Here is a 56,929-nt window from a genome sequence, read left to right as displayed (position 1 = left end):
CCTCACTGCCACCCACGTGGCCCAGGTCCAGAAGCTGATCGCGGATGCGGCGAAGGTCGCGGCCACCGCGCAGCAGAACGCCGCGACCGCCCAGAAGGTTGCCGCTGTCGCCCGCAAGGCGGCCGCCGAGGCCGACAAGTGGGCCCAGAAGGCCAACGACTCCGCGAAGGAGGCCCAGGGATACGCCGACGAGGCCGCCCAGCACGCCGAGGACGCCGAGGCATCCGCGGCGAGCGCCGCCGCGTCCGCCAAGACGGCTCGCGACGCGGCGAACAGTGCTGATGTCGCCGCGTCCGACGCCGCCAGGTCGGCAGCCGACGCCACGCTCTCCTCGGAATCGGCCCAGGCCTCCGCGTCCAGCGCGTCGTACTACGCCGACCAGGCCCGGCAGTCGGCGGTCGAGGCGGGCAAGGACTCGGAGGCCGCCCTCAAGGCGGCCACCGAGGCGTTCACCATCGCGGTCACGAAGTATCGGGAGGAGGAAGAGGCGCGGCGCAAGGCCGCCGTCGCGGCCAAGGAGAAGGCGAAGAACGACGAAGGTGCGCGCGCCCGCGCGATGTACCGGTGCGGGCAGGAGTACATCCCTTGCGACCCGGAGGGCTTCGCCCGCTGGTGCCAGCAGAGTGAGATCTCCTGCGAGATCGTCGCTGAAGGTCCAGCGTTCGGCGACGCCATGGAGGACCTGTGGGGCATTACCAAGGAGCTCACGGGCCTCGGCGAGCTCGAAGCCTGCCTGGAGAAGAAGGACTTCGACCACTGCAGCAGCCTCGCGGTGGACGCCCTCATAGGCGCCAAGCTGAAGAGTCTGGACAGGATCTACGACGAACTCAAGCTGCTCAAGCGCGGCTGCAAGGTTGTCAGCAGGATCGCCGGTTCGGCCGTGTCGCCCGCGTCGCTTACTTTGTCGGTGCAGGCGAGCGATGCCTCCGGCTGTCTCGAGGGTGTGCGGGACCACAAGGTCTACGACCCTGACACCGGGGACATCATCACCGACATCGACCTTTTCGAGGGCGGGGTGATGTGGGAGCTGAAGTCGGCCACCTATGCTGAGGCCGTATGGCTGGAAAAGCACGTCAACGTCAAGCTCGCTAATTACCTGAAGTGTCGGCAGTTGCTTCCCGGCTATGAGGGCGCGCCGATCGGCTTCCGGTTCACAACATCCGGGATGGATCAGCGTTTCCGAGCGGCGCTGGAAGCGCGGTTCGAGCAGCTCCGTCGAGACAACCCCGGGCTCGACCTCAGACTGGAGATCGCAGATTGAGTTACCCCTTCGAACTGGGCGGCGAGACGCTCTGGGATGCGGGTTACCACAGCGGACAGTTGTACGCCTCCCTGGCCCGTGGCGCGGCTGAGTTCCTGGAGCTGCCGCCCGGGCTGACGCCCAACCGGCAGGGCGGCTGTGACGTGGAGCCGGTGGCGCTCCAGAGCTTCGTCGAGGGCCTGTACGGCCTCTACTCGTCGACCAGGAATGAACTGCTACATGGGTTGGCACACGGCCTGCTCGTCACTTCGCTCGTCTTGCTGGAACGCGCGGGGGGTGCGATCACCCTGAAGACCGAGCACGAGGAGGTTTTCCGGGAGGAGAAAGCAGCCCTCGCGCGCTCCATGGGATAGGGGCCCGCTCCGACAGAGAACGGCCCCGCCGGAGTCGGCGAATTCTAGGATCGTCGCAACGCGTGATCACTGACGTGTGATGGCGAGCAGTTTAGAGAGACGCTCGGCTGGGGTTTCCCAGCCGAGCGTCTGGCGTGGGCGACTGTTGAGTTCAACTGCGACCGCCGCCAGGCGCTTCGCGTTGGTGCTGTGTCAGATCGGTTCCCTCCGGGTGCCGCTTGCGCAAGGTTGCTGCGCCGCTCGTCCAGCAGCTGGCTCGACGCACTCGCAGAAGGCTCAGGACGCCATCACCTCTCTGCAGAATTGGCTGACGAAGAATCCGACGGCGGCAGCGGGCGACCGGGCCGCAGCGGAGAACCTCATTCGCGACATGCTCAACGCTCTGAACGGACTGTGATGACGACCCCAGCGTGGTTTGTGGAACTGCTCGCCGTCAGCGAAGCGCTGGCCGCGGTGGACCGGGCGGACATCGCCGCCTGGCGTGGCCCCGGTGCCGACGACGCGGATCCGGACCCTGCCGGGGACGACGTGCCGCCGCTGAGCGTCCGACTGGGCAGTCTCGGAAGGGAGTTCGCCGAGCACTCGGCCGAGTTGAGTCCGGCGCAGCGCCGCGAGGTGCTGCGCATCCTGGAGGAGGTTCAGGTCTCGGGCGGGGAAGCCGACGGTACGGCCGTGACCACCGGTTTCTTCGAGGCACTCCTGTCCGCCTGGGACCGAGGCTTCGACCTCCGAACGATCTGGCCGGACATCGGACCCGACTCCCGGGCCTACTGCCTGGCCTGGAACAGGTTCATCGGCGTCGAGTCACCGGACTGGATGAGCTGACGAAGAACAGACCGGCTCGGCCCGCACTCCGTGCCCGGGCCGAGCCGGGTGGTACAGCTTCGATCCTGGGGGAATCGGGCGGGCGTGGAGCGCGATCTGCGAGCACGTCGGGCACCCGGGGCGGGGCCGGGGCCAGTGGTTTCTGAGACGTCCCCCGACGCGACGAAAGACGCGGCCACCGCGAAGCAGAACGCCGCGACCGCCCAGAAGGTCGTCGCCCTCCCGGAGGTTGAAGGCGCGTCTCCCGGCTGCGGGTAGAGGGGGATACACCGGACGGGTGGCCTGGTTCGAGGAGTATTTCGGCTCACCGATAGCCTGCGTCATCATGATGCGCGCTTGGTTCTTGCCGATGCTGCTTGTGGTCTGCGGTTCAGCCGTTGCGACTGGGCAAGTCCTCAACGGGAACCCCGTTGCGGCCGCAGCCCTCCTGCTGATGTTCGTGCTGCTCGCAGGCGTGGCCTCGCCCCTGATCTTCCCGAGGTCGATCGGTGCGCTGGAGGCACAACGCCGTAGCGCGGTCGATGGCCGGCCGGTCGTTTTCTGGCGGCCGGGCTGCACGTACTGTCTGCGGCTGCGCATCCGGTTGGGCCGTAACGCACGCCAGTTGCACTGGGTCGACATCTGGCGTGACCCGGCTGGAGCGGCAGCGGTGCGGGCGGTCAACGACGGCAATGAGACCGTGCCGACTGTCGTCGTGGCGGGCCGGCCGCACACCAACCCTGATCCCGCTTGGGTGCGCGAACAGTTCCTCCCTCCCGCTGAGTGATCGCGAGGGAGTGGTGTCGTATCGCGGAAAGGCGTCCGCAGGCCCCGGAGAGCTCGTCGGCCGAACTGACGCCGTCTGCCGGTCGGCCTCCCGTTATCGCGGTGCGATGGCCTTGAGCCAGTCCTCGACCGTGACGACGTCCGCCCACTGCGGGAACAGCTTTTCGATGAGCATCGTGTGCACCTCGGGGTCGGTGTCGAGGCAGCCATCCGCCAGGACGGTGAGGCCGAAGTCCAGGTCGATGGCGCGCCACAGAGTGGACAGCACCACAGCGCTGGTGGCGATGCCGGTGAGAACCAGGCTGTCGATATCGCGAGCCCTGAGTACCAGGTCGAGGTCGCTGCCCGAGAACGCGCTTCCCCGCCTTTTGGTGACCACGACGTCGCCCTGCTGGGGCCCGATGTCGGGGTGGATCTCGGTGCCGGGGTCGCCCTCGGTGAAGAGGCCGGCCCGCACGGCGTTGGTCAGCACCCTGTTGCGGGGGCTGACTTCTGGATTGCCTGGCCGCAACCCGATGACCACGTAGATCACGGGTATGCCCGCCGCGCGGGCACCGTCGATCGCCCTGCGCAGGCGCGGCAGGTATCCGGAGCCGTCGTCGGCGATGCGCACGATGTCCCGTTGGACGTCCATCACGAGGAGTGCGGTGTTCGCCATGCTTGCCGTCCCTTCGTCGCCGGGAATCAGAGCGAGGCCGATTTCACGTCGTGGGCGTGGCGAGGGTGCCGGACTTTATGCCGTGGAGGAGGTGGGCCAGGGGGGCGGGGGTGGTGGTGAGGCGGGTGGCGGGGGTGTCGCTTTCGCGGAAGTGGATGGTGCGGGGCGTGGTGGCGGCCAGTTCCACGCAGTCGTTGCCTTCACCGCCGCCGGAGAAGGACGACTTCTGCCAGCCGAGTTCCACGCAGTTGTCGCCGTCGCCGCTTCCTGAGAAGGACGACTTCTGCCAGTAGTCGGGGGTGGTCACGGAGGGCCTCACAGTTCCTTCGTCAGCTGGTGGATGAAGTCACGCGACCGTGCGGGTTCGAGTGACACGGCCTCCACCATACGGAAGAGCGTTCGGAAGGCTCCGAGTTGGGGCTCGGAGTCGATGAAACCCGCGCCGTGGGGTGCATCACGTACTGCTGTGTCCAGCTTGGGCACAGAACCGCCCGCATACATCATCGCGTTCGAGGCTCCGGCGAAGCCGTCCAGGTCGAAGGGGATGACTCGCACGGTGATGTGGTCCGCTTCGGAGAGTTCCAGGATGCGGTCGAGTTGGGTGCGCGTCGCCGCGCGGTCGCCGACCCGGATGCGAAGCGCCGCTTCGTGGATCACCGCCTCGTACGGCGTGGGGGCCGGGTCTTCGATGACCACCTTGCGCTCCATTCGATGGCGGACGCGCAACTCAAGCTCATTGGTCGGCAGTGCTGGGAATCGGTAAGAGGACACAGCGCGGGCATAGTCCTCCGTTTGGAAGAGGCCTGGGACGTGCAGGAACTCCACATCGAGCCGGTATGCGCAGTGGTGCTCCAGCTCGGCGAGGTCCAGGAATCGCGTGGGTAGCAGGCCCCGGTACTTTTCCCACCAGCCGTGTGTCCGGTCGGTGGCCATCGCCACCAGCGCCTCGACCAACTTATCGTCCGCACAGGAGTAATGAGCGGCAAGGCTGCGCACGCGCTCTTCGCTCACACCCGCGATCCCGGACTCTATCTGACTCATCTGGGCGGAGCTGGACCCGACCAGTGCGGCGGCTTCAAGTGCTTTGAATCCTGCGGCCTCCCGCAGTTTCCGCAGTTCAATGCCCAGACGCTCCTGGCGCGCGGTGGGTTGCCGTCTGCGCGGCATGGCTTCCTCCCTTGGCCTCAACTGCCGTGAGGCTGTGACTCGTTCGAGGGGCAGATTACGGCAGTCACTTGCCTTGGCCCAAATTTAACCCGTACTGTCAGTCACGCGACGCACACACTGCGGAACCCCGGGACCCCGGAAGCGCACCACCCCGTCATGCCGTGACGGCGGTGAAACTGCCACCGCCCGCTGCCCGCAGCGCTCCCTCAACCTCCCTCACCCCAACCGGAGTTCACGCATGCCAAAAACAGAGAACGAACCCTGGGAGTACGTACTCCACATCCCCCACGACCCCCGAGCGGTCACCGTCTGTCGCCGCACCGTCCGGCTGATCCTCACCCTCCACGGCCTGATCCGCCTGGTGGACGTCGCCGAGCTCCTGGCGGCGGAGCTGGTCTCCAACGCCGTACGCCATACCAAGGGGCCCGCGGCCCTGCGCCTGCACCACCGACACGGAGTGCTCCGCATCGGTGCGTGGGACGCGAGCCCCGAACCGCCGCCGTACGAGCTGGCGGTGGCCCCCGACGCGGAGGCGGGCCGCGGCCTCGCCCTCGTCCGGGCCTGCGCCTACAACTGGGGCTGGCATCCGCTACGGCAGGGCGGCGACACAGGCAAGTACGTGTGGTGTGACCTCGGTGCGGCGTAGTTCGCTGGACATAAAGGGTGAAAAACCGTACGAGGCCGGAGTCCCAGCGAACCCCGGCCCCGCGTACCGCTGTTACGCCGACGGATGTCCCTTGTCGGTGTCCGGCAGCAGCTGCTCCACGTCCACCGGCGGAGCGGCCGGTCGTAGCCACAGCCAGGCCAGGAAGAACAGGCCGAGGGCGAGCATGCCCAGGCCGGTCCACAGGTTGATGTTGATGCCCTCGGCCTTGTCGATGTCGGCGTCGGACGCGAAGATGCCCGCGATCGTGACGATGACGCCGTAGACGACGAAGAGGCCGCCGATGATGCGGCGGATGTCGAAGAGGCGGGCGGCGGTCTCGGACTTGTGCTCCAGCTCGGTGATCTGACGCTGAAGTGCCTCGCTGGAGTAGTCGGGGTGATGGGGGCGTTCGGGGTGTTCGGGGTGCTGCGGGTTCTCGGTCATGGTCTCTCAGCCTCCGGCGGTCAGCTCGGTCATGGTGGGTCAGCCTCCGGGGGTCAGAAGGAGAAGGGGATGTAGCAGAGCGCGGCGAGGATCACCGCACCCCAGCCCAGCAGGGCCGGCTTGCGGTACCAGGCGTCGTCGCCCTCGCCGGCAGGCTCGGTCATGCCGGGGGAGGTGGTGCCGTAGACCAGGCCCTGGAGCTCCGCCTTCGGCTTCGGGGCGGTGAAGAGGGTGACGGCGACCATGACCACCGCACCCGCCACGAAGCCCACGATCGCCGAGACGAAGTTCGCGCCCTGGTCGCTCGGGATGCTGATGACGCCTTCCTTGTAGATCCAGAAGTAGTTGACCATCGCGGCCGTCGTGCCCGCCAGCAGGCCCCAGAAGCCCGACTTCACGGACGCCCGCTTCCAGAACATGCCGATGATGAAGACCACGAACATCGGCACGTTGAAGAAGGAGAAGAGCGTCTGGAGGTAGCTCATGATGTTGGAGAAGGACGAGGCGATGAACGCCGTGCCGATGGAGGCCAACACGCCCACTGCCGTGATCAGGCGGCCGAACCGCACGTAGTAGCCGTCCTCGCGGTCCTTGACGACGTACCTCGCCCAGATGTCCGTCGTGAACACCGTGTTGAAGGACGAGATGTTCGCCGCCATACCCGCCATGAAGGCTGCGAGGAGGCCCGTCACCGCGATACCGAGGACGCCGTTGGGGAGCAGCGACTCCATCAGATAGGGGATCGCGTCGTTGTACTGCAGGTCTGAGCCGCTGGTGCCGATCTGTGGGACCAGGACGGCCGCGACGAGCCCCGGGATCATCACCAGGAAGACGATGAAGATCTTCGGGAACGCGGCGATGAGCGGGGTGCGCTGGGCCGCGCTCAGGTTCTTCGCGGACAGCGCGCGCTGCACCTCCGCGAAGTTCGTCGTCCAGTAGCCGAAGGACAGCACGAAGCCGAGGCCGAGGACGATGGTCAGCCAGTTGGCACCCAGCGGGTTGTCGCTGCCGATGCCCGTACCGCCCCAGGCGGTCGTGAAGTTGGTGCCGTGACTCGCGTCGAGCGAGTCCGTCAGACCGCTCCAGCCGCCGACCTTGTGCAGGCCGATGACGACGATCGGGATCAGCGCGGCGAGGATGACGAAGAACTGCAGCACCTCGTTGTAGATCGCGGACGACAGACCGCCGAGGGTGATGTACGCGAGGACGAAGAGGCCGGCGACGACGATCGCCACCCACTGCGGCCAGCCGAGCAGCGCCTCCACGACGATCGCGAGGGCGTAGAGGTTCACGCCCGCGATCAGGACCGCGGCGAAGGCGAACAGGATCGAACTGAGCAGGTGGGCCCACTTGTCGAAGCGCAGGAGCAGGAACTCCGGCACCGACCGGACCTTCGACCCGTAGTAGAAGGGCATCATCACGAGGCCGAGGAAGACCATCGCCGGGATGGCGCCGATCCAGTACCAGTGGACCGTGTAGACGCCGTACTGCGCGCTGTTGGCGGCCATGCCCAGGATCTCGGTGGCACCCAGGTTGGCCGAGATGAAGGCGAGGCCGGTGACCCAGGCGGGCAGCGAACGCCCGGAGAGGAAGAAGTCGAGACTCGTCTTCACCGAGCGCCGGGCTGCGAAGCCGATGCCCAGCACGACGACGAAGTAGATGCCGAGGATCGTGTAGTCGAGTGCGTTGGTGGGGAGCCGGAGCTCAGCGGCCAGGTTGATGCCCGGCGCAGCCAGGTCTGTGGGGGACTGCATAAGAACTCGCTTCGTTGCGTGAACTGATCCGGTGGTTACGTTTATTGGTCCGGTGGTTACGTTTGCTGATCTCGATCCCGTCGTGGTGTGTACGGGTTGAACTGATCCAAACGGAACTTACGCCTCCACCTACAGGAACTGAACACTCACCGTGGTGTCCTTTGTTTGATTGTGATGTTGACGTAGGTGGTGATTTATGGTTCATTGTGTTTAGTTCTGTTTGATGAGGGCGGATGGGGAGTTCCACGGTGAAGAAGACCTCGACCCGGCTGGCCGACGGTCGTGAGCTCATCTACTACGACTCGCGCGACGACACGGTGCGCGACGCGGTGGACAGGCGTCCGCTCGACCCGATCGTCACCACGTCGGAGGTACGCCGCGACCCGCTGCTCGGCGACTCGGTCGCGATCGCCTCGCAGCGTCAGGGCCGCACATACCACCCGCCGGCGAACGAGTGCCCGCTGTGCCCCTCCCAGGGCGACCGGCTGAGCGAGATCCCGGACTCCTCGTACGACGTCGCCGTCTTCGAGAACCGTTTCCCCTCTCTGGCCGGTGACTCCGGCCGCTGTGAGGTCGTCTGCTTCACCTCCGACCACGACTCCTCCTTCGCCGAACTGACGGAAGAACAGGCAGGTCTGGTGCTCGACGCCTGGACGGACCGGACGGCCGAGCTCTCCCACCTCCCCTCCGTCGAACAGGTCTTCTGCTTCGAGAACCGCGGTGCCGAGATCGGTGTGACGCTGGGGCACCCGCACGGGCAGATCTACGCCTACCCGTTCACCACGCCGCGCACCGCGCTGATGCTGCGTTCAGTGGCAACTCATAAGGAGGCGACGGGCGGTGAGAACCTCTTCGAGGCGGTCGTCGCCCGCGAGGTGGCGGACGGCTCGCGGATCGTCCTGTCGACCGACCACTGGGTCGCCTTCGTGCCGTACGCGGCTCACTGGCCGTACGAGGTCCACCTGTACCCGCGCCGTCGCGTGCCCGACCTGCTCGGCCTCGACGAGGGCGCGCGCACAGAGTTCCCCCAGGTCTATCTGGAACTCTTGAGGCGCTTCGACCGGATCTTCGGCGAGGGTGAGCCGGCGACTCCGTACATCGCCGGCTGGCACCAGGCACCCTTCGGCTCGCTGGAGGAGTTCGAAGGCGTCAACCGCGACGACTTCGCGCTGCACCTGGAGCTTTTCACCATTCGCCGTACGTCCGGCAAGCTGAAGTTTCTCGCGGGCTCCGAGTCGGGGATGAGCGTGTTCATCAACGACATCCAGCCGGAGTCCGCGGCTCAGCGACTGCGAGAGGTAGCGAGTTCATGAGTGGGAAGTACCTGGTCACGGGTGGCGCGGGCTATGTAGGCAGCGTGGTCGCGCAGCACCTGATCGAGGCCGGCCATGAGGTGACGGTCCTCGACAACCTCTCGACCGGCTTCCGCGAAGGCGTCCCCGCGGGGGCGGCCTTCATCGAGGGTGACATCCGCGACGCCGCCAAGTGGCTGGACCCGTCCTACGACGGCGTCCTCCACTTCGCCGCCTTCTCGCAGGTCGGCGAGTCCGTCGTGAAGCCCGAGAAGTACTGGGACAACAACGTCGGCGGCACCATGGCGCTGCTCGGCGCGATGCGCGAGGCGGGCGTCCGCAAGCTCGTCTTCTCCTCCACCGCGGCGACGTACGGCGAGCCGGAGGAGGTGCCGATCGTCGAGTCCGCGCCGACCAGGCCGACCAACCCCTACGGCGCCTCGAAGCTCGCCGTCGACCACATGATCAGCGGCGAGGCGGCGGCACACGGCCTGGGCGCGGTGTCCCTGCGGTACTTCAACGTGGCGGGCGCGTACGGCAGTCAGGGCGAGCGGCACGACCCCGAGACGCACCTCATCCCGCTGGTGTTCCAGGTCGCGCAGGGCCGCCGCGAGGCGATCTCCGTCTTCGGCGACGACTACCCGACGCCGGACGGCACCTGCGTCCGCGACTACATCCACGTCGCGGATCTGGCCGAGGCACACCTGCTTGCGGTCGGGTCGGCCACGCCCGGCGAACACCTGATCTGCAACCTCGGCAACGGCGAGGGCTTCTCCGTCCGCCAGGTCATCGAGACCGTCCGCCAGGTCACCGGGCACCCGATCCCCGAGGTCCTGGCCCCGCGCCGGGCCGGCGACCCGGCGGCGCTGGTCGCCTCGGCCGCGACCGCCCGCGAGCGGCTCGGCTGGAACCCGTCCCGCGCGGATCTCGCGGGGATCGTCGCGGACGCCTGGGCGTTCGCACAGCACGTCGCGAAGGAGCAGTAAGTGGGGGTTCGCGAGGTTCGCGAGGGTTTCGAGTCGCTGTACGGGGCTACCCCGGAGGGCGTCTGGGCGGCTCCCGGCCGGGTCAACCTGATCGGCGAGTACACCGACTTCAACGAGGGTTTCGTGATGCCCCTCGCGCTGCCGCACACAGCGGTGGCGGCGGTGTCGCGCCGCACCGACGGTGTACTGCGGCTCCACTCGGCGGACATCGAGGGTCCCGTCGTCGAGCTGCACCTGGACAGGCTCGCGCCGCTGACGAACACCAGCTGGGCCGCGTACCCCGCCGGTGTGGTGTGGGCGCTGCGCGAGGCGGGCCACACCTCGGTCACCGGCGCGGACGTGCACCTCGCCTCCACCGTTCCGACCGGCGCGGGCCTGTCCTCCTCGGCCGCGCTGGAGGTCGTGATCGCGCTCGCCCTCAACGACCTGTACGAACTGGGCCTCACCCGGCCCGAGCTGGCCAAGCTCTCCCAGCACGCCGAGAACGACTTCGTCGGCGTGCCCTGCGGAATCATGGACCAGACCGCGTCCGCGTGCTGCACGGACGGGCACGCCCTGCACCTCGACTGCCGGGACCTGTCCATCCGCCAGGTCCCCTTCGATCTCGCCTCCAAGGGGCTGTCCCTCCTGGTCGTCGACACACGCGTCAAGCACGCCCTCGGCGACGGGGAGTACGCCGAGCGGCGCGAAGGGTGCGAGGAGGGCGCGCGGACGCTCGGCGTCTCGCATCTGCGGGATGTCACGTACGAGGGGCTCGACTCGGCTCTCGCGCGCCTGTCCGACGAGCGCGTACGCCGGTACGTACGCCATGTCGTGTCCGACGACCACCGGGTCGAGCAGGTCATCGGCCTGCTGGACGCCGGTGACGTCCGGGCGATCGGGCCGGTCCTCACCGAGGGGCATGCCTCCCTGCGGGACGACCTCCGCATCTCCTGCCCCGAACTGGACCTCGTGGTCGCCACAGCCAACTCGGCGGGGGCGCTCGGCTCCCGTATGACGGGCGGTGGCTTCGGGGGCTCGGCGATCGTGCTTGTGGAGGTTGCCGACGCGGACACGGTCACCAAGGCCGTGGAGGAAGCGTTCGCCGCGGCGGGCTTCACGGCGCCGCGAGTGTTTCCGGCGGTGCCTTCGGCGGGGGCACGGCGGGTGAGCTGAGGTGGGGTTTGTTCGCCCCCTCCTCCCCTGCCCGTCCCTTGTTCCTGGGGGCTGCCGCCCCCAGACCCCCGCTTCGGCCTGAACGGCCTCGTCCTCAAACGCCGGACGGGCTAAAGATTTTTAGCCCGTCCGGCGTTTGAGGAGCGGGGTCTGGGGCGGAGGGGGCGAAAGACAGCCCTGCTCAGCCCAGTCGCTTCGTCAGCGTGTACTCCGTGACCCCCGGCGGATAGTCGGGGATCGCGCACACCACCTCGTAGCCCTGCTTCCTGTAGAAGCCGGGGGCCTGGAAGTCCCAGGTCTCCAGGCGGGCGCCCGCGCAGCCGCGGTCCTTGCGGGCGATGCGCTCGGCCTCGGCCAGCAGGCGCGAGCCGAGGCCCGCGCCGCGGTGAGGGTCGTCGACCCAGAGGTACGTCACATGGAGCCAGGCGGTCCAGGTGTGGCCGACGAGACCGCCAGCGAGGGCTCCCGCATCGTCCAACGCCCAGACGTGGAGCGGAACTTCACGTTCGGCCGGCGTTCCGCGGAGGGCACGCAGGACGGGAGACGCCGCCGTGTTCGCGTCCCGCAACCGCCTGCGGAGCAGATCGCGGCGTTCCTTGTCGTCTCCTGTCTCCATACGAAACATAAGGCTCACCATAAACGGGCCTGCCAATCAGTTCTGCGAATTGCCTTCCCCTCCAGGCCCCCGGCCTTAGTCTGTGAACAGCACCGGTGGGGGCCGGTGCTGATCAGGGGGCGAGACAGTCGGGTACGACGCCCGAAGTGGGGGTAGCAGTTACGCACGGCGGCGGCCGTGCGGCTGCGGCACCCCGCCTCCCGAGTCGCACATGCGGTCTCGGGATTATTTTGGGCGCCGTACCCGCACCGGTCGTCCCCCGACAGTGGGGGTTTCAGTGGTTCGCATCCGAGTACTGGTCGTCGACGACCACCGCATCTTCGCCGAGTCGCTCGCAGCCGCGCTCGCGGCCGAGCCCGACGTCGATGTGTCCGCCGCGGGCAGCGGTCCTGCCGCGCTGCGCTGCCTGGAGCGGGCTGCGGCGGAAGGCCGCAGATTCGACGTACTGCTCGTCGACGCGGACCTGGGCGGCAATCTGCCCGGTATGCGTCCGGCGGTGCCCGTCCAGGTGACCAACGAGGACGGGCTCGTGGACGGGATCTCTCTCGTCGCGGGCGTCCGGTCCGGGCAGCCGGCCGTACGGACCGTCGTGCTCGCCGAGAAGGACGATCCGCGCCGGGCCGCGCTCGCGCTCCAGGCCGGTGCCTCGGGGTGGGTCGCCAAGGACTGCTCGCTGTCGCGGCTGCTCACCGTCATACGAGGTGTGCTGCGCGACGAGACCCATCTGCCGCCCGCCCTACTCACCGGCGTGCTGCGCGAACTCACCGCCGCCCGAAAGCACCGCACCGAGAGCGAACGGCTCGTCGAGTCGCTCACGCCGAGGGAGCGGGAAGTGCTGCGGTGCATGGTCGCCGGGCTGGGGCGCAAGGCCGTGGCCGAGCGGCTCTTCCTCTCGCCGCACACCGTCCGTACCCATATGCAGAACGTGCTGGGGAAGCTGGGCGTGCACTCCACCCTCGCCGCGGTCGCGCTCGCCCGCCGTGCGGGGGTCGGGCCCGTCGACCTAACCGGGGATGTTGTCGAACGGGGCGGTCAACTGGCGTAGCAGGCCGGCGAGTTCGCCTCGCTGCGCCTTGCTCAGTTCCGCCAGGATCGCGCGCTCCTGCTCCAGCAGGCCGGCCAGTGCCTGGTCGGCGCGGTCGCGGCCCTCGTCCGTCAGGCGCACCAGCACGCCCCGGCGGTCGGTCGGGTCGGGAAGCCGCTCCACCAGGCCCTTCTTCGTCAGCCGGTCGATGCGGTTCGTCATCGTGCCGGAGGTGACGAGGGTCTGGGTCAGCAACTGGCCGGGGGAGAGTTGGTAGGGATTCCCGGCGCGCCTGAGCGCGGTCAGGACGTCGAACTCCCAGGGCTCCAGGCTGTGCTCGGAGAACGCCAGCCTGCGGGCCCGGTCCAGGTGCCTGGCCAGTCTGCTCACCCGGCTGAGCACCTCGAGCGGTTCCACGTCGAGGTCAGGGCGCTCCCGGCGCCATGCTCCGACCAGCCGATCGACCTCGTCCTCCATGACGATCAGTGTAGTGGTTGTGTCGACGTGAAGTCTCTTGACGTCAAGATACTTGGGGTGTGACGCTGGAGGCCTGCCCGAAGTGATCCGTTCACCGCGACTTCGAGGAGGCCCACCCATGCCCGCCGCCACCGCCCCCACCTGGGACCCGAGCCAGTACCTCCGGCACGCGGACCATCGCGCCCGCCCCTTCGCCGATCTCCTCGCCCGCGTCCCCGCGCTGCCCCGCACTCCCGCCCGCATCGCCGACCTCGGCTGTGGACCCGGAAATGTCACGGCCCTGCTCGCCGAGCGCTGGCCGGCCGCGCACATCACCGGCTACGACAACTCCCCGGAGATGCTGGCCGAGGCCGCAGCACTCGCCGGCCCCACCCCCGGCGGTGGGCGCCTCGACTTCGCCCCCGGTGACGCCCGGACCTGGACGCACTCAGCCCCGTACGACCTGATCATCAGCAACGCGACCCTGCAGTGGGTCCCCGGGCACACCGACTCCTTCCCCGGCTGGGTGACGGGCCTGGCGCCCGGCGGCACCTTCGCCTTCCAGGTGCCCGGCAACTTCGACGCCCCCAGCCACCGGCTGATGCGCGAACTCGCCCACTCCGCCCGCTGGAAGGACCGCCTGGCCGGCGCCCTGCGCCACGACGACGCCGTGCACACCCCGGCCGCCTACCTCGAACACCTCACCGCCCTCGGCTGCGCGGCCGACGTCTGGGAGACGACGTACCTCCATCTGCTGGAGGGCGAGGACCCGGTCCTGGACTGGGTGAAGGGGACAGGACTGCGGCCGGTCCTCACCGAGCTCGGGGCGGCGGACTCGGAAGCATTCGTCGCCGAATACCGAGCCGCCCTGCGCGAGGCCTACCCGGCCACGGTCCACGGCACGGTCTTCCCGTTCCGCCGCATCTTCGCCGTGGCCAGGAGGGCCCACTGATGCTCACCGCCGTCGACCACATCCAGCTCGCCGCGCCACCCGGCAGCGAGCCCCGCCTCCGTACGTACTACGTCGACGCCCTCGGCATGACCGAGATCCCCAGGCCGCCGGCGCTCGCGGCGCGCGGGGGCTGCTGGTTCCAGGCGGGGGCCGTACAACTGCACCTCGGGGTAGAGGTGGACTTCCGGCCCGCCCGGAAGGCGCACCCAGGGCTGCGGGTCCGCGGCATCACGGCGTACGCCGCCCGTCTCGAAGCCCATTACGCGCCCGTCACCTGGGACGACGAACTCCCGGGCCACCGCCGCTTCTTCTCAACGGACCCGGTGGGCAACCGGCTGGAGTTCCTGGAGCCAACGGACTGACGTACGTCGTCCACACCGCGTCGGCGGACGTTCACAGCTCCTTGAGCGCGTCCAGCGTGATGTCGATGTCGATGTCGTACGGCGCGCTGAGCTCAAGCTTCTCGTGGTGGATGCCGGTCAGCGCGTACTTCTTGTTCACCGGGTCGATCTCGTAGGTCCGGATCACCGGGTGCTTGTTCCCTTCGGACATCTCGACCAGCCAGAAGTGCGGGATGCCCGCGGCGGCGTACTTCCGCGGCTTGGCGTCGCGGTCGCGGGCCTCGGAGTCCGGGGAGACGACCTCGACGGCCAGCACTACGTCCTCGGCCTGGAACCGGGTCTGCTCCAAGCCGGTGACGGCATCGCTGCGGACGACCGACACATCCGGTTCGGGGCCGTTGCGCTGGTCCAGGATGACGGTCATTTCGCGGCGGACCTTCAGCGGGCGGCCGCGAATTGTGCGACGAAGGCCGGCCACCAAAAGATCGATCATGGTGCTGTGGAAATCCCGCTGCGGACTCACGAAAACAAGGCTCCCGTCGATCAGCTCGGTGTGCGGCGGGAGGTCGGGCAGGGTGAACAGGTCGTCCACGGTGTACCCGTCCTGCGGCGGCACCGGCCAGCGGGAGCCCTGTTCATGCTCGGGCTCGTGCTCGGCGATCGGCTCGGCGGTCATGGTTCCTCCCATGGACGGGATTCTCGGCCAGCTCTTTCACCGTAGCGGCCGTAGCCGACAAGCGTCATCACAAAGGGTGACGGGCCCTACTGTCGCGCCTCAGCTCTTGCGGTGGCCTATCAGTCGTGGCTTCGCCTCCAGGCCGTCCAGGCCGTGCCAGGCGAGGTTCACCAGGTGAGCCGCCACCTCCGCCTTCTTGGGGCGGCGGACGTCCAGCCACCACTGGCCGGTGAGGGCGACCATGCCGACGAGGGCCTGGGCGTACAGCGGCGCCAGCTTGGAATCGAAGCCGCGGCTCTTGAACTCGCGGCCCAGGATGTCCTCGACCTGGGTGGCGATGTCCGAGATCAGAGACGCGAAGGAGCCCGTGGACTGGGGGATCGGGGAGTCACGGACCAGGATGCGGAAGCCGTCCGTGTACTCCTCGATGTAGTCGAGGAGCGCGAAGGCGGCCTGTTCGCACAGTTCGCGGGGGTGGCCTGCCGTGAGAGAGCTCGTCACCATGTCGAGCAGGCGACGCATCTCGCGGTCGACCACCACCGCGTACAGGCCCTCCTTGCCGCCGAAGTGCTCGTAGACCACCGGTTTGGAGACGCCGGCCTTCGCCGCGATCTCCTCCACGGACGTGCCTTCGAAACCCTTGGCCGCGAAAAGGGTGCGACCGATCTCCAGCAGCTGCTGACGACGCTCGGCGCCGGTCATGCGGGTGCGGCGAGCGCGCCGCGGTTTTTCATTACTGCTCGGGGTGCTGCTGGAGTCGGTCGCCACGGCGTCAATCATGCCGCGTCAGCGGTTTCCACCTTGCGGCTGGAGTCCGACTCGTCCGTATTCCGGCGGGAATCGATGCGCGAGCGTGACGGCCACCGCACGTCGTACGCCCAGCCGAACTGCTCACACCAGCGGATGATGCGGGCCGAGGAGTCCAGCTGACCGCGCTCCACACCGTGCCGCGCCGAGGTCGGGTCGGCGTGGTGCAGGTTGTGCCAGGACTCGCCGCAGGACAGGACGGCGAGCCACCACACGTTGCCCGAACGGTCACGTGACTTGAAGGGGCGCTTGCCCACCGCGTGGCAGATCGAGTTGATCGACCAGGTGACGTGGTGCAACAACGCCACCCGGACGAGAGAGCCCCAGAAGAAGCCGGTGAACGCACCCCACCACGACATCGTCACCAGACCGCCGATCAGCGCCGGCAGGGCCAGGGAGAGCAACGTGTAGTAGATGAAGTGGCGCGAGATCGCACGGATCGCCGGGTCCTTGATCAGATCGGGTGCGTACTTGTCCTGCGGCGTCCGCTCCTCGTCGAACATCCAGGCGATGTGCGCCCACCACAGGCCCTTCATCAGCGCCGGAAGCGTCTCGCCGAAACGCCACGGCGAGTGCGGGTCGCCCTCGGCGTCGGAGAACTTGTGGTGCTTGCGGTGGTCGGCGACCCAGCGGACCACCGGTCCCTCGACGGCCATCGAACCGGCGACAGCCAACGCGATCCGCAGCGGGCGCTTCGCCTTGAAGGCGCCATGGGTGAAGTAGCGGTGATAGCCGATCGTGACGCCATGGCAACCCAGGTAGTAGAAGAAGACGAGCAGGCCCAGGTCGAGCCAGCTCACTCCTCCCCAGTTCCAGGCCAGCGGCACCGCGGCCACCAGCGCGAGGAACGGGACGACGATGAAGAGGAGCAGCGCGATCTGTTCGAGCGACCCCTTCTTCTCACCACCCAGCGTGGCGGGTGGAAGCGAGGAGTTGTTGTTCGCCTGCGGGGCGTCGTCGATCACATCGGAGCTCGTGGTCATGGGTGTCCCCTGTGGGGTTCGAGGGTGGAGACGGTTGTCCGGGTGAGAGCCGGATACCGGGGAGCGGTGAGCCGAACGCCCTGGGAACGGATCCCTCAAGCCTCCAGCCCTCCCGGTACCGCGGGATACGGGGCCCAGGGTCCTCCCTCTTTCTGACGGGATTCCCTACGCTTCCGTAACCTACGGCGTCGTAAGTATGGCAGCGCGTGGCCCGGCGGCAAGAGCCCGTGAGCCTGCGCGTCCGTGTGGACACCTATCCTTGGAGTCGGTCGGACAGCGCGGTCCGTTCTGATTAATTCCCGGATGCCACGTTCCTAAGCGGCACCCGCCGCGCGGTCGCCACCCGGGTTCCCTCCCAGACGAGCTTCAGACGAGCTTTCACTCTTCAGACGAGCTTCAACACTGCAAGGAGCCGCACCTGTGAGCAGTGCCGACGACCAGACCACGACGACCAGCAGCGCGCTGCGCGCCGATATCCGCCGGTTGGGCGACCTGCTGGGCGAGACCCTGGTCCGCCAGGAGGGACCCGAACTCCTCGAACTGGTCGAGAAGGTCCGCCGACTGACCCGCGAGGACGGCGAAGCCGCCGCCGAACTGCTGCGCGGCACCGAACTGGAAACCGCGGCCAAGCTGGTCCGCGCCTTCTCCACCTACTTCCACCTGGCCAACGTCACCGAACAGGTGCACCGCGGCCGCGAACTGCGCGCCAAGCGCGCCGCCGAGGGCGGCCTCCTCGCCCGCACCGCCGACCGCCTCAAGGACGCCGACCCCGACCACCTGCGCGAGACGGTCAAGAACCTGAACGTCCGCCCGGTGTTCACGGCCCACCCCACCGAGGCCGCACGCCGCTCCGTCCTCAACAAGCTGCGCCGCATCGCCGCCCTCCTGGAGACCCCGGTCATCGAGGCCGACCGCCGCCGCTACGACACCCGCCTCGCCGAGAACATCGACCTCGTGTGGCAGACCGACGAACTGCGCGTCGTACGCCCCGAGCCCGCCGACGAGGCCCGCAACGCCATCTACTACCTCGACGAACTGCACGCCGGCGCCGTCGGTGACGTACTCGAAGACCTCACGGCCGAACTGGAGCGGGTCGGCGTGACCCTTCCGGACGAGACCCGGCCGCTCACCTTCGGCACCTGGATCGGCGGCGACCGCGACGGCAACCCGAACGTCACCCCCGACGTCACCTGGGACGTCCTGATCCTCCAGCACGAGCACGGCATCAACGACGCCCTGGAGCTGATCGACGAACTCCGCGGCTTCCTCTCCAACTCGATCAGGTACACGGGCGCCACCGAAGAGCTGCTCGCCTCCCTCCAGACCGACCTGGAGCGCCTCCCCGAGATCAGCCCCCGCTACAAGCGGCTGAACTCCGAGGAGCCCTACCGGCTCAAGGCCACCTGCATCCGCCAGAAGCTGGAGAACACCAAGAAGCGGCTGGCCACCGGCACCCCCCATGTCGACGGACGCGACTACCTCGGCACCGCCGAGCTCCTCCACGACCTCGTCCAGATCCAGAGCTCACTGCGCGAGCACCGTGGCGCGCTGTTCGCCGACGGCCGCATGAACCGCACCATCCGCACCCTCGCCGCCTTCGGCCTCCAGCTCGCCACCATGGACGTACGCGAACACGCGGACGCCCACCACCACGCCCTCGGCCAGCTCTTCGACCGCCTCGGCGAGGAGTCCTGGCGCTACGCCGACATGCCCCGCGACTACCGCACCAAGCTCCTCGCCAAGGAGCTCAGGTCCCGGCGCCCGCTGGCCCCGACCCCCGCTCCGCTGGACGCCGCGGGCCAGAAGACCCTGGGCGTCTTCGAGACGGTCAAGCGGGCCCTGAAGGTCTTCGGACCCGAGGTCATCGAGTCGTACATCATCTCGATGTGCCAGGGCGCGGACGACGTGTTCGCGGCGGCCGTCCTCGCCCGCGAGGCCGGACTCCTCGACCTGCACGGCAACTGGGCGAAGATCGGCATCGTGCCCCTCCTGGAGACGACCGACGAGCTCAAGGCCGCCGACACCATCCTGGAGGACATGCTCTCCGACCCCTCCTACCGGCGCCTCGTCGCGCTGCGCGGAGACGTCCAGGAGGTCATGCTCGGCTACTCCGACTCCTCCAAGTTCGGCGGCATCACCACCAGCCAGTGGGAGATCCACCGGGCGCAGCGCCGCCTGCGCGACGTCGCCCACCGCTACGGCGTACGCCTGCGGCTCTTCCACGGCCGCGGCGGCACCGTCGGCCGCGGCGGCGGCCCCTCGCACGACGCGATCCTCGCGCAGCCCTGGGGCACGCTGGAGGGCGAGATCAAGGTGACCGAGCAGGGCGAGGTCATCTCCGACAAGTACCTGGTGCCCTCACTGGCCCGCGAGAACCTGGAACTGACCGTCGCGGCCACCCTCCAGGCATCCGCCCTGCACACCGCCCCCCGCCAGTCCGACGAGGCACTCGCCCGCTGGGACGCGGCGATGGACGTCGTCTCCGACGCGGCGCACACCGCGTACCGCAAGCTCGTCGAGGACCCCGACCTCCCGACCTACTTCCTCGCCTCCACGCCGGTCGACCAGCTCGCCGACCTGCACCTGGGCTCACGGCCCTCCCGCCGCCCAGGCTCGGGCGTCTCGCTCGACGGACTGCGCGCCATCCCGTGGGTGTTCGGCTGGACCCAGTCCCGGCAGATCGTCCCCGGCTGGTACGGCGTCGGATCCGGGCTGAAGGCCCTGCGCGAGGCCGGCCTCGACACCGTGCTCGACGAGATGCACGAGCAGTGGCACTTCTTCCGCAACTTCCTCTCCAACGTCGAGATGACGCTGGCCAAGACCGACCTGCGGATCGCCCAGCACTACGTCGACACGCTCGTACCGGACGAGCTCAAGCACGTCTTCGACGCCATCCGCGCCGAGCACGAGCTCACCGTCCGCGAGGTGCTGAAGGTCACGGGCGGCGAAAAGCTGCTGGACACCAACCCCGTCCTCCAGCAGACCTTCTCCATCCGCGACGCCTACCTGGACCCGATCTCCTACCTCCAGGTCGCCCTGCTCAAGCGCCAGCGCGACGAGGCTGCGGCCGGCTCCACAACGGACCCGCTGCTGTCACGAGCACTGCTGCTGACGGTCAACGGCGTGGCGGCCGGGCTGCGCAACACCGGCTGACCGCTGTTCACACGACGGTGCCCCCGTGTTCGTACGAACACGGGGGCACCGCTCTGAGTTCACAAGGCCAGGAACGTCACCGTCAGCTGCACGAACCCCACCGCCGCCAGCGCCCACGCCGACCGCGTCAGCCGCAGACCGCCCGCCACCACCACCGAAGCGAGCAGCAGCGCGCCGCCCAAGGGAACCCAGGAGTAGAGGAGTCCGGCGGGGCCGGAGCGAACCACGTCACCGCTGCTCGGCTTCACCGTGACCGCGTAGACCTCGCCCTTCTGCACCGCCACCGACTCCTCGATGGAGACGCGGGCCCGCGCCTGCGACCCGGTCGACGTGGGGGCGTACGGCCCCGTGCAGGTGTCGCCCGAACACGCCGTGACCGTCATCGTCCCCTGCTCCCGGCCCCGGCTCAGCATCACGTGCTGAGCCGTGCCCCAGGAACCCCAGACACCGGCGATCAGGATCAGCGCCGCGACCGTGCCCATCGTCGCGCGCTGCCCGAACCGCAGCGCCGCGTAAGCCTTCTGGCGGGAGCTCTGACCTGACATGGCGGCGGGCATGGCGGGGATCATTGGCCATGGTCCTGCGCTTGGTCAACTCAGGTAAGGGACAAGTCCTGAGTTGTACGCACCTTTCGAGGCCGGTCGGCAGCCGATGCTCAGGAGTTGTACGAGCTCTGCGCCCGCTCCAGCCCCTCGATGACCAGACACTCCACCGAATCCGCCGCACGGTCCACGAAGTAGTCGAGCTCCTTGCGCTCCGCCGACGCGAAATCCTTCAGAACGAAATCCGCGACCTGCATACGACCCGGAGGGCGCCCGATGCCGAACCGCACCCGGTGATAGTCCGGACCCATCACCTTCGTCATCGACTTCAGCCCGTTGTGGCCGTTGTCCCCTCCACCGAACTTGAGACGCAGCACGCCGTAGTCGATGTCCAGCTCGTCATGGATCGCGATGACATGCGCCGACGGCACCTTGTAGAAGTCGCGCAGCGCGTTCACCGGACCGCCCGACAGATTCATGTACGACATCGGCTTGGCCAGAATCACCCGGCGGTTGGCCGGCCCCGGCGGACCGATGCGCCCCTCGATCACCTGCGCCTGCGCCTTGCCGGCCCGCTTGAACTTGCCACCGATCCGATCCGCCAGCAGATCCGCCACCATGAAGCCCACGTTGTGCCGGTTCATGGCGTACTCGGGCCCGGGATTGCCGAGCCCCACGACCAGCCAGGGCGCGGCTGCGTCGTCGGTCGTCGTCGTCACGTCCGTGTCTCCCCTGTGTCCTTGCCAGGCGGCGCTGTGTCTTCGATACGCGTCAGCCGCCGCTCCCTGAGGAGCGGCGGCCGGCAGAAAACTGTGACCCGGTGAGGGATCAGGCCTCGGTGGTCTCGGCCTCGTCCGCGGAGGCCTCCTCCGCCTGGGCGGCCAGGACCTGGAGGACGACCGCGTCCTCGTCGGTCACCAGCGTGGTGCCCTCGGGAAGCGGGATGTCCTTGGCGAGGATGGCCGCGCCGGCCTCCAGGCCCGCGATGGAGACCGTGACCGACTCGGGGATGTGCGTGGCCTCGGCCTCGACGTTCAGCGTGCTCAGCACGTGCTCGAGGAGGTACGCACCCGGGGCCAGCTCGCCCTCGGTGTGGACGTAGACCTCGACGTTGACCTTCTCGCCCCTGGTCACGGTGAGCAGGTCGACGTGCACAAGGAAGCCCTTGATCGCGTCGCGCTGGACAGCCTTCGGGATCGCCAGCTCGGACTTGCCATCGATGTCCAGCGTGAGCAGGACGTTCGGGGTACGCAGCGCCAGCTGAAGCTCGTGGCCCGGCAGCGTGATGTGGACGGGGTCGGCGCCGTGACCGTAGACAACGGCGGGGACCTTGGCCTCGCGGCGGATGCGACGGGCGGCACCCTTGCCGAACTCGGTGCGGGTCTCGGCGGCGAGCTTGACGTCGGCCATGTTCACTCCTCGTAGATCAACTGGGGAAGGTGGTCACCCGGCCGAACATCGGCCTGCTACGAAGAGCGCGTCGATAACGGACCGCCGTACCCGCTTCGTAAAGCGGTACGGCCTCCCTCGCCGAGCAACTTTCGCAGCTTACCGGGCGGGGAGGCCGTATCAGAAATCGATCTACGACGGCAGCAGCAGGAGCCGCAGTCGGGGACCTGTGGCTCCTGGTGCTCCTACTCGCTCCTACTGCTCCTCGAAGAGGCTCGTCACCGAACCGTCCTCGAAGACCTCGCGGACCGCGTTCGCGATCGTCGGCGCGATCGACAGCACCGTGATCTTGTCCAGCTCCAGCTCACCCGGCGTCGGCAGAGTGTCCGTGAAGATGAACTCGCTGACCTTGGAGTTCTTCAGCCGGTCGGCCGCCGGCCCGGAGAGCACACCGTGCGTGGCCGTGACGATGACGTCCTCGGCGCCGTGCGCGAACAGGGCGTCGGCCGCGGCACAGATCGTGCCGCCGGTGTCGATCATGTCGTCGACCAGGACACAGACGCGGCCCTCCACATCACCGACGACCTCGTGGACGGTGACCTGGTTGGCGACGTCCTTGTCGCGGCGCTTGTGCACGATCGCGAGGGGGGCGTCGAGACGGTCGCACCAGCGGTCTGCGACCCGCACCCGGCCGGCGTCCGGGGAGACGACGGTCAGCTTGTCGCGGTCGACCTTCGCACCCACGTAGTCCGCGAGGATCGGCAGCGCGAAGAGATGATCGACCGGGCCGTCGAAGAAGCCCTGGATCTGGTCGGTGTGGAGATCGACCGTGAGGATGCGGTGGGCACCGGCCGTCTTCATCAGGTCGGCGATCAGACGCGCCGAGATGGGTTCACGCCCGCGGTGCTTCTTGTCCTGCCGCGCGTAACCGTAGAAGGGCACGATCACGGTGATGCTCCGCGCGGAGGCCCGCTTCAGAGCGTCGATCATGATCAACTGCTCCATGATCCATTTGTTGATGGGAGCCGTGTGGCTCTGCATCAGGAAGCAGTCGGCGCCGCGCGCGGACTCCTCGTAGCGAATGTAGATCTCGCCGTTGGCGAAGTCGAAGGCCTTCGTCGGGACTACCCCGACACCCAGCTTGTGGGCGACCTCCTCGGCAAGCTCGGGGTGGGCGCGGCCGGAGAAGAACATCATCTTCTTCTCGCCGGTCGTCTTGATCCCGGTCACAGCACTGTCTCCTCAGAGGTGTCTCAGCTGGGTGCGAGAGGACCTCTCGGCCGCATATGACCGACTCGCACGAGTCAGCCGCGTGCGAGCTTGCCGCGAGAGGTACTACGAGCAACTACTTGGTACTACGAGCAACTACTTGGTACTACGAGCAACTACGAGGTACTACAAGAGGTCTTCTCAGCTGGGGGTGTGCGGATGTGCGTTTATCACGTTACGCCGTGTCCGACGCATCGGTTTCCGGTCAGGCTTCGCCTTCAGGCTCCCGGGAGGCGGCCTCGGCGGCCTTAGCGGCGGCGCTTCCCGGACGCTTGCGCGCCACCCAACCCTCGATATTCCGTTGCTGGCCACGGGCCACGGCCAGCGAACCGGCCGGTACGTCCTTGGTGATGACCGACCCCGCCGCGGTGTAGGCGCCGTCCCCGATGGTGACAGGCGCCACAAACATGTTGTCCGAACCGGTACGGCAGTGAGAGCCGACGGTGGTGTGGTGCTTGTCCTGCCCGTCGTAGTTCACGAAGACGCTCGCTGCGCCGATGTTGGTGTACTCACCGATCGTCGCGTCACCCACGTACGACAGGTGCGGCACCTTCGTGCCCTCGCCGATCGTCGCGTTCTTCGTCTCGACGTACGTCCCGATCTTGGCCTTGAGACCGAGACGCGTGCCAGGGCGGAGATACGCGAACGGGCCGACGCTCGCCTGCGGGCCCACCTCGGCGTTGTCGGCGACGGTGTTGTCGACCCGCGCCCCCGCGCCCACCTTCGTGTCCTTCAGGCGGGAGTTGGGGCCGACCTCGGCGCCCTCCGCGAGATGCGTGGCGCCCTGGAGCTGCGTACCCGGGTGCACGATCGCGTCCCGCTCGAAGGTGACGGCGACGTCCACCCAGGTGGAGGCCGGGTCGATGATGCTCACCCCGGCGAGCATGGCCCGCGTGAGCAAGCGGTCGTTGAGGATGCGGCGGGCCTCGGCGAGCTGGACCCGGTTGTTGATTCCGGCGATCTCGCGGTGATCGCCCGCCACGGAGGCGCCGACGCGGTGCCCGGCCTCACGCAGGATGCCGAGGACGTCGGTCAGGTACTCCTCGCCCTGACTGTTGTCCGTACGCACCTTGCCGAGGGCGTCCGCGAGGAGCTGCCCGTCGAAGGCGAAGACACCCGAGTTGATCTCACGGACGGCGAGCTGGGACGCGTTGGCGTCCTTGTGCTCGACGATCGCGGTGACCGCGCCGCTGACACCGTCGCGGACGATACGTCCATAGCCGGTCGCGTCCGGGACCTCGGCGGTCAGCACGGTGACCGCGTTGCCGTCCGTGGTGTGGGTCGCCGCGAGGTTCCGCAGCGTCTCCCCGGTGAGCAGCGGAGTGTCGCCGCACACGACGACCACCGTGCCGTCGACGCCGCCGCCCAGCTCCTCCAGGCCCATCCGCACCGCGTGCCCGGTACCGTTCTGCTCCGCCTGCACGGCGGTGCGTACGCCGGGGTCGATCCCGCCCAGGTGCGCGATGACCTGCTCGCGGGCGTGACCCACCACGACGACCAGGTTCTCGGGCTCCAACTCGCCCGCTGCCGCGAGCACATGTCCCACCAGGGAACGGCCACACAGTTCGTGCAGAACCTTGGGTGTGGCCGACTTCATACGGGTGCCCTCACCCGCTGCGAGTACGACGACGGCGGCCGGGCGATTGGCGCTCACGGGTATGCCCTTCGGCTTCGGATGGCTGGGGTGTGGACATCCGCAGGATACCGGGGTGTTTCAGGGGGGACATGGGAGCGGGCCCTGACTGTGCGGTCAGGGCCCGAACCGAGCATTGCTCCCCCGCCAGGACTCGAACCCGGACAGATGGCACCAAAAGCCACAGTGCTGCCAATTACACCACGGGGGATGGAAATCCGACCGAAGCGGACATTAGGCCAGATTGTAGTCAGGCCTTGGTGAGGCAAAGGTCGGGTCGCCGAAGTGGCACCCAACACTATGCCGTAAGCAATGGCTTCTACGCGACGAGGTAGGGGGAGGTGGATCAGCCGCCCCCTTTCTGCCTCCGCTCTGCTTCCCGCTCTGCCTCCACTTCCGGGGGCGAACAGTGTGCGATCCGGTCGTTCGGGAGGTATGGGCGGGTTTCGCTTCTGTTCGGTGGAGGGGCGTGGTGTAGGCCAGTACGCGAAACTCACCGGAAAAGGGGCGGGGGGCGACCGTAGGCTGGAGGCATGACCACGACGGGGGAAGAGCACACCGCGGCCGGTACCGGGCCGTGGTGGTGGGTCAGGTGGCGCAGTGCGGTGCTCGACGCGGGTCTCGCGGGGGTTTCGGCGGCAGAGTGCGGCATGGAGGGGATCGCGTTCGCCCATGACGCGGGGCTGCCGGTTCCGGTCGGGGTGGGGTTCGGGCTGCTCGCCGGGCTGACGCTGTTGCTGCGGCGGAAGTGGCCCATCGCGGTCGTCCTGGTGTCGATCGCCATCACGCCCGCCCAGATGGGCTTCCTGATGGGGCTCGTCGGGCTGTACACGCTGGCCGCGTCCGAGCTGCCTCGGCGGATCATCGGGTCGCTGGCGTTGATGTCCTTCGCCGGGATGCTCATCGTGACGTACGTACGGGCGCACCAGGCTGTGGTGAGCGGTGACGTGCCCATGGGGAGCTGGTTCGTCCCCTTCATTTCCATCGCGACTGCTTTGGGGATGAACGCTCCGCCCGTGTTGCTCGGGCTGTACGTCGGGGCGCGGCGGCGGCTGATGGAGAGTCTGCGGGAGCGGGCGGACTCGTTGGAGCGGGAGTTGCAGTTGCTCGCGGAGCGGGCGGAGGAGCGGGCGCAGTGGGCGCGTAACGAGGAGCGGACGCGGATCGCTCGTGAGATGCACGATGTGGTCGCGCACCGGGTGAGTCTGATGGTCGTGCATGCTGCCGCCCTTCAGGCTGTTGCCCGGAAGGATCCGGAGAAGGCCGTCAGGAACGCGGCTCTCGTGGGGGACATGGGGCGTCAGGCGCTGACCGAGCTGCGGGAGATGCTGGGGGTGCTGCGTACGGGGGACGGGTCGGACTCGCGGGCCCATCCGGTGCCTCTTGCCGCCGTGGCCGCGGCGGCGGCTGCCGCGGCGTCGCGGGTTGTCGAGGAGGCGGTTGACGGGCCGTCGCTCGCCGAGCTCGATGAGCTGATCGGGCAGTCGGCGGCGGCCGGGATGGTGGTCGATCTGTCGGTCGAGGGGGATTCGCCCGGGTCGGGGTACGCCGGAGAGGTCGAGCAGACCGCGTACCGGGTTGTGCAGGAGGCCCTCACCAATGTGCACAAGCACGCGGCCGGTGCGAAGACGCATGTGCGGTTGGCGCATCGGGTGTCGGAGATCGCGATGCAGGTGGAGAACGAGTGCCCGCCGGAGCCGGGGGCGGCTTCGTCCGTGCATCTGCCCAGTGGGGGGAACGGGTTGCTGGGCATGAAAGAGCGGGTGAGTGCGCTCGGGGGAGTTTTCGTCTCCGGGCCTACGGATGCCGGGGGGTTTCGGGTGTCTGCGGTGATTCCGGCGGGGGGTGGCGGGTGAGCTGTGTGCCGTGCTGGCCGGTGCGTGTGCCTGCCGGCGCGGGGTGCCGGTGAGTGGGTGGGTCGGGGGCGTGCCGGTACGTCCCGCCCGTCGCCGCCCGGTCAGACGTCGGACAAAGGGGGGCGGGGTCCGGTGACGCGGGCGTACGCGACGGGCGTCTGGACGTACCGGCACGCCCCCTTCCGCCGTCATTCGGCTGCGGGGCGGTAGTAACACCTTCCAGGCCCGGCCCGGCGGGTTTCGGGGCTGCGGGCGTTCGAGGGCGGCGCTTCCCGATCCCCGCCCACCCAGGGGGCTCCCCGCTTCCGTGGCGGGTAGGCATTTCAGCCCGTCCGGCGTTTGAGGACGAGGCCGTTCAGGCCGATGGCGGGGGTCTGGGGGCGGCAGCCCCCAGGTACGGGACGGGCAGGGGCGGAGGGGGCGAGGAATGCCTCTGGCTCTGGCCCCGGTGCCGCTAGGTCGTGGTCAGGCGGACGGGGGCGGTGCCTGACACGAGGGTGTTGAGGGCGGTGTCGATGTCCGAGCCGAGGTACCAGTCTCCGGTGTGGTCGAGGGCGTAGACGCGGCCCTCCGTGTCGATGGCGAGGAGGGCGCGATTGTCGGACTCCTCGCCGAGGGGGCAGACCTCGGTGTCGAGGGCGCGGCCGAGGTCGCCGAGGGTGCGGGCCAGGTGGAGGCCGTGGAGCGGGTCGAAGTGGAGGGCGGCGGGGGCGTTCTGGCGGCCGGGCCCGGACGGGGTGACGTGGAGGCCGCCGAACTCCGCCCATGCCTCGACCGCCGCGGGGAACACCGCGTGCTGGTGCCCGGCCGGCGACTCGTGTCCGCGCAGGGAGTCGGCCCAGTACTCGGCCTGTTTGATGTCCCAGCGCCCGGGCTGCCATCCGGCGGAGCGCAGCGCGGCGTCCACGGGGACGGGGAAGCGTGTGGTGGAGGTGCGGTCGGCGTGCATCTGCCCTTCAGTTCGTCGAGGGACGGGGAGGCGGGGTCGTAGGACCCTCGTGGGTACGGGGATGGGCGTCATCACCGTTGGTACGTGCGCGGAGTGCGGGGAGTTCAGGCGTCGGGGGCCGTCGGGTCGACGATGAGGACGCCGAAGTGTTCGCTGAGGGCGGTGCAGGAGCGGCAGGGTGCGGCGAAGCTGCCGTGCAAGGGGTCGCCGTCCTCGCGGATGCGGCGGGCGGTGAGCTTGGCCTGCTTGAGGGCCTTGCGGGCCTCGCCGTTGGTCAGCGGCTTGCGTGCGGCGCGCTTGCTGCGGGCGGCGTCGACGGCCGCGATGTGACGGGAGATCAGGATCGCCTCGGCGCAACGGCCGGTGAAACGGTCGCGCTGCGCGTTGGTGAGGGTGTCGAGGAAGTCCTGGACCAGTGGGTGGAGGGCAGGTGGCTGGTCGCCGCGCGCGGCAGTGCCGGTGAGGGTCTCGCCGCGTACGGAGAGGGCGGCGGCGACTGTGGGGAGTATGCCGTCGCGGCGGTGCAGGAGGGTAGGGACGTGCGGTGTCTCGTCGCTGCTCCAGCCGACCCGCGGGTCTCCGGACGTGCCTGTATGAGTCGTGTTCATGATCGTGTTTCCCTCCCGTGCATCCCCCGGTGCGGAGACAGACTGCCAAATGGCGTGGCGGCTGGGGAAGCTGGGGCTCCGCGACACGCCCGGTCTTCGTCGCACTGTCACGGCGAGGTGACGGCAGGTCACGGAACCGGAGGCCCGGTGACCGGTGCCGTACGACCGCATAGGCTGTCGACATCCGCGATCCATACCGCTAGTGACGACGCCGCAGGGGGCAACCGCCATGACGACAGGTCGGCTCGGGCAGCAAGCCGCGCCGCCGAACGCGGCCTACGCCGGGCAGGTCGTACGTTTCCCGGATCCGGTCCGGGCTGCCCGCCACCCTGGGGGTGTGCGGGTCGACGAGTACGGCTATCCCGACTTCTCGGCGTATGCCCGTGCCGCCGCGGAGATCGCCGAGCCCCCTGAGGGGTTCGGCGTGGACGAGTTGAGGCTCACGGACTATGTCTCCGCGAACGCCGCGCTCGCCGCCTCCGGACATGACCTGTGGGACACGATTCCCGCGGTGGCGACTCCGCACGGCTGGACCTGGCATCACGTGCCGGGTACTCGGCGGCTCGAACTCGTGCCCGTTGACGTGAAGGCGTTGCTGCGGCACCACGGGGGGCTGTCGACCGCGCTCGTGGACCATGACAAGCGGGGTACGCGGCCGTTGCAGGAGACGTGGCCCGCGCACTTCGGGTTGCCGAAGTCGTCGGTCGCGGTGACCGAGCAGCAGGTGCAGGGGGTGGAGGAGGACCTCGGCTACCGGCTGCCGGGTGCGTATCGGTCGTTTCTGAAGGCGGCCGGGGGCTGTGCGCCGGTGGGCGCCGCGCTGGACGCCGAGTTGGGCCTCCTGGTGGACCAGCCGTTCTTCACGGTGCGCGACGAGGCCGCGCTCAACGACCTCGTCTACATCAACAAGTGCCTGCGCGACCATCTGACCAAGGACTACCTGTGCGTCGGATTCGTGCAGGGCGGTCTGCTCGCCGTGAAGGTGAAGGGCGACAGGACCGGGTCGGTCTGGTTCTGCGCGTACGACGACGTCCGCGACCAGGACGCCTGGCCGCCGGCGGAGCGGGTGCAGCGGCTGCTGCTGCCCTGTGGCGATGACTTCGACCAGTTCCTGTCCCGGCTCGCGGGTAATCCGCCGGAGCTGGAGACGGTGGCGAATCTGATGGTGGACGGCGGCTTCGCGCGTGCCGTTCCGGTCCACGCGGCGGCTTCGGCGGCTTCGGCGGCTTCGGTGGGGGAGTGAGCGTTCGATGGTGACCTTCGCGCAGGCGCAGGAGCGCGCGGAAGAGTGGATCAACGGGGATGTGGTCGCGTATCAGCACCGTGAGGTGCGGGTACGGGAGTTCGAACTCGGGTTCGTGGTGTGGGCCGAGGACCGTGTGGACGGTCCGCGTTCCGACGGGGGCGCGCAGCGGCTCGTCATCGCCCGAGACAGCGGTGAGGCCACGTTGTGGCCCTCGCTGCCGGTGGGTGAGGTGATCCGCCGGTACGAGGAGCAGTACGGCGCGCAGGACGCGGCTCCGGAGACGGCGCCGGCCCCTGCCGCTCGCGTCGATCTGAACCAGACGTCCTTCTTGCTGAGCCCTCCTGAGTGGCTGCAGGAGGCCGCGGACAAGCTGGGGATTCCGGATCGGCGGACCGGGGCGCCGGGCGCGCCTTCGGGCTCGCCCTCCGACGGGGCCGGGTCTCGTGCGGCTGCGGCGGCCTACGGTGCGGCTGCGGGAGCGCAGGGTGCGGCTGCCGGGGGCGGCGGGGTGCCGAACGGGTCCTCCGGCGTCGGGGCGCATTCGGCGCCGGCCCCCGTTGACGCACCGCCCGCCGATGCGCCTCCGGCGCACTTCGCGCCGGGCGCGCCCGCCTCGGCTCCCGGCGGGGGCCCGGCGTGGCCCGCGGCCGGTGGCCGTCAGGACGCGGGGGCACCCGGTGCGCCCGGTGTGCCCGTCGACGTGACTCCGTGGGCGGGGACCGACACCAACGCGGATGCGGGTGACGACCGTTCCGTACCGCTGCCGGCGACCGTGTTCGCGCCGCCGCTGACCGATGCCGACGACACCGACACCCCGCCGCCGAACGCCCAGACCGCCCTGATGTCCGGGGGCAGCCAACTTCCGCGTACGGCGACGGCTCCGGCGGTCGACGACCTCCACTCGCCGCAGGGTCCGGGCGCTCCCGGGGGCGCGACTCCGCCGGTCGCGCCCTCGTACGGCTATCCGCAGGGGCAGGGGGGAACTCCGGCCACGCCGCAGGGGACGCCTCCACCTACTGCGCCCGCGTACGGGTTCCCGCAAGGGCCGGGGGGAGTTCCGGGGACGCCGCCGCCCGGTCCGCCGCCGGTTCCGGGTGCACATGGTGCGCCGCCCGCCGCGCCCTCGCGGCCCGACGCCAGTGACATCGCCGACGCCGCCACCAGCAAGGCGCAGCCTCCGAAGGGCGCCCGGGGTGCGGCGGGCGCTCCGCCTCCGCCGAGTGCGCCGGGAGTGCCGGGCGCGCGTCCGGGGAGTGTGCCTCCGCCGTCCGCGCCCGGTACGCCCGGTCCGTCGGGCGCGCCGGCGGGCGGGTATGTGCCGACACAGTTTGTGTCGCAGCTCGATCCGAACGGGCCCGGGGGACCGGCGGGGACTGCAGGGACCGCGGGGCCCGCGGGGGCGGGTGCGCCCGGTGTGCCCGGTGTGCCCGCGGGACCGGATACTCCCGGTGGTGTTCATCACGCCGCGACGATGCTGTCGGGCCCGCCTGTCGGGGGACCCGGCGCGCCTCAACCGCCAGGTGCTCCCAAGCCGCCTGGTGCGCCCGGTGCGCCCGGTGCTCCGAACTCACCCGGTGCTCGGAACACACCCGGTGGTACGCCTCCCGGTGGCGTCCATCACGCCGCGACCATGCTTTCGGGTCCGCCGGTCGGGGGGCCTGGCGCCCCGCCGCCCCCGCCTGCCCCCGGCATGCCCCCGGGCGCGCCCCAGCCGCTGCCCGGCCAGCCGCTGCCCGGTCAGCCCCTGCCGGGTCGGCCGGGGAGCTCCGGTCAGCCGGGGAGCTTCGGTCAGCAGCGCCCGGCGTACGGCTATCCACAGGCGGGTCAGCCGACCGTCGGGCCGGGGTATCAGGCCGTACTGCGGTATCGCGCGCAGGACGGTTCCGAGCAGCAGCTGATCCGGCGTTCGGCGCCGGGTACGCCGCATCCGGAGTGGCAGATGCTGCATGAGCTGCGGGCGATGAACGTGCCGCCGCAGCAGGTGCTGGAGCTGCACACGGAGCTGGAGTCCTGTGAGCTGCCGGGCGCGTACTGCGCGCGGATGATCAGGGAGACCTGGCCGCAGGCGCGGATCACGAGCATCGCCCCGTACGGCACGGATCACCCGAGCCGCCAGCAGGGAATGGGGCAACTGCTCGCGCACCAGGGGGAGTTGCACCAGGTGGCGGACGGGCCGGCGCGGCCCGCGCCGGTGCGGGCGCCGATTCCGCCGGTGCAGCCGGCGCCGCCGATTCCGCCGGAGGCGATCGGGCAGGAGCTGGCCGCCGCTTTCGGGCCGGGGGTGTTCCGGTTCGACCAGGTGGCGGTGTCGCGCCAGGGCGTGCCGAACATCGTGGCGCACACGCTCGTGGTGGCCGGGCTTCCGGTCGACATGGGTCCGTTCTTCTGGGCGCAGGCCCAGCCGGGCCGGCCGGTGCCGACGCTGGCGGAGCTGGCGATGGAGCGCGGGGTGCAGCCGGCCTCGGACGCGGGCTCCTACCTCGTGATGGGCAGTGACTTCGGCAAGGCGATCTGTGTCCAGTACGGCACGGCGAACATCGTTGCCGTGCCGGTCGAGGCGGGTCCGGGCGGTGCTTCGGTGCCGCCGCAGTTCGTGAACACGGGGCTGCCTGAGTTCGCGCGCTGCCTGGCTCTGCTCGGCCGGATGTGGCGGCTGCGCTTCGGACTGAACCAGGAACAGGCGGGCCGCTGGACCGTCGACTTCCAGGCCCAGCTCGCCTCCCTCGACCCGGCGGCCCTCGGGTCACCGGAAAGCTGGTGGTCGGTGCTGCTGGAACAGATGTGGGACGGGCTGCTGTAGGCCCGCTGAGGTACGTACGAATGGGGCGCTCGACCTGCGCGACGGGTCGGGCGCCTCGATCATGCGGTCATGAGTACGCGGCCCGAAGAGCGAGTGCGCAGGCGGGGGAGCCATCGAAAGCGCCGGTGGCCCAAGCGGCTGGCGCTGACCCTGCTGACCCTTGTGCTGTGCGTCGTCGCGTACGGCATCGGCCTGTACTTCTGGGGGGATTCGAGGCTGCGGCACTCCGATGCCTTCGACGCGTACCCGGACCGGCCGACGGCGGACCCCGGTGCGGACTGGCTGCTGATCGGGTCCGACAGCCGTTCCGAGCTGACCCCCGAACAGCGCAAGGAACTGCACGTCGGCAATGACGACGTGCTCAACACCGACACGATCATGCTGCTGCACTACGGGAAGAGCGGACCGTATCTGGTGTCGATCCCCAGGGATTCGTACGTCGCCATCCCGGGGCACGGGAAGAACAAGATCAATGCGGCGTACGCGCTCGGCGGCCCCAAACTCCTCACCCGCACCGTCGAACAGGCCACCGGGCTGAACCTCGACCACTACGCCGAGGTGAACTTCCTCGGATTCGTCGACGTGGTCGACTCGCTCGACGGCGTCACGATCTGTGTGGCGAAGGGCGGGCTGCACGACACGAAGTCGGGGGCCGACTTCGATGCCGGGTGCCAGCGGATGAACGGGACGCAGGCACTGGCGTACGTCCGTGCGCGGTACTCCGATCCGCTGGGTGACCTGGGACGGGTCAAGCGGCAGCGGCAGTTGGTGAGCGCGGTGGCGGACAAGGCGCTGAGCCCGGCCGTGGTGGTGCCGCCGTGGCGGTTGATTCCCTGGCTGGGAGCTTCGTTCGACGCGCTCACGGTGGACGACGGGACCGGGGTGCGGGATCTGGCGCAGATGGGGCTGCGGATGAAGGACCTCGCGGACGGCCAGGGGGCCACGACGACCGTTCCGGTGGGCGAGGAGACCTCCGTCGACGGGGTCGGCGATGTCGTCGAATGGGACTCCGTGAAGGCCGAACAGCTCTTCTCCGCGCTCGGCGACGACACCCCGATTCCGGCTTCTGACCTCAAATGACGCATCTTTGCCCGGCTGGATGGGCGGAGTGTCGCGTTATGAACACTTCCGTGTGATCCATCAAGATGTGCGCGAAATCGTTCGTCATTTCGTGTGTGTCCGGCGGAGAGGGTTCAAGGATGAGCAGCGCATCGCAGTCGCCGCACGGCTTCATCGCCGTACGGGGGCGTGGTTACCGTCCCGAGCAGGTCGACGCGTACGCCGCCGGGCTCTCCCGGGACCGGGACGCCGCGTGGGAACGGGCGGCCCGGCTGACCGTGCTGGCCAAGGAGATGGACGCCGAGGCGGAGCGGCTGCGGGAGGTCGTGGCGCGGCTCGCCCCGCAGACGTACGAGACGCTCGGTGAGGGCGCCAGGCGGATCTTCGAGCTCGTCGAGGAGGAGGCCGCGGCTGTACGGGACACCGCGCGCCGGGACGCCCAGCGGACCGTCGACGAGGCCGAGGCGGCGGGGCGGCAGATGCGGGAGGCCGCGGCGGCATACGCCGACGAGGTGCGCGGCGAGGCCGAGGAACGCGTCCGGCAACGGCTCCTCGCCGCCCGTGCCGAGGCCGACGAGATGCGGATCTCCGCCCGGCGCGACATCAAGGAGAACCGCGGTGAGGCGCTGGCCGCGCTCCGGGAGGTGCGGCAGCGGACGGAGGCGCTGCTCGCCGAGCAGGAGAAGGAGCACGCCGAACGCTGGGAGGAGGCCGAGCGGGCCGCCGCCGACCGGGAGGCCGCGCTCGACGCGCACCACGTGGAACGGGTCGCGCGCGCCGAGGCCGCGTTGTCCGAGGCCCAGCGGGCCCTTGCCGAGGCCGAGGAGTCGGCCCGGCACGGGCAGGAGGACGCGGGGGCGAGGGCCGCCGAGGTGCTGGCGGAGGCCCGTGTGCGGGAGGACCGGATCGCTCGGGAGACCGAGCGGGTGCTGCGGGAGCACGGGGAGGAGTGGGATGACGTACGGGCCCACATGGACCACGTGCGGGCGAGCCTTACCGCCCTGACAGGGCGGGCCCCGGCGGAGTAGCTGCGCCTTGCTCCGGCGGGCGTTCTCCGCCGCTCCGCGGCGGGGTGGCTGCTCGGGTTCCGCCGGCCGGGCGTGCCCTGCTTCGCCGCTCCGCGGCGCGTTTACCGCCCCCCCCGCCCACCCACCTGCCCGACTCGGTCTGTTGGGAAGTTGACCTCTTACCTGCCCTCCCTCCGTACCGCCCCCGCCAGAATCCACCCCTCCACCGCGTCGTACTGCCCTCTCTGCTTCTTCGCCTGCCTCCTCCCGGAGACCGCCGTCCCCAGCCATCCGTAGGCGAACCCCAACGGGATCGACACGAGCCCGGTCGTGGTGAACGGGAACCAGTTGAAGTCGGCGTCGGGGAAGGCCGAGGTGGGAGTGCCGGAGACGAGGTTGGTGCCGGGGATGAGGAGGAGGACGGTGAGGGTGCCGCCGATGAGGGTGGCGAGGAGGCCCGTTCGGGTGTAGCGGCGCCAGAAGAGGGTGTAGATCAGGGCGGGTGCGAGGGCGGAGGCGCCCAGACAGAAGGAGAGGGTGATCAGGGGCTGGAGGGTGCGGTGCTGGACGAAGGTGGCGAGGAGGACGGCGAAGGCGCCGACCGCCAGCGCGGACACCCGGGCCACGAGCATCTCGCGGCGCGGCGACAGCTCGTCGGAGTGGCGGCGGTTGCCACGAAAGAGCCGCGCGTGTGCGACAAGGTCGTGGGCGAGGGAGTTGGCGCAGGCCAGGATCATTCCGGCGACCGAGGCGAGCAGGGTCAGGAAGATCGCCGTGGTGACGGTGGTGAAGAGCAGGGTCTCGGCCGTCGAGACGTCCGGCCCGAACGCGGCCTGCGATCCCAGGAGATACGCCGTGTTGCCCTGCGGGTCGGCGGCGGCGATCGTCGCGCGGCCGATCAGGGCCGTGGCGCCGAAGCCGATGACCGTCATGACGAGGACGAACAGCGCCACGCACGGCACCGCCCAGGACATCGAGCGGCGTATCTGCGGGGCGCTCCTCGCTGTGTACATGCGCATGGTGACGTGCGGCAGACACGCGCCGCCGAGGACCACGGTCAATTCTGAACTGATCATGTCCAGGCGCGGGTTGGGCCCCTCCGAGAACTGCAGTCCCGACTGCAGGAACGCCGGGCCCACCCCGCTGCCCTGCGCCGCCGCGTCCAGCAGCGCGCCCGGACTCCAGTCGAACCGGTGCAGGATGAGCACGGCGACGACGACACCCGAGCCGAGCAGCATCACGATCTTCAGGATCTGGATGAGCGCGGTGCCCTTCATGCCGCCGACGGCCGCGTAGCTGATCATCAGCATGCCCAGTCCGATGACACAGCCCGTTTTGAGCGAGTCGCCGGAGAATCCGAGGATGAAGGCCAACAGGTCGCCGGAACCCGCCAGTTGGACCAGCATCAGCGGCAGCAGCGCGATGATCGTCGTGGCGCATGCCGTGATGCGTACCGCGCGCCCCGGCATCCGCCGGGCGAGCGCGTCCCCCATGGTGAACCGGCCCGCGTTGCGCAGTGGTTCGGCCAGCAGGAACATCAGCAGCACGAGGGAGAGGCAGACGCTCAACGCCAGTACGACCCCGTCGTACCCGGCCAGCGCGATGACGCCGCTCGCGCTCAGTACCGTCGCCGCGGAGATGTAATCCCCGGCGATGGCAAGGCCGTTGCGCATCGGCGACAGCGACCGGTACCCCGTGTAGAACTCGTCCAGGTCGTCGCGGTCCGGCCCGGTCAGCACGCACAGGAGCAGCGTGATCGTCGCCACCGTCGTGAACGCCACCAGCGACATCGTCTGCGCCGAACTGCTGAAGCCGGTCATCGGGCGGCCTCCCGCCTGGCGTCCAGCTCGGTCTGTCTGCGGATCCGGTCCGCGAGCGGGTCGACACTCCGGCGCGCCGTGTACTCGTACAGCCCGATCGCCAGGCAGGTCACGGGCAGTTGGAGCAGACCGAGCAGCAGACCGGTCGACAGTCCGCCGGACACCCTGCTGGTCATCAGGCCGGGCGCGTACGCGGACAGCAGGAGGAAGAGGACGAAGTAGCCGAGCGCTGTGAGCGTCGCCACGCGCCGCTGTCTGCGGTACGCGGTCCGCAGCACGCGCATGTCGCTGTGCCGGCCCAGCGCGTGGTGGCGCGGCAGACGCCTTCTCGCTGGTTCGGGGGGCGGTGGCTGCCAGGGGTAAGTGAGGTGGGCAGGAGGCGGGGAGCTGGGGGACAAGGGGGGAGTGGACGACGGCTGGTATGGGTGCTGGTGCGGGGGGTGCTGGTGTGGTGGTTGGGGCTCCGGGGGCGGGTGCGGGGACGAGTACGGGTCGGACATCCCGTTTCTCCTTGCGTGGCTCGGGTCCGGTGCGGACCGCAGGGAGCCGGGGGGTGTGGGCGACGCACGCTACTCGTACGTGGTCGGGATGTGTGGGGATTTCCGCAAACCACGTGGTCGGGCGGTATGTGCTCGCGTCTTTCGCCCGCGCCGGTTCGGCGCCCGTCGATTGAAGGGGGACCGTCTTTCGCTCGCGCCGGTCCAGCGCCCGTCGATTGAAGGGGAACCGTCTGTCGCCCGCGCCGGTCCGGCGCCCGTGGATTGCAGGGGGACCTTGGGGCCGAAATCGACGTACCAGCCGCCTCGCGAGGGCGCGCCCATCGAGTCGGCGGGGTGGTTCCCGCCCAGCGGGTGCCCGAGGTACCGCGGGGAACGGTGATGCTCAGTCCCCGCAGACCGTCTGGCCGCCCGACCGCCCGACCGCCCGACCGCCCGGCCGTCAGTCCTTGAGAACCGGGAAGCGCCGCGGCGCGAGCAGTAGCAGTGCCAGGAAGGCCAGCGCCGCCGCGCACCCCGCGCCCACGTACACCGCGTGCACCGCGTCCGCGACCGCCCGCCGCGTCGCCTCGGGGGCCGCGCCCGTGTCGAGGCCGCGGGTCACCGAATCAAGGTCGCCCGCCCCGCCCAGCCTTGCCGCCAGCACGCCGTTGGCCACCGCGCCGAACAGTGCGGCGCCCAAGGTCTGTCCCGTCTGGCGGCAGAAGAGGACGGACGCGGTGGCAGTGCCGCGTTCCGCCCAGCCGACCGTCGACTGGACGCCCACGATCAGCGGGAGCTGGAAGAGGCCCAGGGCCGCCCCCAGGAGGAGCATCAGCAGAATCGGCTGCCATGCCTCGCCGGGGTAGGGGAGGAAGGGGAACGCCAGCAGGATCAGGGTGGCCGTGCCGATGCCCAGCATCGCCGTGTCGCGGAAGCCGATCCTGCGGTAGACGTGTTGGCTCAGCGCCGCCGACACCGGCCAGCTCAACGTCCAGACGGAGAGCACGAATCCGGCGGCGACGGGTGTCAGGCCCAGCACCGACTGGGCGTATGTGGGCAGGAAGATCGTGGGGGCCACCATCAGCAACCCCAGTGCGCCCAGGGCCAGATTGACCGCGGCGATCGTACGGCGGCGCCACACCCACCCCGGGATGATCGGCTCCGCGGCCCGCCGTTCGATCACGACCACGAGCGCCACCAGGCCGAGTCCCGTAAGCAGCAGGGCGATCGAAGGAGAGGACAGCCACGGCCAGGCGACCCCGCCCTGGACGAGTGCCGTAAGCAGTACACCGCCGGCGGCGAAGACGGCGAGCGCGCCCGCCCAGTCGATGCGCGGCCTGGGCGCCGGTTCGCGCCGGGGCTCGTGCAGGTGGCGGACGATCAGCCACAGCGCGACCGCCCCGACCGGCAGGTTGACCAGGAAGATCCACCGCCAGTCGGCGTACGCCGCGAGGACACCGCCGAGTGCGGGGCCCGCGATCGCCGAAGTCGCCCACACCGTGGACAGCTTGGCCTGGATCTTGGGGCGCTCCTCGAGCGGGTAGAGGTCGGCGGCGAGCGTCTGCACCGTGCCCTGGAGGGCGCCGCCGCCCAGGCCTTGGACGATGCGGAAGGCGATGAGCGCGGCCATGTTCCAGGCGGTGGCGCAGAGCAGTGAGCCGACGAGGAAGAGGACGGAGCCCGCGATCAGCACCGGCTTGCGGCCGAAGGTGTCGGAGAGCTTGCCGTAGACCGGCAGCGTGACCGTCACGGCCAGCAGATAGCCCGAGAACAGCCAGGAGAAGACGGAGAAGCCGCCCAGGTCGCCGACGATCTGCGGTACGGCCGTCGACACGATGGTGGAGTCGAGCGCGGCCAGCGCCATGGAGAGCATGAGGGCGGCGACGACGGCGCCGCGTTTGCCGGTACCGCTGCCGGTGCCGGGGTGCTGGGCGGCGTCGGGTATCGCAGGTCGGGTACGGCCCACTGGATTCCTTCCCCCTGCATCTATCTGCCGGGGACACTCTGCCACTTGACCCTCACGTCGCGGCAGGGTGGAGGCTGGGCCCGGTCCAAAGGTGGAGGTGACCCTGAGGCGTACTCCGCCGAAGGGAGGACTGCCCCTAGGGGTCCCTCCTTACGAAGGGCCGGGGCGAGGTCGTACCGGCGGAGGACGAGACGGGGCGGGGTGGGTCCTTAACCTGGCTTTATGCCGCTGAGAGCAGTGCACTAGCACCGCTGAGGGCGGCGGACCGCACCGTGGGGGGTGGGGTTTTCCCCAGCAGAAGACGGGTCCGGGCACCAGCGCGCCGGACACCCTCCGGCCAGCAGACTCATCTACGTAAGCAGTTCACGCGAATCATCCACGCACCACCTCAGTGGCTTTTTGGCTGACCGACTTAGGAGACATACCGTGACTTCGGCTGTAACCATTCCCAGGCACGGGGGCACTGGAGGGCGTACGGCCGTTGCCGCACGAGCGCGGCAGGTCGTCAAGGCGTACGGGTCCGGTGAGACCCGCGTCGTCGCCCTCGACCACGTCGACGTGGACATCGCGCGGGGCCAGTTCACCGCGATCATGGGCCCCTCGGGGTCCGGCAAGTCCACGCTGATGCACTGCCTCGCCGGGCTCGACACCGTGTCGAGCGGGCAGATCTACCTCGACGAGACCCAGATCACCGGGCTCAAGGACAAAAAGCTCACGCAACTGCGCCGGGACCGGATCGGCTTCATCTTCCAGGCGTACAACCTGCTGCCGACGCTGAACGCGCTCGAGAACATCACGCTGCCGATGGACATCGCCGGCCGTAAGCCCGACAAGGGCTGGCTGGCCCAGGTCGTCGAGACCGTCGGACTCGCCGACCGCCTCAAGCACCGGCCGACCCAGCTCTCCGGCGGACAGCAGCAACGCGTCGCTGTGGCGCGGGCGTTGGCCGCCCGGCCCGAGATCATCTTCGGTGACGAGCCGACCGGCAACCTGGACTCCCGCGCGGGAGCCGAGGTGCTGGGCTTCCTGCGGCGCTCCGTGGACGAGCTCGGCCAGACCATCGTGATCGTCACGCACGACCCGGTGGCGGCCTCGTACTCGGACCGCGTGCTGTATCTGGCGGACGGCCGGATCGTCGACGAGATGCACCAGCCGACGGCCGATCAGGTCCTGGACCGGATGAAGGACTTCGACGCCCGGGGGCGTACGTCATGACTGTCATGAAGACCTCCAGGCGCAACTTCTTCGCGCACAAGGGGCGCATGGCCCTGTCGGCCGTGGCGGTCATGCTGTCGGTGGCGTTCGTCTGCGGCACGCTCGTCTTCACCGACACGATGAACACGACGTTCGACAAGCTGTTCGCGGCCACCTCCTCCGATGTGACGGTCAGCGCCAAGGGCGCCTCGGACACCGGCGAGACCCAGTCCGAGAATGGCAAGCCGCCGGTCATACCCGCCGCCGTGCTCGGCGAGGTGCGGAAGGCCGACGGAGTGAAGTCGGCCGAGGGCACCGTCTTCTCGACCTCGGTGACCGTCGTCGACGCCGACAAGGACAGCCTGTCGCCCTCCGGCGGCGCGCCCACCATCGTCGGCAGCTGGAACAGCAACGACGCCCGCACCATGAAGATCACCTCCGGTGCGGCGCCCAAGACCGCGGACCAGGTCATGGTGGACGCCGACACCGCCGACAAGCACCACCTGAAGCTGGGTGACGAGATCGGCGTCATCAGCGCGGTCGGCACCCACCACGCGAAGATCTCCGGGATCGCCGACTTCACCGTCACCAACCCCGGTGCGGCGATCTTCTACCTGGACACCAAGACCGCCCAGCAGACCCTGGTCGGGCAGTCCGACGTCTACACGAACGTCAACGTCACGGCGGCCTCCGGTGTCACCGACGCGCAGCTGAAGCAGAATGTCGTGGCCGAACTGGGCGCCGGCTACCAGGTGCAGACCGCCAAGGAGCTCTCGGACGCGAACGCCAAGGACGTCGAGAGCTTCATGAGCGTGATGAAGTACGCGATGCTCGGCTTCGCCGGGATCGCCTTCCTCGTCGGCATCTTCCTGATCATCAACACCTTCTCGATGCTGGTCGCCCAGCGCACCCGCGAGATCGGCCTGATGCGCGCCATCGGCTCCTCCCGCAGGCAGGTCAACCTGTCGGTGCTCGTCGAGTCGCTGCTCCTCGGCTTCTTCGGCTCGGTGCTCGGGGTCGGCGCGGGCGTCGGCATCGCCGTCGGGCTGATGAAGCTCATGGGCTCCATGGGCATGCACCTGTCGACGTCTGACCTGACCATCGCGTGGACGACCCCGGTGGCCGGCCTGCTCCTGGGCGTGCTGGTCACGGTGTTCGCGGCGTACGTACCCGCCCGGCGCGCCGGCAAGGTCTCGCCGATGGCCGCGCTGCGTGACGCCGGTACGCCGGCCGACGGCAAGGCAGGCCTGGTACGCGGTCTGATCGGCCTGGTCCTCACCGGTGCCGGAGCCGCCTCGCTCTACGCGGCGGCGACGGCCGACAAGGCCAGTGAGGGTTCGCTCGTACTGGGTGCCGGTGTGGTGCTGACACTCATCGGGTTCATCATCATCGGCCCCCTGCTCGCGGCAGTGGTGGTCCGCGCGCTCAGCGTGGTGGTACTGCGTGCCTTCGGCCCGGTCGGGCGGATGGCCGAGCGCAACGCACTGCGCAACCCGCGCCGCACCGGTGCCACCGGAGGGGCCCTGATGATCGGCCTCGCGCTGGTCGCCTGCCTCTCCGTGGTCAGCTCCTCGATGGTGGCCTCCGCCACCGACCAGTTCGACAAGACCGTCGGCACGGACTTCATCATCGAGTCCGACAGTGGACAGCTGATCACCGCGCAGGCGGTACGGGCCGTGAAGGCGGCCGAGGGACTGGAGAGCGTCACCGAGTACAAGTGGACCGAGGCCGACTTCAACACCCCCGACGGCAAGACCGTCAAGGACACGGCGATCACCGCGGCCGATCCGACGTACGCGAAGGACCTGGCCACCAAGACGGTTGCCGGTAACCTCGCGGACGCCTACAAGCCCGGCTCGATGTCCGTCCACGAGAAGTTCGCCAAGGACCACGGCATCACTCTCGGATCCAAGATCGGCGTCGACTTCAAGGACGGCTCCGAGGGCCAGTTGACGGTCCGCGCGATCACCAGCAGCGAGGTCGTCCTCGACACGGGGGCGATGTACACGTCGATCGACACCCTCGCCAAGTACGTCCCGGCCGACAAGATGCCCCTCGACCAGCTGGTCTTCGCCTCGGCGAAGGACGGCCAGGAAGCGGCCGCCTACAAGTCGCTGACTGCCGCGCTGCACGACTATCCGCAGTACACGGTCAGTGACCAGACGGACTACAAGCAGGCCTTGAAGGACCAGATCAACCAGCTCCTGTACATCATCTACGGGCTGCTGGCCCTGGCGATCATCGTCGCGATCCTGGGCGTCGTGAACACCCTGGCCCTGTCGGTGGTGGAACGGACCCGCGAGATCGGTCTCATGAGGGCCATCGGTCTCTCCCGCCGCCAGATGCGCCGCATGATCCGCCTGGAGTCGGTCGTCATCGCCCTCTTCGGCGCCCTCCTGGGGCTCGGGCTGGGCATGGGCTGGGGCGCGACGGCCCACAAACTGCTGGCCCTGGAAGGCCTGAAGATCCTGGAAATCCCCTGGCCGACCATCATCGCCGTCTTCGTCAGCTCCGCGTTCGTGGGCCTGTTCGCCGCCCTGATCCCGGCGTTCCGGGCGGGCCGAATGAACGTCCTGAAGGCGATTGCCACGGAGTAGTCGCCGCTGGTCGAGCGACTAGCGAATAACGAAAAGCCACCGCGTACGGGGGTCGCGGGGGAGCGGGCCCGGTGGCCGGAGGGAGTGTCCTTCGGCCACCGGGCCCGAGCCGTGTGCATCGGCTTGGGGGGTGTTTTTTCGCCCCTGAGGGGCTGAGAATCTCGCCCGAGCCGGAGATTTTCAGCCCGTCCGGCGTTTGAGGACGAGGCCGTTCAGGCCGATGTGGGGGGTCTGGGGGCGGCAGCCCCCAGGGACGCCCGCCCCACCCCGGGTACCTCACGCCCCACAGCGCGCGCAGCGCCGACGTACGCTGGAGGCCCCCGGCCCGGAACACGTGTCGGGTCGTTCGCGTTGCCCACTCCCGGGATGGAAACCCTTCATGAGCCTGCACGGTCTGCTCGACGCCGTCGTCAAGGACGCCGCCCTCACGGAAGCGGTGAAGGCCGCGGGCGACGGCAACCGGATGCACGTCGACCTGGTCGGCCCGCCCGCGGCCCGTCCCTTCGCGGTGGCGGCCCTGGCCCGGGAGGCCGGCCGTACCGTACTGGCGGTGACGGCGACGGGCCGCGAGGCCGAGGACCTGGCCGCCGCGCTGCGCTCCCTCCTCCCGTCGGAGGGAATCGTGGAGTACCCGTCCTGGGAGACGCTCCCGCACGAGCGGCTGTCCCCGAGGTCGGACACGGTGGGCCGCCGCCTGGCCGTACTGCGCCGCCTGGCGCACCCGCGCCCCGACGACCCGGAGACCGGCCCGGTCTCGGTCGTCGTCGCGCCCATCCGTTCCGTACTCCAGCCGCAGGTCAGGGGCCTCGGCGACCTGGAACCGGTCGCCCTGCGCACGGGCCAGAGCGCCGACCTGGGCGAGATCGTCGAAGCGCTCGCGGCAGCCGCGTACTCCCGGGTCGAACTGGTCGAGAGGCGCGGCGAGTTCGCGGTCCGCGGCGGCATCCTCGACGTCTTCCCGCCCACCGAGGAGCACCCCCTGCGGGTGGAGTTCTGGGGCGACGAGGTCGAGGAGATCCGTTACTTCAAGGTCGCCGACCAGCGCTCGCTGGAGGTGGCCGCGCACGGGCTGTGGGCCGCGCCCTGCCGTGAACTGCTGCTCACGGACGAGGTACGGGCGCGGGCGGCACGGCTGGCGGAGGAGCACCCGGAGCTGGGCGAACTGCTCGGCAAGATCGCCGAGGGTATCGCCGTAGAGGGAATGGAATCGCTGGCTCCGGTCCTGGTCGATGAGATGGAGCTGCTGATCGACGTACTGCCCGAGGGCTCGATGGCCGTCGTGTGCGACCCGGAGCGGGTGCGGACGCGGGCTTCGGACCTGGTGGCGACGTCGCAGGAGTTCCTGCAGGCGTCCTGGGCGGCGACCGCGGGTGGCGGCGAGGCGCCCATCGACGTCGACGCGGCCTCCCTGTGGTCCATCGCGGACGTACGGGACCGGGCGCGCGAGCTGGACATGATGTGGTGGTCGGTGTCGCCCTTCGCCGCCGACGACGAGCTCGACGCGGACACCCTGAAGCTCGGTATGCACGCCCCGGAGACCTACCGCGGCGACACGGCCAGGGCGCTGGCCGACACCAAGGGCTGGCTGGCCGACGGCTGGCGCACGGTGTACGTCACCGAGGCGCACGGCCCCGCCGCCCGTACTGTCGAGGTCCTGGGCGGCGAGGGCATCGCGGCCCGCCTGGACACGGACGTGGCGGACATCAGCCCCTCGGTCGTCCATGTCTCCTGCGGCTCGATCGACTACGGCTTCATCGACCCGGCCCTCAAGCTCGCCGTCCTGACGGAGACCGACCTCACCGGCCAGAAGGCGGCCGGCAAGGACGGCGCGCGGATGCCGGCCAGGCGCCGCAAGACCATCGACCCGCTGACGCTGGAGATGGGCGACTACATCGTCCACGAGCAGCACGGCGTCGGCCGTTACGTCGAGATGGTGCAGCGCACCGTCCAGGGCGCGACCCGCGAGTACCTGGTCGTCGAGTACGCCCCCGCCAAGCGCGGCCAGCCCGGTGACCGTCTCTACATCCCCACCGACCAGCTGGAACAGATCACCAAGTACGTCGGCGGCGAGGCCCCGACCCTGCACCGGCTGGGCGGCGCCGACTGGACGAAGACCAAGGCGCGGGCGAAGAAGGCGGTCAAGGAGATCGCCGCGGACCTCATCAAGCTGTACTCGGCCCGCATGGCGGCCCCCGGGCACGCGTTCGGCCCCGACACCCCCTGGCAGCGCGAGCTGGAGGACGCCTTCCCGTACGCGGAGACCCCCGACCAGCTCACCACCATCGCCGAGGTCAAGGACGACATGGAGAAGACGGTCCCGATGGACCGGCTGGTCTGCGGCGACGTCGGCTACGGCAAGACGGAGATCGCGGTCCGCGCCGCCTTCAAGGCCGTACAGGACGGCAAGCAGGTCGCGGTGCTCGTGCCCACCACTCTGCTGGTGCAGCAGCACTTCGGGACCTTCTCCGAGCGCTACTCCCAATTCCCGGTGAACGTACGGGCGTTGTCGCGCTTCCAGACGGACACGGAGGCGAAGGCGGTCCTGGAGGGTCTGCGCGACGGCTCGGTGGACCTGGTCATCGGCACCCACCGGCTCTTCTCCGCGGAGACCAAGTTCAAGGACCTGGGCCTGGTCATCGTCGACGAGGAACAGCGGTTCGGCGTCGAGCACAAGGAGCAGCTGAAGAAGCTGCGCGCGAACGTCGACGTACTGACGATGTCCGCCACCCCGATCCCCCGCACGCTGGAAATGGCCGTGACCGGCATCCGCGAGATGTCGACGATCACCACCCCGCCGGAGGAACGCCACCCGGTGCTGACCTTCGTCGGCCCGTACGAGGAGAAGCAGATCGGCGCCGCGATCCGCCGCGAACTGCTGCGCGAGGGCCAGGTCTTCTACATCCACAACCGCGTCGAGTCGATCGACCGCGCCGCCGCCCGCCTCCGCGAGATCGTCCCCGAGGCGCGCATCGCCACCGCCCACGGCCAGATGTCGGAGCAGTCCCTGGAACAGGTGGTCGTCGACTTCTGGGAGAACAAGTTCGACGTGCTCGTGTCGACGACGATCGTCGAATCGGGCATCGACATCTCCAACGCGAACACGCTGATCGTCGAGCGCGGCGACAACTTCGGCCTCTCGCAACTCCACCAGCTGCGAGGACGGGTCGGCCGAGGCCGTGAGCGCGGCTACGCCTACTTCCTCTACCCGCCGGAGAAGCCCCTGACCGAGACCGCGCACGAGCGCCTCGCGACCATCGCCCAGCACACGGAGATGGGCGCGGGCATGTACGTGGCCATGAAGGACCTGGAGATCCGCGGCGCGGGCAATCTGCTCGGCGGCGAACAGTCCGGCCACATCGCGGGCGTCGGCTTCGACCTCTACGTACGCATGGTCGGCGAGGCGGTCGCCGACTACCGGGCATCCCTGGAAGGCGGCGTCGAGGAAGTGCTGCCCCTGGAGGTCAAGATCGAGCTCCCGGTCGACGCCCACGTCCCCCACGACTACGCGCCGGGCGAGCGGCTCCGCCTCCAGGCCTACCGCTCCATCGCCTCCGCCAACACGGAGGAGGACGTCAAGGCCGTACGCGAGGAACTCGTCGACCGCTACGGCAAGTTGCCCGAACCGGTGGAGAACCTGCTGCTCGTCGCGGGCCTGCGGATGCTCGCCCGCGCCTGCGGAGTCGGGGAGGTCGTCCTCCAGGGCAACAACATCCGCTTCGCCCCGGCGGAGTTGAGGGAGTCCCAGGAGCTGCGCCTGAAGCGGCTGTACCCGGGGACCGTCATCAAGCCGACCGCGCACCAGCTCCTGGTACCGCGCCCGAAGACCGCCAAGGTGGGCGGAAAGCCGTTGGTGGGGCGGGAGTTGCTCGGATGGACCGGGGAGTTCCTGGCGACGATTCTCGGGTCATAGGGGCGGCTGCCGACGACGACCATGGCGGGCCAGATCTTCAATTCAGAGCCAAGGCCCAGTCGGTCAGGCTTACTTGGGCCAGGGACCACGCGGCGACTCCGGCGAGGCGGTGGTCAGCTCCAGGTCGTTCGCGCGGAGCAGCTCTGGCGTGAACATCACTTGGAAGTGGGCGAGTTCTGGGTCGCGGTGCTCGGCTCGGGCCTGCTTCCTTCGGAGACGACGCTCGGCATCGGAAAGGTTTGACGGTCAAGGAAGGGGAGAGAAGGTCAACGGCCCATCGGGGCAAGGGTGTAGACCATGCTCGTCCAGAGTTCCCTCTGGTGTTTCCTCCGGAGTTCCTGCTGGGGCGCTTCCGGGGGCCTCTTCCGGGTCTCTGTCGGGCCTCTTCCGGGTCTCCTTCGGGCCGCCTTCGGGTCTCCTCCGGAGGTGACTCGCCACCGGTGATACCCCGGCGTGCACCTCTTGGCCCTCGCGGGCAGGTACGGCCGACGTATCGCGGCCACTACCTTGGGATCAGGGGAAACGCGCTCGTACTGTGCGCATCCGGCTAGGTGAGGGGGAGGGCGTCGTGACGCGTCTGCGGGGTGGGAGCGCGGGGTCCGCGCTGATGGTGTTCGTGGTGGGTGTCAGCCTCGGTGTCAGTGGCTGCAAGATCGAACCCGAGGACGGAGCCGCGGGCCCGGAAGAGACGGTGGCGGGCGGCCCCGCTCTCACCGCAGTCGACTCCCTGACCGTCAAGGGGCGTGCGCCCAAGACGGGCTACTCCAGGGAGAAGTTCGGCACGGCCTGGGCCGACACGGACTCGAATTCGTGCGACACCCGAGACGACATCCTCAAACGGGACCTGGAGGACGTGAAGTTCAGCGACGGCGACTGCAAGGTGTCCTCCGGGGAGCTCAACCCGGACCACTACACCGGCAAGGACGTGACGTTCGTCAGAGGCCGCAGCCTTGTCGACATAGACCACGTCATCGCGCTCTCGGACGCCTGGCAGAAGGGCGCCAAGTACTGGGACGCCAGCAAGCGGATAGCTCTGGCCAACGACCTTATGTTGGCGGTTTAGGTGTCTCACGGTGATGTGTCTCAGGGACAGAGCGGCCAAGTGCCTGGGCGGTGTCTCACGCGAGGCGATATCTCGCCTGACGGCCGACGGAGGGGACGTGACGTGACGGGACGAACGGTCCGGGCTGCTCGTGGGCGTGCTGCCGGTGCTGTACTGGCTCTCGGGGTGGCCTTGGTGGGCTGCACGGGAGGCGGCCTGCCTGGCGAGAGCGGCCCGTCGGGCGAAGGCACGTCGGCCTCCGACGGGCAGGGAACCAGCCCCTTGGCGAACCCGGAGGGAACAAAGCCGGGGCTGGCCGCGATCTCCTCCGATGAGGACAAGACGGCGGCGCGTGAGCTGATTTCCAAGCTGTCCACCAAGGGGAGGGGGCCGAAGACGGGGTACGAGCGTGACGAGTTCGGCTATGCCTGGATGGACACGGCGGATGGCGTGCCGCTGGCCCGGAACGGCTGCGACACCCGGAACGACTTGCTGAAACTCGACGGCCGGGAAGTCGAGTTCCGTACCGGTTCGGACTGCGTGGTCGTGTCGATGACGCTGCACGACCCGTATACGGGCAAGGACATCGCCTGGAAGAAGACGAAGGCCACCGAGGTGCAGATAGACCACGTGGTGCCGCTGTCGTACGCCTGGCAGATGGGTGCGGCCCGCTGGGACAAGCAGAAGCGGCAGCGCCTGGCCAACGACGTGCTGAATCTTCTGCCGGTCTGGGGCCCTGCGAACTCCGCCAAGCAGGACTCAGGGCCGGCGTCCTGGCTGCCGCCCAGCAAGGCGATCCGCTGCTCGTACGCGGTTCGCTTCGCGCAGGTAGCGGAGAAGTACGAGCTTTCCGTTACGGCGGCGGACAGGAGCACGATGCTCAAGCAGTGCGGCAGTTGAGCGGCAGGCTGTCCAGCAAGCCTGCATACAGGCACGGTCAGAGCTGTGTGGAACTGTATGCGCCATGGGTGAACTGGTGGAGCAGGTCGATGATCAGGATCAAGTACTGAGAGTTGTCGAGCGTGGCGAGGCCATCCGGAGTGGGTGGCTGCACCGCGTTGCGACGACCGTCTGTCGGCGCCCCGACGGCAGGATCCTGGTGCATCGACGGCCGCAGACCATGTCCCGGTTCCCCGGCCAGTACAACTGGCTCGTGGGCGGGGCCGTGGACATCGGCGAGTCCTATGAGGAGGCGGCTGCGCGGGAGCTCGCCGAGGAGTTGGGTGTCAGCGCCTCACCGCAGTTCGTCTTCAAGTACCTGTGCCGGGGGGCTATCAGTCCCTATTGGCTGGGGATCCATGAAGTGGTGATTGAGGGAGAGGTCGTCGTCGACCCGTCGGAGATCGCCTGGCATGAATGGCTCACTCCTCAGGAGTTCCTGGAGGCGAGACAGCGATGGAGCTTCGTGGAGGACGGTGTCGATGCCTTGAGGCTCTACCTCCAGCGGCAGCAAGGCACGGCCGGGACGGTTTGATGAATCACGACTGAACCGACCGCGGCCCGGCGGATGCCGGGGATTTCCGGAGCTGCTTCACCACTCCGTGCTGTTCCTCGACGAGTTGAGCTCGCAGCCGGTGGGCGTCCGCTTCCAGCTCGGCGTTCCTGAGCGTGAGGATCTGGATCTGGTTCGCGTAGGCGGCGACGGTCGACCGCAGCTCCCGGGTCTCGGCGGCCTTGTCGCTGCGGAGTTCCTGCAGGGCCTTCTTCAGCTTGGCGATTTCCTGCCTGAGTTCGTCGGCTTCGGGCCGCTTGGCCTGCGGGGCGCCGAGGACTTCCTTGATCGTCGCCGAGACCGGTGAGCGGTAGTACGAGGCTCGGGAGACGCCGGCCTCGGCGCAGATGTTCACAGCCGAGGTCCTGCCGTCGGTGATCTCGGGCCGGCCGAGCATGAGCTGCTCGAAGGCGCGCATGACCTTGCGGTCGATGTCGGTCAGGCCTGGGTTCTCCCGGGCGAGGCGTGCGAAGGCGGTGCGGGCGGCCCGGAGGGTCTCGTCCGTGGAGTCGGTCATCGGCAGGTGTCCTCGTGGTCGATCTCGGCGATTAGGCGGGTGAGTGTGGCCAGGTGCTCGGTGATGGCGAGCTGCTGGAGCTGCGGAAGACCGGTGACACCGCCGAGTTCGGCCTGGGCCATGGCACGTGCTCGCTCCAGTCGGGGCATGTGGACAGGGGCACGGCGTGAGTTGGGGCAGCGCATGCACATGTCGAGCATGGGGACGGGGCGCCCCAGAGGCTTGGCGCGCTTGCGGCAGACGGCCGTCTCGGCTTGGTAGAAGCAGTCGTTGAGGACGCCGGGGTGCAGGGTCTTCGTCAGGTGGTGCAGCAGTGTCCTCAAGCGGGAAGGGCTGGCCACTGCGCCTGGCAGGTCGCCGAGTTCGCGGCGGATGCGGTCGAACTCGGCCTCGATCCGCTGGGCGGCGCCGCCTGCGGAGGCCCCGCCTTCGTTCCAGTCGTGGTAGAGGTCCTCGACGTAGTCGAGCTTGGCGACGGCTTCTTCGGCAGCGACCTCGTCGGTGAAGCCGGAGGTGGAGGTTCCCGCGTATCCCTCGAACATGGTGATCGCCGCGTGCTTGTACTGGCGAGCTCCCGCGACCACACCGAACGGCTGGTGGGCGATGTGCCAGGCGAGGGTGCGGCGGAACTGCCGGGTGTCGAAGGCCCAGGGGAGCGTGGTGGACTCCGTGGTGTCCTCACCTTCCTGGAAGGTCTCTTCCGGTGAGGGAGTGTCGTTCTCCGGGGACGTGGAAGGCGCGGGCACATAGAACCCGTCCGTCGTGCTGAACAGCTCGTTGAGGTGGTCCCGGAAGGCCCGGAGACGCCGGGGCATGTTGCTCAGCAGGACGTGGCCGTTGCGGCCGCCACCGTCGTAGCCGAAGAGATGACCGGGGTCGTCGTTGACCTCCATCAGCACGGCAACGGCCCGATGGACGACGTCCAGGACCACCCACTCGGCTTCCTCCCCGCTGAGCTTGCGCCCCTTGCCCTTGTAGACCTTGCCGCGGATCTTGTACCGCGGGCGTCCGTCGGCTCCGACCTCGGTGACCGCGCAGTCGCGGCCCAGCTCACGTACCTCCGCATCACGCATGCCTGACAGGTAGGCGATGACGATCCAGCACGCCGTGCGCAGGAACGACAACTCGTTGGCCAGAGTGAAGGGACTGAGCCGCGATCGCCACGGCTTGCCCGAGCCCGGCCACGTGGACATCGGCGTGTCCAGGCCGCCCTCCTCGTATCCGAGGCTCTCCCCGGCTTCTGCCATCAGTGCTCGCAGGTGTACGGCCTTCCCGCAGCCGGAAAGCAGGGAGACGAGGGTGTGGTTGGGGCTCTGTGGCACCCCGTCGACAGTGACGGCGCCGGGCACGGTGTGCGCGGCCTCAACAGGGATCGCGGGGATGCCCCGACCGGCTGCCCGGCGACCGGCAATGAAGGCCAGGGCTCGCTCACGTGCCTGGCCATGACCCAGGTTCTGGCCCATGCGTGCCGCTTTGAGCGCAGAGATCTCCTCCTGAGCGGCGAGAATGTCACCGCTTGCCGTCTCTACGTAGAAGACCGCAGCCCGCAGCAGCGGCGCGAGGACCTCTTCGGGGATGCGGGGCGTGATGTTCTCGCCCTTGATCCGCTGTACACCGGCGACGCCGTAGGCGCTCCGGCCGTTCCAGGGGAGGATGCTCAACCTGTCCTCGGACAGGAACGGCCCATGCGCTGCGAGGTGTTTGAGCAGGGTGACGTTGCGGATGGCAGTGTGCGGGCTGCTCTTCCACTTCTTCAGCACGGCGTCCAGGTGGGTGCGGTCCACGCCCGACAACCGCGTGGCGCCCACGTCCCGTAGATCCTTGACGACGGAGGCGAAGGCGCGAAGCTCTCCGGCCGCTGCCGTGGCCTTGAGCGGGCCCAGCCCCAGCGAGCCCCTGCGCAGGCGGGAAGCGACGTACTCCTTCGCCGTACGTCGCGTCACCGGATCACTGATCCGCGTGAAGTCGAGCCGCCATGTCCGCCAGGTACGGGGGAGCACACACCGCAGGTCCCAGATGTCGTCGGTGAGGAGCGGGCCCCGGCCGGGCAAACCGACCGTGAGCCGCTTCGGCAGTACGAACTTCTCGGCTTCCTCGGACGAAAGTGGGCCTGCCTGCTCCGCCCTGGGCGTCGGGACGGTAGTCATGCGATGACCTCCAGGAACGACGCGGGCAGGAGCAATCGGTCGCCGTCGGCCTCGGCGATGGCCTGCGCCGTGGCGATCTGGCGCGTACTGAAGCGGGCACGGACTCCATGGACGACGCGGTCCCACGCGAGCCCGAACCGCGCGCTCCACTCGGCGGCCGGGTACTCTTCGCGCTGCCGCTCCAGGAAGTCCAGGAAGGACAGCAGGCTGGGCAGATGGCGGTTGGTGAACACGGCGTTGGGGCACTCCAGGCAGCCCCAGGCCGGGACAGGGCAGGCGGCACCCGGCTTGCGCGCGAACGGGGAGGCGAAGAAGTCGCGGCAGGAGGCGAGCCACACGTCCTGCTCGCCGGAGAGCGCCGACTTGATCTCCTGCGTACTGAGCGCGGCCTCGCCGTCGTCGAGACGGTCGCCTTCGTCCGACAGCACGACCGGCGAGGCCGCGGCCGCGCCGAGCGCCTGCACGAGCCCCGCCTCGACCGCCTGGTTGTGGGTTTCCTCGTGGGCATCGATGTCTGCGTAGTGCTTCGCCGCGACCGGCCGGGTATGACCGGATGCGAAATCCTCCAGCACCCCGCCTGCCCGCAGGTATTGCCGGGACTTGACGGTCTTGCGCACCCGGCGCAGATCGAGGGAGACCGGTCGGCCGTCGCTGTCGGTGAGCTGGTCGAGTCCTTGCGCGGACATCCACTCCCGGGTCACGTCCGATGAGCCGTAGGGGCCGTCGAAGGAGGCGCGGGACTGTCCAGGGCCGCTGACGTCGCACCACAGCGCGTCGGTGCCGATCAGTTCTCGGGTCCGTTTCGTCAGGCGCAGCGCCAGCCGGATCACGCCGCCCGGAAAGCGCAGTGAGCCGCCGTCGGAGACCCTGACCGTCTTGTGCGCGGAACCAGGGGAGCGCTTCTTGACGTAGGCGACGCTCACGTATCCGCGTGCAGGGCTGGTCAGGCAGTGGGACTTCAACTGCCGGATGCACTCGGGTTCCATGCCGGTCTGACAGGCAAGCAGGAGGAGGAAGGGCACCAGGTCCCGCGCCGTGAGATGGAGACGGCCGTTGAGTTCCGACCGGCCGCCCCAGGGACGCAGGATCTTGTACGAGACATCGTCGGCGGTCAGCGGGCCGCGGTTCGCGACGTGCCAGAGGACGTTTTCCAGTCGGTCCCAGCCGTGCTGACGTGGGTCGCGGCCCGTGGCGGCCAGGTTCTCGCCGGCCAGGATCCGGTCGCGTACGCGGGCGACGTCGTCCCGGGCTGCCCGCTCAAGTTCGTCGAGCACCGGGAACGGATACGCGTCGAGCGGTTTCGAAGCCCGGTGGGCCGAGGCCGACGTAAAGCCCAGGCGGGCATGGAAGGCGGCGTCGAAGGCGTCAGGGTGCGCCTCGTGAACCAGCTTCAGCAGCCGCACGAGGTACGTCATGACCAGGTACGGTTCCTTGCTCGTCTCCCCGTATCGGGCGATCAGCCGCAGCTCGAAAGCGTCCAGGAGACCCGGGTTCAGGTCACCCAGGCGCAGCTCGGCGGCGGAGCCGGGGAGAGCGTTGGCGGTGAACTCGACGAACTCCCGGACGTACCTGACGAGTCGGCGGACTCCGCTGCGGCTACGCAGGTTGCCGGGCGCGTTGATGACCTCGGTGAAGGCGGTGGCGAGGGCCCGGGTGAGGCGTGGACACGGCAGGCCGGACAGGTCGATGCGCTCGGGGTCGCCGTTCAGGTCCACCGTGAAGGTCACCGGGCCGATCGACGGCACCAGTTCTGTCGGATCCGGGGTGTCGACGGCGGCGGGGAAGCGGACGCGGCGCGGGCTCACCGGCCCTCCTCCGTGTCCGGGCGGATCCGTTCGAAGGCGGCGGCCTGTTCGTCCCAATCGTCGAGAGCGGCGAGCACGATCTCCTGGGCCTCGTCCAGCACGTCCAGGTAGATGTAGACCGTCGCCTCGTGGCGGTGGCCGAGCAGCAGTTGGAGCCTGCGCAGGGGATTTCCGACGAGCAGGCGCTTCACCTCGGCGTGCGTGTACCGCCGGTCCTCCCGCATGCCGAGCGCCCGGACGGTCTGCCTCAGCAGAAGCCCCAGCATGTGGACGGCGAAGGAGTGTCGAAGGGTGTGCGGGTGGACGTCGAAATCCAGGCCGAGGGCAGCGCACCGCTCGTTCGCCCGCCGGAACACCGACTGCCAGGTGCTGCCGCGCAGCGGCAGCCCGTTCTCTCCCAGCCACAGCCACAGTGGTCCGCTCACGCGGCTTTGACCATCAACCTGCATGAGCCGTGCCCGGTCCGCTGTGCTGATCCGCGAGTACGACCAGCTGGTGCCGGACTCGACCGCCAGGGCGTGCCGGTTCGCCCGTCGCACCGGCAGCCGATCGGCGTGTGCCTCGTACAAGCCCTCTGCGCGCCGCCGCTGGACGAGCTCGTCCCGCTCGATGCCGGCGTAGTGGTGCAGGTCGCGGGCGACCCGGGGGCGGACGTACACCGTCCGTGCTCTGCCCCGCTTCGCCACCGCGGCCGAGACGGTGATGTCGCCGATCACGCGTCTGCCGGTGACCGGCGGCAGCTCCGTCGTCAGCAGGCTGGTGGCTTCACCCAACCGCATCCCCGTGCAGACCAGCAGGTCGGCGAAGAGGGCGTTGCGTTCGCCGTTGCGTCCCCGCCACCCCGGATCGGGGGCGCCGTCCGGCAGCAGACCCCGCAGGCCGACGTCCCGCCAGAGCATGAAGTCCTCGTGCGACAGAAAGCTGACCGGTTGCCGGGGCACCTCGGGCTCGGCGTCGGCGTTGACGCGAACCCGCTTCGGCCCCTGCGGCGACACCACAGTCTTGTCGACGTACCGGAACGGTTCGGCCGGCAGTAGCTCCTCGTACAGGGACCACTGCACCCACTTGTCGAGCGCGGCGACAGAGCGGTTCCAGGTCGCCGCCGACACCTTGCCCGGCCCGTCGCCGTGCAGTCGTACGGACTTGTAGGCGCGAAGGTCGGTGCCATCCGTGTCCCAGATGGACTTGCCGCCCCGGGACTCGTGGAGGAACCGGCAGTAGAGCATGACGTCGCTGCTGTAGGCGATCCGGCTGTTCTCCGACCGCACGCCCCAGTTCTCCAGGTCGCGCAGGAATCGGTTGAGGTGGAGGTCGTACCCGCCGTCGGGGCCAAGGATGAAGGCTCTGCCCTCGTCGGCACCGGCTCGGCGGAGAACTGCGCCCGTGTCGAAGGGGAGTTCATCCGTCGCGGATGCCCCGACTGCTGTCCTGTGCAGGAGCACTGTCGCTTCCGCACCGGTGTCAGCGTCGTCCGAGTCCATCGTGCGCAAGTCGCCCTCCCCGTGTGAGACAAGCTGTACGCGCACATAACGGGATTCTCGGTGAGACAGTTACGGGTGCCCACATAAACGACCCGCTCAATCTCCGCGCCGTCGACTCCAGCACCAACCGCAGCAAGGGCGACGGCGACGCGGCGACCTGGCTCCCGCCCAACAAGGCGTACCGCTGCACGTATGTCGCCGCTCAGGTGGCCGTCAAGAAGAAGTACGAGTTGTGGGTCACCAGCAGCGAGAAGGCCGCGATGAAGCGGGTGCTCGCAGGCTGCCCCGACCAGAAAATACCGTCCGGCGGCAACCCGACGAACGCGCCGGCCCGCTTTCACGCGGACTGAAGGCACCATCCGCACGTGATCGTCCCAGTGAACCGGCGTGAAAGATGGTCACGAACCCGGCCAGTCCGCAAAGAAGTTCACAAGAGGCAAAAAAGAAGTTCACAAGAAACAAAGGGGTGAGTCGAGACAAGTCGGGCCGGATCAGCAAGAGGCGGCAAAGGTCGGGGCAAGATCGCCCCCACAGTCTGTCCACAGGATGTTCACAACGGTCAAGATCAGCGCGTTTCAGTGTCTCTCCTGACCGTTGGAGTCGAAGTCGTGCGCATCCGGCCCGTTCGCCGCCGCAGCTCCGCCCGCCGTGCGCATCGCATGCGGCGCCGCGTGGCCGTGCTTGTTCTCACCGCGCTCGCGCTGATGCTGACGACCCAACAGGCCCTGGCCGACGGCATGGAGCTGGACGCGGTCTCGGTCTCGCTGCCGAGCCTCAGCTCGATGGCGTCCTGGTTCGAGGACCCGCACTGGGGCAGGACCCCCCACCAGCAGTCGGGTACCGCGGCCGGGCACAAGCACCACCTGTCCGCGAAGTCGACCGACGCACAGCGTGGCGTGGGCAGGGCTCCGGGCAAGGGGAAGGGCGAACTCTCCGCCTACCAGCCGCACAAGCCGGCCGTCCAGCACGGCAAGAGCAACGGCGGCCCCGGCTATGTCGCAAAGACCAGCAAGCGCAACGCGAGCAAGTCCTCGCGCACCGACACCGTCTTCGAGAACGCCGACGGCAGCACCACTCGGCGTATATCCCCGACCACCGTCAACTACCAGGTCGGGAAAGGGAGATGGGCGCCGATAGACGTCGACGTACGGGCCGGGCCGGACGGCCGCTGGCACGAAAAGGCCAACTCCCTCGCCGTCGACTTCGGTGCCAGAGCGGACGACTCGAAGCTCGTGTCGGTCGGCGTCGACGACACGCACTCCCTCACTTACGACCTGTTGGGCGCGAAGTCCGTCAAGGGCACGGCCGACGGCTCCCGCGTCTCGTACGAGAACATCCTGCGCGACACCGACCTCCAGGTCGCCCCCACCGCCTCCGGGGTCAAGGAAGCGATCGTCCTGCGTTCCGCGGACGCCGCGAACAGCTGGACCTTCCCGCTCGACCTCAAGGGCCTCACGCCCGTCCAGACCAAGAGCGGCTCGATCGACCTGCGCGACGCCGCCGGCAAGACCGTCGAGCGCATACCCGCGTCGTACGCCTACGACGCCAAGGTGAACCAGCGCTCCGGGGACCCGGCGACCACCTATGACGTCACCACCGAGCTCGTCCACGACAAGGACGGCTACGCGCTGAAGGTGACCCTCGACGACAGCTGGCTGCACGACCCGCGCCGCGTCTTCCCGGTCACCGTCGACCCCACCGTCACCGACGGCTGGACCACCACGTACGCCGAGTCCGGCTACAGCGTGGACCACTCCTACGAGCAGACCATCAAGGTCGGCTCGTACGACTCCGGCGCCCACTCCGC

General features: G+C 69.1%; 47 protein-coding genes, 1 tRNA gene and 3 pseudogenes (2 of these 51 cut by a window edge). 25 read left to right on the top strand and 26 right to left on the bottom strand.

Translation table 11 applies throughout. The features are described from left to right. On the top strand, positions 1–1,261 hold the 3' portion of the coding sequence (locus ACFYPC_RS15710) for an ALF repeat-containing protein (RefSeq protein WP_388675586.1). 2,351 nt of this gene lie to the left of the window's left edge; the window shows 1,261 of its 3,612 coding nt (coding positions 2,352–3,612); its start codon lies off the left edge, out of view; the stop codon is at positions 1,259–1,261. Beyond that, a complete protein-coding gene (locus tag ACFYPC_RS15705) occupies positions 1,258–1,614 on the top strand; it encodes a DUF6086 family protein (RefSeq protein WP_388675584.1) in 357 nt (118 codons plus the stop codon). Before ACFYPC_RS15710 ends, ACFYPC_RS15705 begins: the two co-directional genes overlap by 4 nt. A gap of 66 nt (positions 1,615–1,680) precedes the next feature. On the opposite strand, the pseudogene ACFYPC_RS15700 reads toward ACFYPC_RS15705, so the two are convergent. After that, a pseudogene (locus ACFYPC_RS15700) lies at positions 1,681–1,870 on the bottom strand (IS30 family transposase); the annotation flags it as partial. A gap of 140 nt (positions 1,871–2,010) precedes the next feature. Here ACFYPC_RS15700 and ACFYPC_RS15695 point away from each other — a divergent pair. Then, on the top strand, positions 2,011–2,439 hold the full coding sequence (locus tag ACFYPC_RS15695) for a hypothetical protein (protein WP_388675582.1): 429 nt from the start codon (positions 2,011–2,013) through the stop codon (positions 2,437–2,439). A gap of 325 nt (positions 2,440–2,764) precedes the next feature. After that, positions 2,765–3,205 (top strand): glutaredoxin domain-containing protein, encoded by a 441-nt coding sequence (locus tag ACFYPC_RS15690; protein WP_388676212.1) that lies wholly within the window; start codon positions 2,765–2,767, stop codon positions 3,203–3,205. Positions 3,206–3,298: 93 nt separating this feature from the next. Here ACFYPC_RS15690 and ACFYPC_RS15685 read toward each other — a convergent pair whose 3' ends face one another. Genes ACFYPC_RS15685 through ACFYPC_RS15675 form a run of 3 tightly spaced genes read right to left on the bottom strand, consistent with a single transcriptional unit; the run spans position 3,299 to position 5,029 of the window. Further along, the gene (locus ACFYPC_RS15685; RefSeq protein ID WP_388675579.1) at positions 3,299–3,862 is read right to left on the bottom strand and encodes a cysteine hydrolase family protein; all 564 of its coding nucleotides are present in this window, start codon (positions 3,860–3,862) and stop codon (positions 3,299–3,301) included. A 43-nt stretch (positions 3,863–3,905) separates the two neighbouring features. After that, a complete protein-coding gene (locus tag ACFYPC_RS15680; RefSeq protein WP_388675576.1) occupies positions 3,906–4,169 on the bottom strand; it encodes a DUF397 domain-containing protein in 264 nt (87 codons plus the stop codon). A gap of 8 nt (positions 4,170–4,177) precedes the next feature. Beyond that, the gene (locus tag ACFYPC_RS15675) at positions 4,178–5,029 is read right to left on the bottom strand and encodes a helix-turn-helix domain-containing protein (RefSeq protein WP_388675574.1); all 852 of its coding nucleotides are present in this window, start codon (positions 5,027–5,029) and stop codon (positions 4,178–4,180) included. A gap of 238 nt (positions 5,030–5,267) precedes the next feature. Between ACFYPC_RS15675 and ACFYPC_RS15670 the strand changes: the two genes are divergently transcribed. Continuing rightward, positions 5,268–5,675, top strand: a complete 408-nt coding sequence (locus ACFYPC_RS15670) for an ATP-binding protein (RefSeq protein ID WP_388675571.1) — start codon at positions 5,268–5,270, stop codon at positions 5,673–5,675. A gap of 72 nt (positions 5,676–5,747) precedes the next feature. Here the strand turns inward: ACFYPC_RS15670 and ACFYPC_RS15665 are convergent, their stop codons facing one another. Both ACFYPC_RS15665 and ACFYPC_RS15660 read right to left on the bottom strand, forming a co-directional pair. Beyond that, positions 5,748–6,119, bottom strand: a complete 372-nt coding sequence (locus ACFYPC_RS15665; RefSeq protein ID WP_388675568.1) for a hypothetical protein — start codon at positions 6,117–6,119, stop codon at positions 5,748–5,750. 53 nt (positions 6,120–6,172) lie between these two features. Then, a complete protein-coding gene (locus ACFYPC_RS15660) occupies positions 6,173–7,873 on the bottom strand; it encodes a sodium:solute symporter family protein (protein WP_388675566.1) in 1,701 nt (566 codons plus the stop codon). A gap of 248 nt (positions 7,874–8,121) precedes the next feature. Between ACFYPC_RS15660 and galT the strand changes: the two genes are divergently transcribed. Genes galT through galK form a run of 3 tightly spaced genes read left to right on the top strand, consistent with a single transcriptional unit; the run spans position 8,122 to position 11,306 of the window. Next, a complete protein-coding gene (gene galT / locus ACFYPC_RS15655; RefSeq protein ID WP_388675563.1) occupies positions 8,122–9,186 on the top strand; it encodes a galactose-1-phosphate uridylyltransferase in 1,065 nt (354 codons plus the stop codon). Next, positions 9,183–10,151 carry a UDP-glucose 4-epimerase GalE gene (gene galE / locus ACFYPC_RS15650; protein ID WP_388675560.1) on the top strand — a complete coding sequence of 323 codons (969 nt, stop codon included), beginning with the start codon at positions 9,183–9,185 and terminating at the stop codon, positions 10,149–10,151. The genes galT and galE overlap by 4 nt, the downstream gene beginning before the upstream one ends. Further along, on the top strand, positions 10,152–11,306 hold the full coding sequence (gene galK, locus ACFYPC_RS15645; RefSeq protein ID WP_388675557.1) for a galactokinase: 1,155 nt from the start codon (positions 10,152–10,154) through the stop codon (positions 11,304–11,306). Between the two features lie 181 nt (positions 11,307–11,487). Here galK and ACFYPC_RS15640 read toward each other — a convergent pair whose 3' ends face one another. Continuing rightward, positions 11,488–11,943, bottom strand: coding sequence for a GNAT family N-acetyltransferase (locus ACFYPC_RS15640; RefSeq protein ID WP_388675554.1), 456 nt, complete (start codon positions 11,941–11,943; stop codon positions 11,488–11,490). Positions 11,944–12,199: 256 nt separating this feature from the next. Between ACFYPC_RS15640 and ACFYPC_RS15635 the strand changes: the two genes are divergently transcribed. After that, positions 12,200–12,967 (top strand): LuxR C-terminal-related transcriptional regulator, encoded by a 768-nt coding sequence (locus ACFYPC_RS15635; protein ID WP_388675551.1) that lies wholly within the window; start codon positions 12,200–12,202, stop codon positions 12,965–12,967. Here the strand turns inward: ACFYPC_RS15635 and ACFYPC_RS15630 are convergent. After that, positions 12,926–13,423 (bottom strand): MarR family winged helix-turn-helix transcriptional regulator, encoded by a 498-nt coding sequence (locus ACFYPC_RS15630; RefSeq protein ID WP_388675548.1) that lies wholly within the window; start codon positions 13,421–13,423, stop codon positions 12,926–12,928. The two genes, ACFYPC_RS15635 and ACFYPC_RS15630, sit on opposite strands and share 42 nt — an antisense overlap. Positions 13,424–13,541: 118 nt before the next feature. Here ACFYPC_RS15630 and ACFYPC_RS15625 point away from each other — a divergent pair, with 118 nt between their 5' ends. Continuing rightward, positions 13,542–14,354 (top strand): trans-aconitate 2-methyltransferase, encoded by an 813-nt coding sequence (locus ACFYPC_RS15625; protein WP_388675546.1) that lies wholly within the window; start codon positions 13,542–13,544, stop codon positions 14,352–14,354. Next, on the top strand, positions 14,354–14,716 hold the full coding sequence (locus tag ACFYPC_RS15620) for a glyoxalase (protein ID WP_388675543.1): 363 nt from the start codon (positions 14,354–14,356) through the stop codon (positions 14,714–14,716). The genes ACFYPC_RS15625 and ACFYPC_RS15620 overlap by 1 nt, the downstream gene beginning before the upstream one ends. 31 nt (positions 14,717–14,747) lie before the next feature. On the opposite strand, the gene ACFYPC_RS15615 is transcribed toward ACFYPC_RS15620, so the two are convergent. The 3 genes from ACFYPC_RS15615 to ACFYPC_RS15605 form a co-directional block, all read right to left on the bottom strand. Beyond that, positions 14,748–15,371 (bottom strand): Uma2 family endonuclease, encoded by a 624-nt coding sequence (locus tag ACFYPC_RS15615; RefSeq protein ID WP_388675540.1) that lies wholly within the window; start codon positions 15,369–15,371, stop codon positions 14,748–14,750. 99 nt (positions 15,372–15,470) lie between these two features. Then, positions 15,471–16,151 carry a TetR/AcrR family transcriptional regulator gene (locus ACFYPC_RS15610; protein ID WP_365445062.1) on the bottom strand — a complete coding sequence of 227 codons (681 nt, stop codon included), beginning with the start codon at positions 16,149–16,151 and terminating at the stop codon, positions 15,471–15,473. After that, the gene (locus tag ACFYPC_RS15605) at positions 16,148–17,161 is read right to left on the bottom strand and encodes an acyl-CoA desaturase (RefSeq protein ID WP_388675538.1); all 1,014 of its coding nucleotides are present in this window, start codon (positions 17,159–17,161) and stop codon (positions 16,148–16,150) included. Before ACFYPC_RS15605 ends, ACFYPC_RS15610 begins: the two co-directional genes overlap by 4 nt. Positions 17,162–17,581: 420 nt before the next feature. Here ACFYPC_RS15605 and ppc point away from each other — a divergent pair, with 420 nt between their 5' ends. Then, a complete protein-coding gene (ppc, locus tag ACFYPC_RS15600) occupies positions 17,582–20,314 on the top strand; it encodes a phosphoenolpyruvate carboxylase (protein ID WP_388675535.1) in 2,733 nt (910 codons plus the stop codon). Between the two features lie 59 nt (positions 20,315–20,373). On the opposite strand, the gene ACFYPC_RS15595 is transcribed toward ppc, so the two are convergent. The 6 genes from ACFYPC_RS15595 to ACFYPC_RS15570 form a co-directional block, all read right to left on the bottom strand. Then, the gene (locus tag ACFYPC_RS15595; RefSeq protein WP_388675532.1) at positions 20,374–20,883 is read right to left on the bottom strand and encodes a hypothetical protein; all 510 of its coding nucleotides are present in this window, start codon (positions 20,881–20,883) and stop codon (positions 20,374–20,376) included. 86 nt (positions 20,884–20,969) lie between these two features. Then, positions 20,970–21,575 carry an aminoacyl-tRNA hydrolase gene (gene pth, locus ACFYPC_RS15590; RefSeq protein WP_388675529.1) on the bottom strand — a complete coding sequence of 202 codons (606 nt, stop codon included), beginning with the start codon at positions 21,573–21,575 and terminating at the stop codon, positions 20,970–20,972. Between the two features lie 109 nt (positions 21,576–21,684). Beyond that, positions 21,685–22,266: a 50S ribosomal protein L25/general stress protein Ctc gene (locus ACFYPC_RS15585; RefSeq protein ID WP_388675526.1), complete on the bottom strand. Its 582-nt coding sequence runs from the start codon at positions 22,264–22,266 to the stop codon at positions 21,685–21,687. A 234-nt stretch (positions 22,267–22,500) separates the two neighbouring features. Further along, positions 22,501–23,475 carry a ribose-phosphate diphosphokinase gene (locus ACFYPC_RS15580; RefSeq protein ID WP_385752134.1) on the bottom strand — a complete coding sequence of 325 codons (975 nt, stop codon included), beginning with the start codon at positions 23,473–23,475 and terminating at the stop codon, positions 22,501–22,503. Positions 23,476–23,719: 244 nt separating this feature from the next. Continuing rightward, positions 23,720–25,168, bottom strand: coding sequence for a bifunctional UDP-N-acetylglucosamine diphosphorylase/glucosamine-1-phosphate N-acetyltransferase GlmU (gene glmU / locus ACFYPC_RS15575; protein WP_388675523.1), 1,449 nt, complete (start codon positions 25,166–25,168; stop codon positions 23,720–23,722). Positions 25,169–25,286: 118 nt separating this feature from the next. Continuing rightward, positions 25,287–25,358, bottom strand: a tRNA-Gln gene (locus ACFYPC_RS15570). 322 nt (positions 25,359–25,680) lie between these two features. On the opposite strand from ACFYPC_RS15570, the gene ACFYPC_RS15565 reads away from it, so the two are divergent. Further along, positions 25,681–27,003, top strand: a complete 1,323-nt coding sequence (locus ACFYPC_RS15565; RefSeq protein ID WP_388675520.1) for a sensor histidine kinase — start codon at positions 25,681–25,683, stop codon at positions 27,001–27,003. Positions 27,004–27,457: 454 nt separating this feature from the next. Here ACFYPC_RS15565 and ACFYPC_RS15560 read toward each other — a convergent pair whose 3' ends face one another. Beyond that, positions 27,458–27,952 carry an SUKH-3 domain-containing protein gene (locus ACFYPC_RS15560; RefSeq protein ID WP_388675517.1) on the bottom strand — a complete coding sequence of 165 codons (495 nt, stop codon included), beginning with the start codon at positions 27,950–27,952 and terminating at the stop codon, positions 27,458–27,460. Positions 27,953–28,056: 104 nt separating this feature from the next. Further along, complete coding sequence (locus ACFYPC_RS15555) at positions 28,057–28,560, bottom strand: YwqJ-related putative deaminase (RefSeq protein ID WP_388675514.1); 504 nt, start codon at positions 28,558–28,560, stop codon at positions 28,057–28,059. Between the two features lie 229 nt (positions 28,561–28,789). Here ACFYPC_RS15555 and ACFYPC_RS15550 point away from each other — a divergent pair, with 229 nt between their 5' ends. The 4 genes from ACFYPC_RS15550 (at position 28,790) to ACFYPC_RS15535 (ending at position 34,693) form a co-directional block, all read left to right on the top strand. Next, positions 28,790–29,803 carry an SMI1/KNR4 family protein gene (locus tag ACFYPC_RS15550; RefSeq protein ID WP_388675512.1) on the top strand — a complete coding sequence of 338 codons (1,014 nt, stop codon included), beginning with the start codon at positions 28,790–28,792 and terminating at the stop codon, positions 29,801–29,803. Between the two features lie 7 nt (positions 29,804–29,810). After that, positions 29,811–32,606 carry an SUKH-4 family immunity protein gene (locus ACFYPC_RS15545; protein ID WP_388675509.1) on the top strand — a complete coding sequence of 932 codons (2,796 nt, stop codon included), beginning with the start codon at positions 29,811–29,813 and terminating at the stop codon, positions 32,604–32,606. A gap of 69 nt (positions 32,607–32,675) precedes the next feature. Continuing rightward, positions 32,676–33,686 (top strand): LCP family protein, encoded by a 1,011-nt coding sequence (locus tag ACFYPC_RS15540; protein ID WP_388675507.1) that lies wholly within the window; start codon positions 32,676–32,678, stop codon positions 33,684–33,686. Between the two features lie 119 nt (positions 33,687–33,805). After that, positions 33,806–34,693, top strand: coding sequence for a cellulose-binding protein (locus ACFYPC_RS15535; protein ID WP_388675505.1), 888 nt, complete (start codon positions 33,806–33,808; stop codon positions 34,691–34,693). Between the two features lie 158 nt (positions 34,694–34,851). On the opposite strand, the gene ACFYPC_RS15530 is transcribed toward ACFYPC_RS15535, so the two are convergent. The 3 genes from ACFYPC_RS15530 to ACFYPC_RS15520 all read right to left on the bottom strand — a co-directional run bounded on the left by ACFYPC_RS15530 (position 34,852) and on the right by ACFYPC_RS15520 (position 38,937). Beyond that, positions 34,852–36,492, bottom strand: coding sequence for a cation acetate symporter (locus ACFYPC_RS15530; RefSeq protein ID WP_388675503.1), 1,641 nt, complete (start codon positions 36,490–36,492; stop codon positions 34,852–34,854). Then, positions 36,489–36,992 (bottom strand): DUF485 domain-containing protein, encoded by a 504-nt coding sequence (locus ACFYPC_RS15525; RefSeq protein WP_388675502.1) that lies wholly within the window; start codon positions 36,990–36,992, stop codon positions 36,489–36,491. Before ACFYPC_RS15525 ends, ACFYPC_RS15530 begins: the two co-directional genes overlap by 4 nt. Before the next feature lie 439 nt (positions 36,993–37,431). Beyond that, positions 37,432–38,937 carry an MFS transporter gene (locus tag ACFYPC_RS15520; protein WP_388675501.1) on the bottom strand — a complete coding sequence of 502 codons (1,506 nt, stop codon included), beginning with the start codon at positions 38,935–38,937 and terminating at the stop codon, positions 37,432–37,434. Between the two features lie 426 nt (positions 38,938–39,363). Between ACFYPC_RS15520 and ACFYPC_RS15515 the strand changes: the two genes are divergently transcribed. The 6 genes and pseudogenes from ACFYPC_RS15515 to ACFYPC_RS15490 all read left to right on the top strand — a co-directional run bounded on the left by ACFYPC_RS15515 (position 39,364) and on the right by ACFYPC_RS15490 (position 49,154). Beyond that, positions 39,364–40,152 carry an ABC transporter ATP-binding protein gene (locus tag ACFYPC_RS15515; RefSeq protein WP_384393537.1) on the top strand — a complete coding sequence of 263 codons (789 nt, stop codon included), beginning with the start codon at positions 39,364–39,366 and terminating at the stop codon, positions 40,150–40,152. Then, a complete protein-coding gene (locus tag ACFYPC_RS15510) occupies positions 40,149–42,728 on the top strand; it encodes an ABC transporter permease (RefSeq protein ID WP_388675499.1) in 2,580 nt (859 codons plus the stop codon). Before ACFYPC_RS15515 ends, ACFYPC_RS15510 begins: the two co-directional genes overlap by 4 nt. 379 nt (positions 42,729–43,107) lie before the next feature. Continuing rightward, positions 43,108–46,638: a transcription-repair coupling factor gene (mfd, locus tag ACFYPC_RS15505; protein ID WP_388675496.1), complete on the top strand. Its 3,531-nt coding sequence runs from the start codon at positions 43,108–43,110 to the stop codon at positions 46,636–46,638. 568 nt (positions 46,639–47,206) lie between these two features. Beyond that, positions 47,207–47,683: pseudogene (locus ACFYPC_RS15500) on the top strand (HNH endonuclease family protein); the annotation flags it as partial. A gap of 171 nt (positions 47,684–47,854) precedes the next feature. After that, entirely contained in the window at positions 47,855–48,580 is a 726-nt protein-coding gene (locus tag ACFYPC_RS15495) for an HNH endonuclease family protein (RefSeq protein ID WP_388676209.1), read from the top strand. A gap of 64 nt (positions 48,581–48,644) precedes the next feature. After that, entirely contained in the window at positions 48,645–49,154 is a 510-nt protein-coding gene (locus ACFYPC_RS15490) for an NUDIX domain-containing protein (RefSeq protein ID WP_388675493.1), read from the top strand. A 4-nt stretch (positions 49,155–49,158) separates the two neighbouring features. Here ACFYPC_RS15490 and ACFYPC_RS15485 read toward each other — a convergent pair whose 3' ends face one another. The 4 genes from ACFYPC_RS15485 to ACFYPC_RS15470 are packed head-to-tail and all read right to left on the bottom strand — an operon-like array spanning position 49,159 to position 55,122. Next, complete coding sequence (locus ACFYPC_RS15485) at positions 49,159–49,689, bottom strand: hypothetical protein (protein ID WP_388675490.1); 531 nt, start codon at positions 49,687–49,689, stop codon at positions 49,159–49,161. Further along, positions 49,686–51,836 carry a hypothetical protein gene (locus ACFYPC_RS15480; RefSeq protein ID WP_388675487.1) on the bottom strand — a complete coding sequence of 717 codons (2,151 nt, stop codon included), beginning with the start codon at positions 51,834–51,836 and terminating at the stop codon, positions 49,686–49,688. The genes ACFYPC_RS15485 and ACFYPC_RS15480 overlap by 4 nt, the downstream gene beginning before the upstream one ends. Next, positions 51,833–53,641, bottom strand: a complete 1,809-nt coding sequence (locus ACFYPC_RS15475) for a hypothetical protein (protein ID WP_388675484.1) — start codon at positions 53,639–53,641, stop codon at positions 51,833–51,835. The genes ACFYPC_RS15480 and ACFYPC_RS15475 overlap by 4 nt, the downstream gene beginning before the upstream one ends. Further along, positions 53,638–55,122, bottom strand: a complete 1,485-nt coding sequence (locus ACFYPC_RS15470; protein WP_388676206.1) for a tyrosine-type recombinase/integrase — start codon at positions 55,120–55,122, stop codon at positions 53,638–53,640. The genes ACFYPC_RS15475 and ACFYPC_RS15470 overlap by 4 nt, the downstream gene beginning before the upstream one ends. An 86-nt stretch (positions 55,123–55,208) precedes the next feature. On the opposite strand from ACFYPC_RS15470, the pseudogene ACFYPC_RS15465 reads away from it, so the two are divergent. Next, positions 55,209–55,472 (top strand): annotated as a pseudogene (locus ACFYPC_RS15465) (HNH endonuclease family protein); the annotation flags it as partial. 321 nt (positions 55,473–55,793) lie between these two features. Continuing rightward, positions 55,794–56,929, top strand: the beginning of a protein-coding gene (locus ACFYPC_RS15460) for a LamG-like jellyroll fold domain-containing protein (protein WP_388675481.1). Its footprint extends 9,817 nt past the window's final position; the window shows 1,136 of its 10,953 coding nt (coding positions 1–1,136); the start codon lies at positions 55,794–55,796; the stop codon falls past the right edge of the window.

The organism is Streptomyces sp. NPDC005808 (genome assembly GCF_042871385.1).
In the GTDB taxonomy this organism is placed as follows: Bacteria; Actinomycetota; Actinomycetes; order Streptomycetales; family Streptomycetaceae; genus Streptomyces.
This window is presented reverse-complemented; position numbering and strand designations above follow the sequence as displayed.

Bases quoted from the DNA above. Each gene is read 5' to 3' on its own strand.
- ACFYPC_RS15695 (WP_388675582.1), top strand. From the start codon at position 2,011: ATGACGACCCCAGCGTGGTTTGTGGAACTGCTCGCCGTCAGCGAAGCG.
- ACFYPC_RS15690 (WP_388676212.1), top strand. From the start codon at position 2,765: ATGATGCGCGCTTGGTTCTTGCCGATGCTGCTTGTGGTCTGCGGTTCA.
- ACFYPC_RS15685 (WP_388675579.1), bottom strand. From the start codon at position 3,862: ATGGCGAACACCGCACTCCTCGTGATGGACGTCCAACGGGACATCGTG.
- ACFYPC_RS15675 (WP_388675574.1), bottom strand. From the start codon at position 5,029: ATGCCGCGCAGACGGCAACCCACCGCGCGCCAGGAGCGTCTGGGCATT.
- ACFYPC_RS15670 (WP_388675571.1), top strand. From the start codon at position 5,268: ATGCCAAAAACAGAGAACGAACCCTGGGAGTACGTACTCCACATCCCC.
- ACFYPC_RS15665 (WP_388675568.1), bottom strand. From the start codon at position 6,119: ATGACCGAGAACCCGCAGCACCCCGAACACCCCGAACGCCCCCATCAC.
- ACFYPC_RS15660 (WP_388675566.1), bottom strand. From the start codon at position 7,873: ATGCAGTCCCCCACAGACCTGGCTGCGCCGGGCATCAACCTGGCCGCT.
- galE (WP_388675560.1), top strand. From the start codon at position 9,183: ATGAGTGGGAAGTACCTGGTCACGGGTGGCGCGGGCTATGTAGGCAGC.
- ACFYPC_RS15640 (WP_388675554.1), bottom strand. From the start codon at position 11,943: ATGGTGAGCCTTATGTTTCGTATGGAGACAGGAGACGACAAGGAACGC.
- ACFYPC_RS15630 (WP_388675548.1), bottom strand. From the start codon at position 13,423: ATGGAGGACGAGGTCGATCGGCTGGTCGGAGCATGGCGCCGGGAGCGC.
- ACFYPC_RS15625 (WP_388675546.1), top strand. From the start codon at position 13,542: ATGCCCGCCGCCACCGCCCCCACCTGGGACCCGAGCCAGTACCTCCGG.
- ACFYPC_RS15620 (WP_388675543.1), top strand. From the start codon at position 14,354: ATGCTCACCGCCGTCGACCACATCCAGCTCGCCGCGCCACCCGGCAGC.
- ACFYPC_RS15615 (WP_388675540.1), bottom strand. From the start codon at position 15,371: ATGACCGCCGAGCCGATCGCCGAGCACGAGCCCGAGCATGAACAGGGC.
- ACFYPC_RS15610 (WP_365445062.1), bottom strand. From the start codon at position 16,151: ATGATTGACGCCGTGGCGACCGACTCCAGCAGCACCCCGAGCAGTAAT.
- ACFYPC_RS15605 (WP_388675538.1), bottom strand. From the start codon at position 17,161: ATGACCACGAGCTCCGATGTGATCGACGACGCCCCGCAGGCGAACAAC.
- ACFYPC_RS15595 (WP_388675532.1), bottom strand. From the start codon at position 20,883: ATGATCCCCGCCATGCCCGCCGCCATGTCAGGTCAGAGCTCCCGCCAG.
- ACFYPC_RS15585 (WP_388675526.1), bottom strand. From the start codon at position 22,266: ATGGCCGACGTCAAGCTCGCCGCCGAGACCCGCACCGAGTTCGGCAAG.
- ACFYPC_RS15565 (WP_388675520.1), top strand. From the start codon at position 25,681: ATGACCACGACGGGGGAAGAGCACACCGCGGCCGGTACCGGGCCGTGG.
- ACFYPC_RS15560 (WP_388675517.1), bottom strand. From the start codon at position 27,952: ATGCACGCCGACCGCACCTCCACCACACGCTTCCCCGTCCCCGTGGAC.
- ACFYPC_RS15555 (WP_388675514.1), bottom strand. From the start codon at position 28,560: ATGAACACGACTCATACAGGCACGTCCGGAGACCCGCGGGTCGGCTGG.
- ACFYPC_RS15550 (WP_388675512.1), top strand. From the start codon at position 28,790: ATGACGACAGGTCGGCTCGGGCAGCAAGCCGCGCCGCCGAACGCGGCC.
- ACFYPC_RS15545 (WP_388675509.1), top strand. From the start codon at position 29,811: ATGGTGACCTTCGCGCAGGCGCAGGAGCGCGCGGAAGAGTGGATCAAC.
- ACFYPC_RS15540 (WP_388675507.1), top strand. From the start codon at position 32,676: ATGAGTACGCGGCCCGAAGAGCGAGTGCGCAGGCGGGGGAGCCATCGA.
- ACFYPC_RS15535 (WP_388675505.1), top strand. From the start codon at position 33,806: ATGAGCAGCGCATCGCAGTCGCCGCACGGCTTCATCGCCGTACGGGGG.
- ACFYPC_RS15530 (WP_388675503.1), bottom strand. From the start codon at position 36,492: ATGACCGGCTTCAGCAGTTCGGCGCAGACGATGTCGCTGGTGGCGTTC.
- ACFYPC_RS15525 (WP_388675502.1), bottom strand. From the start codon at position 36,992: ATGTCCGACCCGTACTCGTCCCCGCACCCGCCCCCGGAGCCCCAACCA.
- ACFYPC_RS15510 (WP_388675499.1), top strand. From the start codon at position 40,149: ATGACTGTCATGAAGACCTCCAGGCGCAACTTCTTCGCGCACAAGGGG.
- mfd (WP_388675496.1), top strand. From the start codon at position 43,108: ATGAGCCTGCACGGTCTGCTCGACGCCGTCGTCAAGGACGCCGCCCTC.
- ACFYPC_RS15490 (WP_388675493.1), top strand. From the start codon at position 48,645: ATGGGTGAACTGGTGGAGCAGGTCGATGATCAGGATCAAGTACTGAGA.
- ACFYPC_RS15485 (WP_388675490.1), bottom strand. From the start codon at position 49,689: ATGACCGACTCCACGGACGAGACCCTCCGGGCCGCCCGCACCGCCTTC.
- ACFYPC_RS15480 (WP_388675487.1), bottom strand. From the start codon at position 51,836: ATGACTACCGTCCCGACGCCCAGGGCGGAGCAGGCAGGCCCACTTTCG.
- ACFYPC_RS15470 (WP_388676206.1), bottom strand. From the start codon at position 55,122: ATGGACTCGGACGACGCTGACACCGGTGCGGAAGCGACAGTGCTCCTG.